This window comes from Allocoprococcus comes (assembly GCF_013300725.1).
Lineage (GTDB): Bacteria > Bacillota > Clostridia > Lachnospirales > Lachnospiraceae > Allocoprococcus > Allocoprococcus comes_A.
This window is the reverse complement of record NZ_JAAIMM010000026.1, coordinates 1-53,121: the sequence shown is the minus strand read 5'-3', so window position 1 is coordinate 53,121 and position 53,121 is coordinate 1. Positions and strand designations below refer to the sequence as shown.

Genomic DNA, 53,121 nt, shown 5'->3' with positions numbered 1-53,121 from the left:
TGATCAACAGGTGGCTCTTTTTGAAAAATCAAGGTACAGATGATTACCTACTTACATTTTATCAGACCAAGGAGCAGGACGGCCGGAAAAATAATGGCTGCGAAAATCCCGGTTTTCAGACTGCCGCCGGCGTAGGAAGATACCAGACCTGCAAGCGTCGGGCCACCGGAACATCCCAGATCTCCGGCAAGTGCAAGGAGGGCAAACATTGTTGTGCCGCCACGTGGAATAGAGACGGATGCGGTGCTGAAAAGTCCCGGCCACATAATTCCAACGGAGAATCCGCAAAGCGCACATCCAAAAAGGTTCAGCGCAGGAAATGGAAGGATGGAAATACATAAATAGGAAAGGATGCAAAGAATGCAGCTTCCTCTCATGAACAGATCCAGCCGGATCCTGTCTCCATATTTCCCATAAAGCAGCCGGGAAGCCCCCATGCAGGCTGCAAAGGTAAGAGGACCGGCAAGATCGCCGAGTGTTTTGGAAATGTGCAGGCTTGTCTCGGCAAAAGTGGATGCCCATTGGCTGACTGCCTGTTCGCTGGCACCGGCACAGGTCATCATAAGCATTAACATCCAGAAGATTTTAGAGGTGCACAATTCTCTGAGAGAAAGTCCCTGTTCACCTTCTTCGTGAAGGGAGTAGATTGGTGCACTTCTGAAGAGGAAAGTGTTAAATATTGGGATGACAGCCCACATAAGTGCGAGGATTTTCCAGTGCGATATTCCGAAAAACCAGAAAAATGCGGTTGATAACAGAACAACGCCCACATGCCCCCAACAGTAAAAGGAATGCAGGAGACTCATTGCTTTTTCTTTGTTATCAGTAGGGCAGGCTTCAATGATCGGGCTTACCAGTACTTCGAGAAGTCCACCGCCGATCGCATAAATGATAACTGCGATTACAAGTCCGGTATAAGGGGAGGGAAAAACTTCCGGAAGAACGGTGAGTAATATCAGTCCTGCCGCAGAAAGGATATGCGCAATTAAAATCGAAATGCGGTATCCGATCCTGTCGATGAAGAATGCAGATAGAAGATCGACAAACAGCTGAATGATAAAGTTGAGTGTGATCAAAAAGGTAATTCGTTCTAGTGAAATATGGTAATTATTTTGGAAAGTGACAAAAAGAAGAGGAACAAAATTATTTACGATAGCCTGAACGATGTAACCAATAAAACAAGCGTAGATGGTCTGCATACAATTTGTGTTTTTTTTCATTTCTTAAAAGCTCCTTTCAAAATAGCACTATATCATATTGGAGGGGTGGATGTCTTGACGAATATCGCAAAAATATAGTACAATATCTTCAAAACACAAAAGGTATAATGAAAATGCAAATAACAGAGATAATAACAGATGAAACACTGAGGGAAATACGTGAACACGGAACGCCGGAGTTTCCTTTTGAATATTATCTGGATGATATCGATGAAATTGGTCAGGGTTATGTTGAATGGCACTGGCATAATGAGATTGAATGGGCATGGGTTGAATCTGGAAAAGTAATCTGCAGGATTGGAAATGAAAAGATTATCCTTGAAGCGGGGGAGGGGATTTTTATAAACAGCAGAGTGATCCACCGCTTTGAAACACCGGGTGGTGCGCTTATGCCAAATATCCTGCACGCTCCAGAGCTGCTTGCTGCGCGGGAAAGTGCAATTTATCAAAAATATGTTAGTCCTGTAATTACATATGGTAAAGAATATGTGATTTTGGAAAAAGAAAAAAATAGTGGTATATTAAGTCTGCTGGATGAGATATACAAAGATGCCGGAAAGGAAATGCTTAGAAAAGAACTGATTATACAGAACAAGATCAGCAGATTATGGGATGAATTGTTTGAAGAAGTTCCGGATATTGTACAGAGAGAGTCCCGGAATAAGAATCTCCTTTTACAGTCGCGGCTCAGAGAGATGATGCAGTTTATAGAAAACCATTATAAAGAACGAATTTCTTTGGAAAGGCTGGCAGCGGAAGCGAACATTAGTAAAAGTGAAGCCCTTCGATGCTTTAAGCGTGGAATAGGGACGACTCCGGTGAAATATTTGATCGATTACAGGCTGGAGAGGGCAAAAGAATTATTGTGTAAGACGAATGATACGGTTATTCGGGTTGCCGCAGATGTGGGAATAGATAATACAAGTTATTTTGTAAGAATATTTAAGAAAATGTATGGGATGACACCAGGAGCATTCCGGGAAGAAGAAGGACTGAAAAAGGCTGGAGAAAAATAACATATTAGAAGAAATTCTCCGAATTTAGTTGACTTTTTGATACATCATGATATCATTACTTCGTATGGCTGAAGTGTTCGGGAGGGCGGAACAACTGGCTTTGTAAGAAGAACAAAAGAGAGAGGTTTTGGGAAAAGGAAAATGAATGTGAAATACGATTACGAGAGAATTGTACAGGGGATCCTGGACATTGGGGAGGCTATGATTAGATGTGGAGCGGAGAACTTTCGTCTGCAGGACAGTCTGTACCGTATTTGCAGAAGTTATGGATTTGTAAAGTATGATATTTTTGTTATACCAAGCAATATCCAGATTACGGCAGAGACACCGGAAGGGCAGATTATTACACAGATCCGGCTGGTAGAAATAGGGGAATGTGACTTTGACAAGCTGGATTATCTGAATAATCTGTGCCGTAAAGTCTGTAAAGAAAAGCCGGATGCAAAAGAAATGAGAAGACAGTTTGAAGAGGTGATGGGAAGACCGGAACAGAAGTGGTACACCCATTATGCGGCCGGTATTTTAGGTGGTACCGGATTCGCGGTATTCTTTGGATGTAATATAAGGGATGCGATCATTGCGGTGATCGTATCAATTGTGATCGTTGCAGCAGGGAACTGGCTGGCTGAACGTGAGAAGAACCTGCTGGCATATAACCTGATCTTATCGTTTATTGCAGAGATGATCATTCTGTTGTCTGTTAAATTTGGATTTGCGGATCATGAGGAGCGGATCATGATCGGAATTGTCATGCTCCTGATCAGTGGACTGAGTACGACGAACGGAATCCGTGATCTGCTTCAGAAAGACTTTATCTCCGGATCAATCAATATCATGAATTCCATGCTTGGTGCTTCCGGAATCGCATTTGGTACGGCGATACCGATGATTCTTTTTGGCGGTGTAGAGGCGGAAGGATTTATCCTTACTCCGAATCTGATCGTACAGCTGATTTCCTGTACCGCAGCCTGCGTGGGATTTGCACTGTGGTTTAAGATCCGGGGAATGCAGGTGGTTTACTGTGGAATCGGAGCATTTTTTACATGGCTGATTTATGCACTTGTTTATGAGGCGCGTCCAAGTAACTTCCTTGCAACTACAATTGCGGCGACATTCGTTGCATTCTATGCATTTATTATGTCGCGGATAAATAAAGCACCATCAACAATTTTCCTGACAGCATCTGTATTCCCGCTGATTCCTGGACCGAATCTGTACTATGTAATGTATGCATGCGTAAGCGGGAATATGCATATGCTCCTGGAACAGACGATCACACTTTTTGCAACCTGCGTTGCAATTGCATTTGGATTTAACTTTGTAGATATCGCATCAAGAACTATCATGCGTGGTATGAAGGTAGAATATCACATTGGAAAAAGTGACAGGTAAATAAGAAGTTTCAGCCGCGGATTTCATTCTGCGGCTGAAATTTTAGCCTGTGTGCCGGGAATATGCCTGGATGAGAGCGGATTCCGGAGTCCGAAGGCTTTCACAAAAAATTATTTAATTTCTTGACTTTATACTTTCGGTATGGTACACTAACCTAGCGAATGGAAGTATAGGTCTTTTTTTTTATGCCTATTTTTAACAAAGAAAGTTTCAGGCGTGAAGCTTTCACGACAGCCTCGCAAGCTGTCATGCAACTAAAAATTAGAACATAAAAAGCGAGGTGGAAGTTGTGCGTACAAGAATTACACTGGAATGTACAGAATGCAAGCATCGTAACTACAACATGACAAAGGATAAGAAGTCTCATCCGGAACGCATGGAAACAAAGAAATACTGTAGATTCTGCAAATCACACACATTACACAAAGAGACGAAATAGTCGTTGAAGGGAAGTGAATGTTATGGGCGAATCTAAAGACAAAGCGAAGGCAAAAGAGAAGAAAACTCCTTTCTTCAAAGGTCTGAAAGCTGAGTTTAATAAGATTATCTGGCCAGACAAAACCACACTTACCAAACAGACAGCTGCGGTCGTAGTTGTTTCCGTTATCTTAGGAGCGATTATCACGATCTGTGATATCCTGGTAAAATTCGGGGTAGATTTATTAGTTAGATAAGATACTGATAAATGGTAATGCAGGAAAGGTGAGTTTATGGCAGAAGCAAAATGGTATGTTGTGCATACCTATTCAGGGTATGAGAACAAGGTAAAGGCCAACATTGACAAGACGATCGAGAACCGTCATCTGGAAGATGAGATCCTTGAGGTCCGTGTTCCGATGCAGGAAGTTGTCGAATTGAAGAACGGCGTACAGAAAGCGTCTCAGAAAAAGATGTTTCCGGGATATGTTCTGATCCACATGATCATGAACGATGATACCTGGTATGTAGTACGAAACACAAGAGGTGTTACAGGATTTGTAGGTCCTGGATCCAAACCGGTTCCGCTTACAGATGAAGAGATGGCACCACTTGGTATCCAGAAAGAAGACATCGTGGTAGATTTTGAAGAAGGAGATACTGTGACAGTAACAGGCGGAGCCTGGGAAGGAACAGTCGGCATGATTCAGACTATCAATATGGCTAAGCAGAGCCTGACGATCAATGTTGATTTATTCGGCCGCGAAACGCCGGTAGAAATCAGTTTCGCAGAAGTCAAAAAAATGTAACTTTATGCGCAGTGCATAATGAACACGTGGGAGGGAAATCCCCGCAAATACCACAAGGAGGTACTTTAAAATGGCAAAAAAAGTTTCAGGTTATATCAAATTACAGATTCCAGCTGGAAAGGCTACTCCGGCTCCACCGGTTGGTCCTGCTCTTGGACAGCACGGTGTAAATATCGTTGAATTTACAAAACAGTTCAACGCAAAGACAGCTGATCAGGGAGATCTGATCATTCCTGTAGTAATTACAGTTTACAGTGACAGAAGTTTCAGCTTCGTTACAAAGACTCCTCCGGCAGCAGTTCTTATTAAGAAAGCCTGCAACCTTAAATCTGGTTCAGGTGTTCCGAACAAGACAAAAGTTGCTAAGATTACAAAAGCTCAGGTAAAGGAAATCGCAGAACTTAAGATGCCAGACCTGAACGCTGCATCCGTAGAATCAGCTATGAGCATGATCGAAGGAACATGCCGCAGCATGGGTGTAACTGTAGTAGAGGACTAATTCAGACTGCATAAGCAGAATGTAAGGAAACTGAAAAAATACGTGGGAGGGAATTCCCGTAATCACCACTAGGAGGTATTTAGAATGAAAAGAGGAAAGAAATACGTAGAAGCTGCAAAGTTAATCGACAGAGCAACTCTCTATGATAGAGATGAAGCGATCGCACTTGTTAAGAAGAGCGCGACAGCTAAATTTGATGAAACAATCGAAGCTCATATCAGAACAGGATGTGACGGACGTCATGCAGATCAGCAGATCCGTGGCGCTGTAGTTCTTCCGCACGGAACTGGTAAAAAGGTTCGTATCCTTGTATTTGCTAAGGACGCTAAAGCTGAAGAAGCTAAAGCAGCCGGAGCAGATTACGTAGGTGGAGATGAACTCATTCCGAAGATCCAGAATGAAAACTGGTTCGAATTCGATGTAGTTGTAGCTACACCGGATATGATGGGTGTTGTTGGACGTCTCGGACGTGTACTTGGACCAAAAGGTTTAATGCCAAACCCGAAGGCTGGTACAGTAACAATGGACGTTACAAAAGCTATCAACGAAATCAAAGCTGGTAAGATTGAGTACAGATTGGACAAGACAAATATCATCCATGTACCAGTAGGAAAAGCTTCTTTCACTGAAGAACAGCTTGCTGACAACTTCCAGACGCTTATCGATGCGATTAACAAAGCTAAACCGGCAGCAGTAAAGGGTCAGTATCTTAAGAGTGTGACACTTACTTCTACAATGGGACCTGGTGTAAAGATCAACCCAATGAAGCTTGCTTAATCAGTATTGAATAAATGTAAATAATAGAGACACCGTATGCGGAGTGATCCGGTACGGTGTCTTTTTGCGCAGCAAGAAACCTAACAAACAGTATTCTGTATACATTGTGCATTTTTTGACGAACAATGCATGAAAACATTGAAAACAGGGGAAAATAATGATAACCTATGCCTGTGAAAAAAATATCAAGTAATTAAAAGGAGGCACTTTGTCATGGTTAATATTCAAAAGGCAGCAATTATCGGATGTGGGTTTGTAGGAGCGTCCTCTGCGTTCAGTTTACTTCAGAAAGGGATTTTTTCCGAACTGGTACTGATCGATGCGAATAAAGAAAAAGCAGAAGGGGAGGCAATGGACATCAGCCATGGTAGACCATATGCACACCCGATGAAAATATATGCGGGATCTTATGATGATATCAGTGATTGTTCATTGATCATCATTACAGCTGGAGCAAATCAGAAACCGGGAGAGACAAGACTGGATCTGGTACACAAAAATGTAGCAATTTTCAAATCGATTATTCCGGAAATCACAAAACGCGGATTTGAAGGAATCCTGCTTGTTGTAGCAAATCCGGTGGATATTCTGACTTATGCGGCACTTAAGATTTCCGGATATCCGAAGGAAAGAGTATTCGGAAGCGGAACTGTTCTGGATACTGCGAGATTTCGTTATCTGTTAAGTGAACATCTTCAGGTTGCGAGCCGGAGCGTACATGCCAATATCATCGGAGAGCATGGAGACAGTGAGCTTGCTGTATGGAGCGGGGCAAATGTAGCGGGAATTCCAATCAATGATTTCTGTGAACTTCGCGGACATTATCAACATCAGGAATCTATGGAAAGAATTTATAAGACTGTGCGGGACAGCGCTTATGATATTATCCAGAAAAAAGGTGCAACCTATTATGGTGTGGCAATGGCAGTTGCGAGAATTGCAGAAAGCATTGTTATGAATGAAAATGCGGTTCTTCCTGTCACGAGTCTGATGGAGGGAGAATACGGACTGGAAGGACTCTGTATCAGTGTTCCGACCATAGTTTCGCAGAAAGGTGCAGAAAAAGTTCTTGAGATTCCACTGAGCGATGAAGAAAAAGAAAAATTGCTTTCATCTGCAAAAGAATTGAAGGAAGTGCTGGATGGTCTGGACTTATAATAGAAGAAACTGGATAAAATTGAAAAAATAAAAATTAAAAAAATAAAAATATAAAAATTAAAAAAATAAAAATTACACTTGACTTTCTGGTAAACGTATGCTATATTTACGAAGTAACTGCCGAAGACAGTAGGTGCCGTAAGGCATAAGGGTCAAAACGCCTACCGAGGAAGACAAGATTCATTAGATTTGAATTTGTAAACCTCTGTGCTTTGGCGCGGAGGTTTTTTAGCGCATGATTGCGTGATATGAAAGTCCCCGCTGGGACCGAGACTTTCTGGCAGTTGAAAATACTACAAGGAGGTGCACCATTCGTGGCAAAAGTTGAATTAAAACAACCTATCGTACAGGCAATCGTTGAAGATCTCACAGATGCTCAGTCAGCAGTCATCGTTAACTACTGTGGACTTACAGTAGCTCAGGACACTGAACTTCGTAAACAGCTGAGAGAAGCAGGTGTTATCTACAAAGTTTGCAAGAACACAATGATGAAGAGAGCTTTTGAAGGAACAGATTTCGCACAGCTTGACGAATATCTGGAAGGACCGAACGCTATTGCAATTTCTAAAGAAGATGCAACAGCACCGGCAAGAATCATCTGCAATTTCGCTAAGAAAGCAGAAGCTCTTGAGGTAAAAGCAGGTGTAGTTGAAGGCTCAGTATATGACGCAGCTGGTATTCAGGAACTTTCTAAGATTCCGTCAAGAGAAGTACTGCTGTCCAAATTACTTGGAAGCTTACAGTCACCTATTACAAACCTTGCCCGTGTTCTTAATCAGATCGCAGAACAGGGTGATGCTCCGGCAGAAGCTGAAGCAGAAGCACCGGCAGCAGAGTAATCTGTACCGGAATCCCATCCGAGTGTGGGAACAGTAAGAGGCGAAAGAGCCAAACATTAAAATCAAATGGAGGAAAATAAAATGGCAAAATTAACAACAGCAGAATTTATTGAAGCTATCAAAGAATTATCTGTACTTGAATTAAATGACTTAGTTAAAGCATGTGAAGAAGAATTTGGTGTATCCGCAGCAGCAGGTGTTGTAGTAGCAGCAGCTGGAGCAGAAGGCGGAGCAGCAGCAGAAGAAAAAGATGAGTTCGATGTAGAACTTGTATCTGCTGGAGCATCTAAAGTTAAAGTTATCAAGGTTGTTCGTGAAGTAACAGGTCTTGGACTTAAAGAAGCTAAAGAATTAGTTGACGGAGCACCGAAGGTAGTTAAAGAAGGCGCTTCTAAAGCTGAAGCTGAAGAAATCAAAGCTAAACTTGAAGCTGAAGGAGCAGAAGTTAACCTTAAGTAATTTTGGTTATCACACTGTGAATGACAAGAGCGTATCGCGCAGGATTTCCTGCAGTGATACGCTCTTTTGATTTTTTGTACGTTTCTGCGGTATGCATAAAATGATGATACCAGGATCAAAAGGTCAGAAAGCCGATGCGAGCTTGCTTGTGAGAGCACAAAGCACGTACCAATCCGGTATCAAAGGGGGCGAAAGTAAATTTTGCCACTTACATTATAAAATACAATAAAAATACAATTCTTTAGAAAGTTAGACTTGACAATCAAGAAAAACCTGTGGTAAAGTAAAAAATGCGCTATTGTGGAAACGTATGCCATAAGTGCGCCCTGAATAAGGCGGAAATAACCCGAAAATTTATCATATAAGGAGTGAAACGTCAAATGGAGAAAAACAGAATTCGTCCCATCACAAACGGAAAAAGTATGCGCATGAGCTATTCCCGGCAAAAAGAAGTACTCCAAATGCCTAATTTGATCGAAGTTCAGACCGACTCTTACAAATGGTTCCTGGATGAAGGATTAAAAGAAGTATTTGATGATATTTCTCCGATTACCGATTACAGCGGACATCTGAGCCTGGAATTTGTCGACTTTACATTGTGCACAGATGAAACCAAGTACACAATCGAGGAATGTAAAGAACGCGATGCTACTTATGCTGCACCGCTTAAAGTGAAGGTAAGACTTCACAACAAAGAGACAGATGAGATCAATGAACATGAGATCTTTATGGGTGATTTACCGATCATGACAAGAACCGGTACCTTTGTAATCAATGGTGCGGAACGTGTTATTGTCAGCCAGTTGGTGCGTTCACCTGGTATTTATTATGGAATTGCGCATGATAAACTTGGTAAAGAATTATACTCTTGCACCGTTATCCCGAACAGGGGTGCATGGCTTGAATATGAGACGGACTCCAATGACGTTTTCTATGTCCGTGTGGACAGAACCCGTAAGGTGCCGATCACAGTCCTGATCCGTGCACTTGGTATTGGAACGAATGCTGAGATTATCGATCTTTTTGGCGAAGAGCCAAAGATCCTTGCAAGTTTCACAAAAGATACTTCAGAGAACTATCAGGAAGGTCTTCTTGAATTATATAAGAAGATCCGTCCGGGTGAACCACTTGCTGTAGACAGTGCAGAAAGTCTGATCACCAGCATGTTCTTTGACCCGAGACGTTATGACCTTGCAAAGGTTGGACGTTATAAATTTAATAAGAAGCTTATGCTCAAGAACCGTATCACAGGTCACACGCTGGCTGAAGACGTAGTAAGCCCGATGACAGGTGAAGTAATTGCAGAAGCAGGAGCTGTCGTTGACAGAGAACTTGCAGATGCTATCCAGAATGCAGCTGTTCCGTATGTGTGGATCGCAAGAGAAGAAAGTGACCGTAATATCAAAGTACTTTCTAATATGATGGTAGATCTCAAGGCTGTATGTGGAATTGATCCGGAAGAAGTTGGCGTAACTGAACTGGTATACTATCCGGTACTTGCTGAACTCCTGGAAGAGACAGCCGGAGATATCGATGAGCTGAAAGAAGCAATTCATAAGAATATTCATGAACTGATTCCGAAGCATATTACAAAAGAAGACATTATGGCGTCTATCAACTACAATATGCATCTTGAATATGGAATTGGTAAAGATGATGATATTGACCACTTGGGTAACAGACGTATCCGTGCGGTTGGAGAACTTCTCCAGAATCAGTACAGAATCGGTCTTTCAAGACTGGAAAGAGTTGTTCGTGAAAGAATGACAACACAGGATCTGGAAGGCATTTCGCCACAGTCACTGATCAATATCAAGCCTGTAACTGCTGCTGTTAAAGAGTTCTTCGGATCATCACAGCTGTCACAGTTCATGGATCAGAATAACCCACTTGGTGAACTGACTCACAAGAGACGTCTTTCCGCACTTGGTCCTGGTGGACTTTCCCGTGACCGTGCCGGATTCGAGGTCCGTGACGTTCACTACTCACATTACGGAAGAATGTGTCCAATCGAGACACCTGAAGGACCGAACATCGGTCTGATCAACTCTCTTGCATGTTATGCAAGAATCAATGAGTACGGATTTGTAGAAGCTCCGTACCGTAAGATTGACAAGACAGATCCGCAGAATCCGGTTGTAACCGAAGAAGTTGTATATATGACTGCGGATGAAGAAGATAATTATCATGTAGCACAGGCGAATGAGCCTCTGGATGAAGAAGGACATTTCGTTCATAAGAATGTATCCGGACGTTATCGTGATGAGACTCAGGAATACGAGAGAAGAATGTTCGATTACATGGACGTATCTCCGAAGATGGTATTCTCTGTTGCTACAGCACTGATTCCGTTCCTGCAGAACGATGATGCGAACCGTGCGCTGATGGGATCCAACATGCAGCGTCAGGCAGTACCGCTTCTTACTACAGAAGCTCCGGTAGTCGGAACAGGTATGGAAGTAAAATCTGCTGTCGACTCAGGTGTATGTGTCGTTGCAGAAGAAGGTGGTATTGTTGAGAGATCAACATCTACCGAAATCACAATCAAACAGGATGACAAGACAAGAAAGACTTACAAGCTGACCAAATTCCTGCGAAGCAACCAGAGCAACTGCTACAACCAGAGACCGATCGTTGTCAAAGGTGAGAGAGTTGAAAAGGGACAGGTAATCGCAGACGGACCGTCTACATCTAATGGTGAGATGGCTCTTGGTAAGAACCCGTTGATCGGATTCATGACCTGGGAAGGTTACAACTACGAGGATGCTGTACTTCTTAGTGAACGTCTTGTACAGAATGATGTTTACACATCTGTTCATATCGAAGAATATGAAGCAGAAGCCCGTGATACAAAGCTCGGACCAGAAGAAATTACACGTGATATTCCAGGCGTAGGTGATGATGCACTGAAAGATCTGGATGAGAGAGGTATTATCCGTATCGGTGCTGAGGTTCGTGCAGGAGATATTCTTGTCGGCAAGGTTACTCCGAAGGGAGAGACAGAACTGACAGCAGAGGAAAGACTTCTTCGTGCAATCTTTGGAGAAAAAGCTCGTGAAGTAAGAGATACTTCTCTGAAAGTACCTCATGGTGAATACGGTATCGTTGTAGATGCGAAAGTATTTACAAGAGAAAATGGAGATGAACTTTCACCGGGAGTTAACCAGGCAGTCCGTATCTACATCGCACAGAAGAGAAAGATCTCTGTAGGTGATAAGATGGCCGGACGTCATGGTAACAAGGGTGTTGTTTCCCGTGTACTTCCTGTAGAAGATATGCCGTTCCTTCCGAACGGACGTCCGCTTGACATCGTGCTGAACCCACTGGGTGTACCATCACGTATGAACATCGGACAGGTACTGGAGATCCACCTTTCTCTGGCTGCCAAAGCACTTGGATTCAACATCGCAACACCAGTATTTGATGGTGCAAACGAGGTTGATATTATGGATACCCTGGATCTGGCGAACGATTATGTTAACCTGTCCTGGGAAGAATTTGAAGCAAGACATAAAGAAGAACTTCTTCCGGAAGTTATGGATTATCTGTATGAGAACAGAGACCACAGAGCACTGTGGAAAGGCGTTCCGCTTTCAAGAGACGGTAAAGTAAGACTGAGAGACGGTCGTACTGGAGAATATTTCGACAGCCCGGTAACAATCGGACACATGCATTATCTGAAACTGCATCACCTGGTTGATGATAAGATCCATGCACGTTCAACCGGTCCTTACTCACTGGTAACACAGCAGCCACTTGGTGGTAAAGCACAGTTCGGTGGACAGCGTTTCGGAGAGATGGAGGTTTGGGCACTGGAAGCTTACGGTGCATCTTATACTCTGCAGGAAATCCTGACAGTTAAATCCGATGATGTGGTTGGACGTGTGAAGACATACGAAGCAATCATCAAAGGTGAAAATATTCCTGAACCGGGAATTCCGGAATCCTTCAAGGTACTTCTTAAAGAACTTCAGTCACTCGGTCTGGATGTACGTGTCCTGGATGAGAACAATGAAGAGGTTCAGATCATGGAAAGTGTAGATTACGGTGATACAAACCTGAATCACATTATTGAAGGAGACAGACGCTACAATAACGACGAAGACTACGGCAAACACGGATACAGCAAGCAGGAATTCTCAGAAGGAGAGCTGGTTGATGTAGAAGATGAGCCGGAGGAAGATGACAGCTTCGACGATTTTGATGGCGATATGAACGATGATTTTGATGACGACATGGATTTAGAATAGGAGGATGCCGAGAATGACAGAAACAAAAAAAGAACCAACGTATCAACCGATTTCATTTGATGCGATTAAAATAGGTCTGGCATCTCCGGAAAAGATTCTGGAATGGTCAAGAGGTGAAGTTACAAAACCGGAGACAATCAACTACAGAACACTCAAGCCGGAAAGAGACGGTCTGTTCTGTGAGAAAATCTTCGGACCTAGCAAAGACTGGGAATGCCACTGTGGTAAATACAAAAAGATCCGTTATAAAGGTGTTGTATGCGACCGCTGTGGTGTAGAAGTAACAAAAGCAACTGTGCGACGTGAACGTATGGGTCACATCGCACTTGCGGCACCGGTTTCTCATATCTGGTATTTCAAAGGTATTCCGAGCCGTATGGGACTGATCCTGGATCTTTCACCGAGAACTCTGGAAAAAGTACTGTATTTCGCTTCTTATATCGTACTTGATAAGGGAGAGACAGATCTCTCTTACAAGCAGGTTCTTTCAGAAGCAGAATACCAGGAAGCAAGAGAAAACTGGGGCAATGGTTTCCGCGTAGGAATGGGAGCAGAAGCGATCAAAGAACTTCTCGAAGCAATCGATCTTGAAAAAGATTATGCTGAACTGCAGGCAGGACTTGAGGGTGCTACCGGACAGAAGAGAGCAAGAATCGTTAAGAGACTTGAAGTAGTAGAAGCTTTCCGTGAATCAGGAAACAAACCGGAATGGATGATCATGACTGCAATCCCGGTAATTCCGCCGGATCTGCGTCCGATGGTACAGTTGGATGGTGGACGTTTTGCAACATCTGACCTGAATGATCTGTACAGAAGAATTATCAACAGAAATAACCGTCTAAGAAGACTCCTTGAACTGGGAGCTCCGGACATTATCGTTAGAAACGAAAAGAGAATGCTGCAGGAAGCTGTAGATGCTCTGATCGACAATGGACGTCGTGGACGTCCGGTAACAGGTCCTGGAAACAGAGCACTGAAATCCCTTTCTGATATGCTGAAAGGTAAATCAGGACGTTTCCGTCAGAACCTGCTCGGAAAACGTGTTGACTACTCAGGACGTTCCGTTATCGTTGTAGGACCGGAACTGAAGATCTATCAGTGCGGTCTTCCGAAAGAAATGGCAATCGAGCTGTTCAAGCCGTTTGTTATGAAAGAACTTGTTGAGAGCGGAGCTGCTCACAACATTAAGAATGCTAAGAAAATGGTAGAACGTCTTCAGCCGGAAGTATGGGATGTGCTTGAAGATGTAATCAAAGAGCATCCGGTTATGCTGAACCGTGCCCCTACACTTCACCGTCTTGGTATCCAGGCATTTGAACCGATCCTGGTAGAGGGTAAAGCAATCAAGCTTCATCCACTGGTATGTACAGCGTTCAACGCCGATTTCGATGGTGACCAGATGGCGGTTCATCTTCCGCTTTCTGTAGAAGCACAGGCAGAATGCCGTTTCCTTCTGCTTTCACCAAACAACCTTCTGAAACCGTCTGATGGTGGTCCGGTAGCTGTACCTTCACAGGATATGGTCCTTGGTATCTACTATCTGACACAGGAAAGACCTGGTGCAAAGGGAGAAGGCAAAGTATTCAAGAGTGTCAATGAAGCAATTCTTGCTTATGAGAACGGAGTTGTTACTCTTCACTCAAGAATCAAAGTACGTGTGACAAAGACAATGCCGGATGGAACAAAGAAGACCGGTACAGTAGAGTCTACACTTGGACGTTTCATCTTCAACGAAATCATTCCGCAGGATCTTGGCTTTGTTGATCGTGAAAAAGAAGGAAATGAACTGGTTCTTGAAGTGGATTTCCATGTAGGAAAGAAACAGCTGAAACAGATTCTTGAAAAAGTTATTAACACACATGGTGCATCAGCTACAGCTGAAGTACTTGACCATGTAAAATCAATGGGATACAAGCTCTCTACAAGAGCAGCTATGACTGTATCTATTTCAGATATGACTGTACCGCCACAGAAACCGGAACTGATCGCAAGAGCACAGTCAACGGTTGATAAGATCACACGTAACTTCAAGCGTGGTCTTATTACAGAAGAAGAGCGTTACAAAGAGGTTGTAGAAACCTGGAAAGAAACAGATGATGAGCTTACAGAAGCCCTTCTTACCGGACTTGATAAATACAACAATATCTTCATGATGGCGGATTCCGGAGCCCGTGGATCTGATAAACAGATCAAACAGCTTGCAGGTATGCGTGGACTTATGGCGGATACAACCGGTCACACGATCGAGCTGCCTATCAAGTCAAACTTCCGTGAAGGTCTGGACGTACTGGAATACTTCATGTCTGCGCATGGAGCTCGAAAAGGTATGTCAGATACTGCCCTTCGTACAGCCGATTCAGGATACCTGACAAGACGTCTTGTTGACGTATCACAGGATCTGATCATCCGTGAGGTTGACTGTGTAAGCAAGGATGCTGAAATTCCGGGAATGTATCTGCATGCATTCATGGATGGAAATGAAGAAATCGAAAGTCTTCAGGAACGTATTACAGGAAGATATTCATGCTATACAATCTGTGACAAAGATGGCAATGTGCTTGTAAAAGCAAACCACATGATCACACCAAAACGTGCAGAAAAGATCATGAAATACGGTGTGGATGAAAATGGAAATTCACCGCTTAAGAAAGTGAAAGTCCGTACAATCCTGACCTGTAAATCACACATCGGTATTTGTGCGAAATGTTATGGTGCCAACATGGCAACAGGTGAACCTGTACAGGTTGGTGAAGCTGTCGGTATTATCGCAGCTCAGTCAATCGGTGAACCTGGTACACAGCTGACCATGCGTACTTTCCATAGTGGTGGTGTAGCCGGTGGAGATATCACACAGGGTCTTCCTCGTGTCGAAGAACTTTTTGAAGCAAGAAAGCCGAAAGGTCTTGCTATTATCACAGAAATCGCAGGTGTTGCAAACCTGAACGATACAAAGAAGAAGCGTGAAATCATCGTTACCAATCAGCAGACAGGTGAGACAAAGACTTATCTGATTCCTTATGGATCACGTATTAAAGTACAGGATGGAGCTGTTCTGGAAGCCGGTGACGAGCTTACAGAAGGTAGCGTGAACCCGCATGACCTTCTTAAGATCAAAGGTCTTCGTGCTGCACAGGACTATATGCTTCAGGAAGTACAGAGAGTATACCGTCTGCAGGGTGTAGAAATCAACGATAAGCATATCGAAGTTATCGTTCGTCAGATGCTGAAGAAAATCCGCATCGAAGAAAGAGGAGATACGGAATTCCTTCCGGGAACAATGGTAGATGTCCTTGAGTTCAACGATGTAAATGAACAGATGGTAGCAGAAGGTAAAGAGCCTGCAACAGGAGAACAGATCATGCTTGGTATTACCAAGGCATCCCTGGCAACAGATTCCTTCCTGTCAGCTGCATCCTTCCAGGAGACAACCAAGGTTCTGACTGAGGCTGCTATCAAAGGTAAGGTTGACCACCTGATCGGTCTGAAAGAGAACGTCATTATCGGTAAACTGATTCCGGCAGGAACAGGTATGAGAAAATACCGTGACGTTAAGCTTGATACAGGTCTTGGTATGGATATGGACGACGAAATCAGTTTTGATGATTTTGATATGGATGATGATGCTGAGCCTGAAGCACCGGCAGAGACAGCAGAAACTGTTGAAACCGAAGAAAATGCTGACGAAACAGTTACAGTTGAAGAATAGGCTTTATATGCTAAGAGAGGCAGATACGTTGAAAGGCGTGTCTGCTTTTCTTGCTTTAAAGACATGAAAAACAAAAATATTTCCAATTCTTTAACACTTTACAAAAATAAAGGGTTGCAAAATATGAAAAAATACAGTAGCATATAGATAATCAGTCGAAAATCAGGGGGGTGTGATATGCTGGATTTAGCTCATATTGGTGAACGGATCAGAGAATGCAGAAAAAAGAAAATGATGACAATCCGGGTTTTGGGAGAATATACAGGACTTTCAGCGGGCTATCTGAGTATGCTGGAACAGAATAAAACATCTCCGAATGTGGACAGTCTTGCGCGAATTTGTGAAGCACTGGATATTGATATCCAGTATGCACTGGAAGGCGAGATACCGGGAAAGACGGTTATACGCAGAGAAGAAATGAGTAAGCATCTTTATCCGGAAGAAAATATAACAGTTGAGGTTGCAGACTTTGGTCAGGGAGAATCAATTTTTGAATATATTACGATTGGACCGGGAGAATCTGCGAAAAAAGAAGAATATCGTCATGCCTTTTCGGAAATGTGTATGGTGATAAAAGGAACTCTGAATGTAGAGGTGGAAGGAGAAATTTGCAGTTTACATCCGGGAGACAGTGTATATATAAAGAGCAGAGAGCGTCATAGTATTTCCAATCCTGGAAAAGAACCTTGTGTGAGTATATGGGTATATCACCGGGATGTACCAAGACTGTTTGGAAGGAATGAAAATAAAATTGTGAAATAAATAGCATTCCTCTTGACAATCTTAGAGTATGGTTCTATAATAAGAAAAAGTTACACATATGAATAAATATTCATCTGAGTGAATTTGTAAAAATTGAACTGTTGAAACGGGGTTTCTTCGAAATTCACGCAACTCTGAAGACAGTGTTATTTACGAAAGTGTATAAAGATTACATTTTTATACATACAATACGGACAATCTAATAATTAAACATAGACGTCATAGCGTGAAACTATGACCTTTGAAAGAAGACAAGGACGTCATGATGCAAATCATGGCGTTCTTTTGTTTACACCACTAGACTGCGGTCTAGTAAAGTATTACATTGTCGCAGAGGGACGGACATATCTGGTAAATATACCGTCTCGGAAGAACAAAAGTGCATGAGAGGAGAACAAAAATGGACAGATTAACACAATTGCGAGAGTACATGGAAAAAGAAAGACTGGATGCGTTTTATATTGCAAAGCCGGCGAATGTACGTTGTATCAGCGGATTTACGGGGGAAGACTCGTTCCTTTTTATCACAAAGGCGAATCAGTATTTTATCACTGATGCAAGATACACAGAGCAGGCATCTTATGAATGCCCGGATTATGAGCTTGTAAACTGGCGAATCGATTTTGGCTACAGCATGGGGAAAGCTGTTGCATATTGCGCAGACAAAGATGGAGTTAAAACAATTGGATTTGAACAGGATCATCTGACATTTGAAAAATGGAACTCTATGCAGGCTGAACTCAGTGCTGAGATGGTTCCGACGCTGAACGTAATCGAAGGCTTCCGCGCGATCAAGACGCCGGAAGAGATCAAGAACCTTACCGTTGCCTGCGATATCGCATCCAGAGCATTTGAAAAAATTATAAAAGACATCCGTCCGGGTGTTACAGAAAAAGAAATCGCGTCCAGACTTGCACATTACATGGTTATGGAAGGTGCAGATACCAAACCTTACGGTGGAATCGTTATTTCAGGAGCAAAGAGCTCTCTGCTTCACGGAATTCCGGACAGTAAGCCAATCGAATACGGTGATTTCGTATTGATGGATTATGGATGCCAGTACAAAGGTTATCTTTCAGATATGACAAGAACGGTAGTTGTCGGCAAGGCAGACGCCAAACAGAGAGAAGTTTATGATCTCTGCCGTCGTATGACAGAAGATACAGAAGCATCTGTAAGAGCCGGTGTGACAGGAACTTCCTGCTATGAAGCTTCACTTGAAGCAATCAAAGATACAGAATACCTTCCGTATAATTATACAGGAATCGGTCATGGAGTTGGGCTGTTCGTCCATGAACTTCCGAATATCGGACTAAACTGTGAGAATATCTTACAGGAGAACAGCATAATGACAGTAGAACCAGGACTTTATATTCCGGGTTGGGGTGGTGTCAGACTTGAGGATCAGGGCATCATCACAAAAGACGGATATGAAAACCTGATCAGTGCTACACATGAGCTAATAGAATTATAAATGAAAAAGGAGGACAACATTTATGAAAAAGAAATTATTAGCGGCTTTACTTGCTACAGCAATGACAGTAACCATGTTTGCTGGCTGTGGTACACCGGGATCCAAAGATGCCAAGAAAGATGACAGCAGTGCTTCATCAGGAAAGAAGAGAATTACTTACACACTTCGTGAAGACCTTCCTTCTATGGATCCACAGAACAGTAACTCTATCTCATGTGCAACAGCAGAAATCTGCACCTATGCGATGCTGACACGTAACGTGGAAGGCGAAATCAAACCAGATGCAGCTGAAAGCTGGGATATCTCAGATGATGGACTTACTTACACATTCCACCTTCGTGACGGACTGAAATGGTCTGACGGAGAAGACGTAAAAGCAGGCGATTATGTTTATGGTATCCAGAGACTTATGGATCCAGAAATGGCAAGCGATTACGCATTCATCGGATACATCCTCAAAAACGGTGAAGAAGTAAACAATGGTTCTGTACCGGTTGATCAGCTCGGTGTATCTGCACCAGATGATAAGACAGTTGTAATCGAACTGGCACATCCGGCTACATACTTCCTGAGCATGGCAGCCATGGCTACATTTGGTCCTACAAGACAGGATTATGTAGAAAAATACGGAAAAGAATACGCAGCAGATCCGGAAAAATCTGTTTATAACGGACCGTTCAAGATGACAGAGTGGAAACACGGCGATGAAATGATCCTTTCTAAGAATGAAAATTACTGGGATGCAGACAGTATCAAGCTTGATGAAATCTGCGTAAAGACAGTTGCAGATGCTAAGACAGCAGTTGCTATGTGGGAACAGGGTGAAGTTGATATCACAGTTGTACCTACTGAAATGACAGATCAGTATACAGAAAATACTGAATTCTACTATACAGGTGCAGATGATTACATCATGCTCAATATGTCAGAAGACAGACCGCTTGCTAACAAGAACCTGAGATTTGCTCTGAACTATGCAATTAACAGAACAGAATACAACAAGCTGGTTAACAATGACGTATATGACGTTGCACAGAGACTTGTACTTCCAAACGTGCAGGCGGCAGATGACCAGACATACGGAGAAGCTTATCCATATACACCATTCCCGGCAGAGAATGACAATGATAAAGCAAAAGAATATCTGGATGCTGCTATGAAAGAAATGGGTGTATCAAATGCATCAGACATCAAGATCACTCTTCTTACAACAGATACAGATGGTGCTAAGAAGCAGGCTGAAGTTCTTCAGGAACAGTATCAGAAAAACCTTGGTATTACAGTAGAAATCAACCAGGTAACTTACAAACAGAGACTGGAGCTGGAAACTAAGAAAGATTACGATATGGTAGTAACAGGATGGGTTCCGGACTACTCTGACGCATACTCTTATCTGGAACTGTGGATCAGCGATGGTCAGTATAACCACTCTGGATATGCGAATGCTGAATACGACAAGCTTCTTAAAGATTCTCAGACAGAGACAGATGCTAAGACAAGACAGGATATGCTGTTCCAGGCAGAAAAGATCTTCCTTGAAGAAGATTCCGCTCTGGTACCGCTTCAGTTACGTAGAGACCAGTATCTGATCAATCCGAAGATTTCTAACTTCAACGTATACTTCGTTGGATATGACTTCGATCTGGTATATGCAGATATCAGCGAATAATACAGTTGGATGGTAACATACCTTGCGGTCGGCGCGGACTTACTGGTCCGCACCGGCTGCTTATTTGAGGGTTTTGATTATTTTGAGGGGTAGATTTGGTATGTATCAGCCAATAGAAAGTATGTGAAATAATCAAAGCCATCAAATAAAGAAAAATGAAGGGAGACAAAAGAATGGCAAAATATATAGCTAAACGAGTTGCATTAGCCATCGTAACACTTTTGGTACTTACAAGTGTTGTATTCGTCCTGGTTCGTCTGATGCCGGGAGATCCGTTCTCAAGTGATAAGATGACACCGGAGATCAAAGCGAATCTGGAAGCTTACTATGGTCTGGATAAACCGCTTGCAGAGCAGTATATAACTTATATGAAGAATGTGCTTCATGGTGATCTGGGGTATTCTATGAAGTATGAAAGTCAGACAGTTAACCGTATTATTGCTGACTCATTCCCATACTCAGCAGACCTGGGAATCCGTTCACTGTGCTTTGCACTGTTCTTCGGACTGATCCTTGGAATTGTAGCAGCACTGAATCGAGGAAAGAAACTGGATTTCGTCTGTATTTTGATTGCGATCATTGGTACATCGATTCCTGACTTCATCATGGGATCTGTACTTCAGTATTTCTTCGGAATCAAATGGCAGATTCTTCCGGTTGCGCAGTACACAAGCTTTAAGCACACAATTTTACCGTCAATCGCGGTTGGATTCTATACACTGGCATCCATTTCCCGTCTGATGCGTTCCAGTATGCTGGAAGTTGTATCTTCAGATTATACAAAGACAGCACGTGCGAAAGGTTTATCGGATTTCCGAATTACATTTAAACATCAGATCCGTAATGCGATCACACCGATCATTACCATTATGGGACCGACAGTTGCATCTGTATTAACAGGAACATTCGTAATCGAAGCCCTTTTCGCAATCCCTGGAATGGGAAAACATTATGTAGACAGTATTAACATGGCAGATTATACACTGGTTCTTGGTATGACGATCTTCTACGGAGCATTCCTGATCGTGTCAATCCTGATTGTAGATATCTTATACGGTATTGTAGATCCGAGAATCCGTCTGAGTGGTAAAAAAAGGTAGGTGACGAGAAATGGCAGAAATTACAAAAGAACAGTTTAAAGTTGTAGGAAAAAATACAAAGACAATGGAGTCTATTTCCCGTCCGAATATTGGTTACTGGCAGGATGCATGGAGACGAATCCGCAAGAATAAGATTGCATTCTTCTCATTGTGCCTGATTGGACTTTATGTACTTATGGCGATCTTTGTTCCAATGTTCAGCAAATATGACATTGCAACACAGAGTGTGGCAGAGATGAACCAGAGCTTTTCAAAAGCACATTGGTTTGGAACAGATTCTCTTGGACGTGATCTCTGGGTTCGTGCATGGTCTGGTGCGAGAGTATCTCTGACAATTGGTTTTGCAGCCAGCATCATCAATGCAATCGTTGGATCTATCATGGGTGGTATCTCAGGATTCTACGGTGGCAAGATCGATATGGTTATCCAGCGTGTCGTTGACGTATTATACGGAATCCCAAGTCTGATCGTTACCATTCTTCTTATGGTAGTTGTTGGTAACGGTGTACACTGTTTGATTCTTGCTATGTGTTGTGTCGGATGGATCGGTGGATGTCGTTTCGTTCGTGGTGAAGTATTAAAACTGAGAGAATCTGATTTCGTATCTGCAGCCAAGATCCTTGGCGTACCGGATATCGTAATCATTGTTAAACATATTTTACCGAATATCATGGGTCTTATTATTACAAACCTGACAATGGCTATTCCGGGCGCAATCTTCCAGGAGGCATTCCTGAGCTATATCGGTCTGGGTATCAAACCACCGAACTGTAGCTGGGGTGTACTTGCAAAAGACGGAATCGCACAGCTGAGAATTCATCCGTACCAGGTATTTGTACCGGCATTCCTTATCTGTACAACCATGCTTGCACTGAACCTTCTTGGTGATGGACTTCGTGATGCATTTGACCCGAAACTTAGAGGAACCGAGTAGGAAGGAGTATAGAAGATGGAAAATTTATTGGAAGTAAAAAATCTGCAATTCTCTTTCCGTACATACGGTGGAGTTGTTAAGGCTGTACGTGATGTCAGCTTTGAAGTACGTCCGGGAGAAATTCTTGGTATCGTTGGAGAATCCGGATGTGGAAAGAGCGTTACCTCTCAGTGTCTGATGAGACTGAATCCAGAACCGCCTGGATTCTTTGAAGGTGGAGAGATCCTTTATAAAGGAAAAGATGTTCTGAAAATGAACAAAAAAGAACTTCGTCAGTTCCGTGGAAAAGAGATCAGTTATATTTTCCAGGATCCTATGACCTCATTGAACCCGACAATGCGTATCGGAAAACAGATTGAAGAAGTATTCGTTGGAAGAAAAGGTATGAGTGCAGCTGAGAAAAAAGCAAAAGCACTTGAAATCCTTAAAATGGTAGGTATCTCTGATGGAGAACGCCGTTACAAACAGTATCCACATGAACTTTCAGGTGGTATGAAACAGCGTGTTATGATCGCGATTGCTCTGGTAGGAAGCCCGAGCATCGTTATTGCCGATGAGCCGACTACTTCTTTGGATGTTACAATTGAAGCACAGATCCTTGATGTACTGAAAAATCTTCAGAAAACACTTGGAACATCTATCATCCTTATCACACATGACCTTGGTGTTATCGCAAAGCTTTGCGACCGTGTACTGGTTATGTATGGGGGAAAGATCGTAGAACGTGGATCTGTAGATGAGATTTTCTATGATACAGCACATCCTTACACAAAAGGACTTATGCATTCAATTGCCAAACTGGATACAGCAAAAGGTCAGAAATTGCAGCCAATCGAAGGAACACCTCCGGATCTGTTTGCACCTCCGAAAGGATGTCCGTTCGCAGCAAGATGTGAATACTGCATGGAAATCTGTAAAGATATGCCACCACAGACTTATGAGCTTTCAAAAGAACATGAAACCTGTTGCTGGCTGCAGCATGAATATGCACCGGATACAGACATGAGAAAAAAAGTAACTGAGAAAGGAGAGGTGTAAAATGGAAAATACAGAAAAAAAACAGCCTCTCGTACAGGTGAAAAACTTATGTAAATATTTTGAAATCAGCCGTAAAGAAACCTTAAAAGCGGTTGATGATCTTACATTTGATATTTATAAAGGTGAGACAGTCAGTCTGGTAGGTGAGTCCGGATGTGGTAAATCTACAACAGGACGTACCATGATCAAGTTATACAATCCGACTTCAGGAAATGTATATTATGACGGAAAAGACATTTTCAAATATAATCATGCAGAGCAGAAAGAATTCTGCAAGAAAGTACAGATGATCTTCCAGAATCCGTACTCATCACTGAACCCACGTATGACTGTTAAGGATATCGTTGGAGAAGGTCTGAAACAGCATGGAATGTCAACAAAGGATGCAGATGCAAAAGTAGAGCAGCTGCTTGCTACAGTTGGTCTTAACAAAGATCATATGTCACGTTTTCCACATGAATTCTCAGGTGGACAGAGACAGCGTATCGGTATCGCACGTGCTCTTTCTGTTGATCCGGAGTTCATCATCTGTGATGAGCCGATTTCAGCTCTTGATGTGTCTATCCAGGCACAGGTTATCAATATGCTGAAAGAACTGCAGGAAGAAAGAGGACTGACTTACCTGTTTATCGCGCATGACCTTAGTGTCGTAAAATATATTTCTGACCGTGTAGTTGTTATGTACCTCGGAACTATGGTTGAGACTGCTGAAACAGATGAACTTTATGATCATCCGATGCATCCATATACACAGGCACTGCTTTCCGCAATTCCGGAAGCAGATCCGCATAAAGCAAAAGCAAATCAGCGTATTCCGATCAAGGGTGAAATTCCGAGCCCAATCAATCCGAAGAACTGCTGTCGTTTTGCTGAAAGATGTCAGTATGCGACAGAACGTTGCTTTAAGGAAATGCCTCAGATGAAAGAGATTGCTCCTGGACATAAGGTGGCATGCCATCTTGTAGAAGATAAATAAAAAGTAGTAATATAATAAAGAAGGCGAAGGGCTTATGAAGAGTTCTTCGTTTTCTTTTGCTTTATGAGAAATTCCGATGGGACTTTCTATGAAAAAAGGCAAGATGCGTTGCTGGCCACAGGTACTGTGAACAGTAACATTGTGCAAAATCACAAAATACGGATTGACACGAAAATATTGACAACATAAGGCAAAAACGATATTATATAGAGATGTAATTGTAATTAAAGCGTCATATCGTGTAATAGTTATGTAACAAATGAAAGTGAGTGTATATGGAACAGAGAAAATCAGCAAGGAGAAGATCGTCTGATGGAACTTCTAATAGAAATATGCGAAGTATCAATAACAGCAGAGAAGTAAGCAGACGGGCTAAGGGGAAGAACCGGTATGCTTATGATGAAGATCGAAGAGCTGCCCGATATTATGATGAAGAAGATTACTACAGAGAACGACCGAAAAAGAAATCATCTTCGATTGATAAGAAGAAAAGAAGACCGGAAGAAGACTATCAGAATATAAGAAAGACATCTGATCCGGAGAATAATAAGAACCGTAAAAATAAACGGCGCAGAGGAAGAAAGAAAAATCGGGTGAGCAGAACGATTGGAATTATACTTGCTATTATCCAGTTTATCCTGTCTGTAGTACTTGCAGTGAATGTGATACTGTTCAATGTACTTACTTCTACTTATTTCCTGGTACTGATCGGAGTGCTGCTGATCCTGCTTGGAATTACCTTGCTGACACAGATAGCGGCAAAAGGAAAAGGAATTGGCGGAAAGATATTCTGTATACTGATCTGTATCATTCTGGGAGTGGGTTCTTTTTATATAGGAAAAGTAAATAATGCATTCCAGAAGATTACCGGAAGCAATAAGAAAACCAGTTCTATGGTAGTTGCGGTAAAAGCGGATGATAATGCAGATACTTTATCAGCGGCAGCCGGATATACATTTGGTGTTCAGTATGCGACTGGTGGAGACCAGACGAAGTCGGCAGTCAAACAGATTGAAAAGGAACTGGGACAGAACATTACTCTTCAGGAATACAGTAATCTGGGAGAAGAAGCACAGGCATTATATGACGGAGAAGTAGATGCGATTATCTACAACTCAGCTTACAGTAATATTATCCAGGAACAGTATTCAACCTTTACAAAGGATACAAAGGTTATTTATAAACACAACATTGTTGTTGAAATTGAAAGTGATACATCCGATGAAAGCGTTACAAAGCCATTTGCGGTTTATTTGAGTGGTATTGATACGGATGGAGATATCACAGAGCAGGGCAGAAGTGATGTTAATATCGTAGCAGTTGTTAATCCGACAAGTCACCAGGTATTACTGATTACGACACCTAGAGATTATTATGTACCAATCCCGGGAGTATCAGGAGGGCAGGACGACAAACTGACACATGCAGGAATCTATGGTGTAGATGTGTCTATGCAGACGCTGGAAGCACTTTATGATACAGATATCGAATTTTTCGGAAGAGTTAATTTTACATCTATGATCAGTGTGGTTGATGCACTTGGCGGACTGGATGTTGAATCAGATCTCGAATTTGATACAGGATGGGAGTCGGGTGCAGAGATTCATGTAAATGAAGGAATGAATCATTTTGATGGTATTAGTGCACTTGCATTCTGCCGTGAACGTCAGGCACTGCCAGACGGGGACAACGGAAGAGGAGTCCATCAGCAGACGGTTATCACTGCAATCATTAAAAAGATGATGTCACCGGCAATGCTCCGTGGGGCAAGTGATATTATTGACAGTGTCAGCGATGGAGTGGATACGAACTTTACTTCCAGCCAGATCCAGTCGCTGATCAAGACTCAGCTCAGAACCAATGCAAAATGGAATATTTATTCCGTGGCAGCGGATGGAACCGGAGGGACAGATATCTGCTATTCTTCAGGAGCTGAAGAGCTTTATGTAACGTATCCGGATGAAAATTCAGTGGCTGAGATCAGTGAACTGATCAAAAAAGTAAAAGACGGAGAAACAATAGAAGGATCCGTAAGTACAGAATAAAAATGAAGAAAAAGTCAGGGCATGATTTGGAAAATATTTTTCAGAATGCCTTGACTTTTTTTTTGCGATATACTACAATAAACAAGCGTGCGAAAAACGATGCACTGTTTTTCTGCGCATTTTAAACAGAACTTGTTTAAAATCGTAACCAATTATTACTTCATAGGAGGTGAAAGAGATGCCAACATTTAACCAGTTAGTAAGAAAAGGTCGTCAGACAGCTGTAAAGAAATCTACTGCACCGGCTCTCCAGAAAGGATACAATTCTTTGAAGAAAAGAGCTACAGACACATCTGCACCGCAGAAGAGAGGTGTTTGTACAGCAGTTAAGACAGCTACACCGAAGAAACCGAACTCAGCTCTCAGAAAGATCGCCAGAGTACGTCTTTCAAACGGAATCGAAGTAACAAGCTACATCCCAGGAGAAGGTCACAACCTTCAGGAACATAGCGTTGTTCTTATCCGTGGAGGAAGAGTAAAGGACCTTCCGGGTACAAGATACCATATCGTTCGTGGAACACTTGATACAGCAGGTGTTGCAAAGAGACGTCAGGCTCGTTCTAAATACGGAGCAAAGAGACCAAAAGACGCAAAGAAATAAGCACTTGATTTTAGTGTAAAACGAAACTAAATCGTATCACAAACAGAACTATGAGAATAGTTGGTTGCGGGTTTAATTCAGATATCGCCTGCCACGCGGCAGGCATCGGAGATTGTCCCGCCAACGATACACATAGAAAGACACATGTGAGTACCGATGAATTATTCACGCAAAGCAAAGCTTTGCCAATATGTATAAGGAGGGAAGAACCGTGGCACGTAAAGGACATACTCAGAAAAGAGACGTATTAGCGGATCCGTTATACAACAACAAGGTAGTTACAAAGCTTATCAACAACATCATGCTTGACGGTAAGAAAGGTGTAGCTCAGAAAATTGTATACGGAGCATTTGACAAAGTCGCAGAGAAAGCTGAAAAACCAGCTATCGAAGTATTTGAAGAAGCAATGAACAACATCATGCCTGTACTTGAAGTAAAGGCAAGACGTATCGGTGGAGCTACTTATCAGGTACCGATCGAGGTAAGAGCAGACAGAAGACAGGCTCTTGCACTTCGCTGGCTTACACTGTACTCTCGTAACAGAGGCGAGAAGACAATGGAAGAAAGACTTGCAAATGAAATTCTTGATGCAGCTAACAACACTGGCGCATCAGTAAAGAAGAAAGAAGACATGCACAAGATGGCAGAAGCAAACAAAGCATTTGCTCACTATCGTTTCTAATTATAGGAGGAAAAAATCTTGGCTGGAAGAGAATATCCATTAGAGAGAACCAGAAATATCGGTATTATGGCGCATATTGATGCTGGTAAGACTACTCTTACAGAGCGTATCTTATACTATACCGGTGTTAACTATAAGATTGGTGATACTCATGAAGGAACTGCTACCATGGACTGGATGGAACAGGAGCAGGAAAGAGGTATCACAATCACTTCAGCAGCTACAACATGTCATTGGACACTTGAAGATCATACAAAACCGAAAAAAGGTGCTCTTGAGCATCGTATCAATATCATTGATACTCCGGGACACGTTGACTTCACTGTAGAGGTTGAACGTTCACTTCGTGTACTGGATGGTGCTGTAGGTGTATTCTGTGCTAAGGGTGGTGTTGAACCTCAGTCAGAAAACGTATGGCGTCAGGCAGACACATACAACGTACCAAGAATGGCCTTCATCAACAAGATGGACATCTTAGGTGCAAACTTCTACAACGCTGTAGAACAGATTAAGACAAGATTGGGCAAGAACGCTATCGTTCTTCAGTTACCAATCGGTAAAGAAGATGATTTCAAGGGAATCATCGACCTTATGGAAATGGAAGCTTACATCTACAATGATGACAAGGGTGATGATATCACAGTATGTGAAATCCCGGATGACATGAAAGAAGATGCTGAGCTTTACCATACAGAACTGATCGAAAAGATCTGCGAACTGGATGACGAACTTATGATGATGTATCTTGAGGACGAAATCCCGACAGTAGATCAGCTCAAAGCAGTTCTTAGAAAAGCTACTTGTGAATGTACAGCAGTACCGGTTTGCTGTGGATCTGCTTACAGAAACAAGGGTGTTCAGAAGCTTCTGGATGCAATCGTTGAATACATGCCAGCTCCGACAGATATCCCGCCAATTCAGGGTGTTGATGAAGATGGTAATGAAGTAGTAAGACATTCTTCAGATGAAGAACCTTTCTCTGCACTTGCATTCAAGATCATGACAGACCCGTTCGTAGGTAAGCTTGCATATTTCCGTGTATATTCAGGAAGCATGAATTCAGGTTCTTACGTACTGAACGCTACAAAGAATAAAAAAGAACGTGTTGGACGTATCCTTCAGATGCATGCCAACAAGAGACAGGAACTGGATAAAGTATATTCAGGAGACATCGCAGCAGCGATCGGATTCAAGTTCACAACTACAGGTGATACAATCTGTGATGAACAGCATCCGGTAATCCTTGAATCTATGGAATTCCCAGAACCAGTTATCGAGCTCGCTATCGAGCCTAAGACAAAAGCTTCTCAGGGTAAACTTGGTGAATCTCTTGCAAAACTTGCAGAAGAAGACCCGACATTCCGTGCTCATACTGATCAGGAAACAGGTCAGACAATCATCGCCGGAATGGGAGAACTTCATCTTGAAATCATCGTAGACAGACTTCTTCGTGAGTTCAAGGTAGAAGCTAACGTAGGTGCTCCGCAGGTTGCATACAAAGAGTCCTTCACAAAAGCAGTTGATGTTGACAGCAAATATGCTAAACAGTCAGGTGGACGTGGACAGTACGGACACTGTAAAGTTAAATTTGAACCAATGGATGTCAATGGTGAAGAAACATACAAATTCGAATCTACTGTTGTCGGTGGTGCAATTCCGAAGGAATACATTCCGGCTGTAGGCGAAGGTATTGAAGAAGCCATGAAAGCTGGTATCCTTGGTGGATTCCCTGTAGTAGGTATTCATGCAACAGTATATGATGGTTCTTACCATGAAGTCGATTCTTCAGAAATGGCATTCCACATTGCAGGTTCTCTTGCATTCAAAGATGCTATGAAGAAATCTGATCCGGTACTCCTTGAGCCTATCATGAAAGTTGAAGTTACTATGCCAGAAGAGTACATGGGAGATGTTATCGGTGATATCAACTCTCGTCGTGGACGTATCGAAGGTATGGATGACCTCGGCGGTGGAAAGATCGTTAGAGGATATGTTCCGCTTTCAGAAATGTTCGGATACTCTACAGACCTTCGTTCCAGAACTCAGGGACGTGGAAACTACTCAATGTTCTTCGAAAAATATGAGCCAGTTCCGAAGTCTGTACAGGAAAAGATTTTATCTAACAAAAACGCATAAAAAATACGAAAAAGGCTTGAAAAACTGTACTTTATGAAATATAATCAGTATTAGCCGAGTTAAAACATCGTAAACTAAAATGCCCTATTGGGTGGTATATTTAAGGAGGATATTCAAAATGGCAAAGGCTAAATTTGAAAGAACAAAACCGCATTGTAATATCGGTACCATCGGACACGTTGACCATGGTAAAACAACTCTTACAGCAGCTATCACAAAAACTCTTGCAGCAAGAGTTGCTGGTAACGCAGCTGTAGATTTCGAAAACATCGACAAAGCTCCAGAAGAAAGAGAACGTGGTATCACAATCTCTACAGCTCACGTTGAGTATGAAACAGAAAAACGTCACTACGCTCACGTAGACTGCCCAGGACATGCTGACTACGTTAAGAACATGATCACAGGTGCTGCTCAGATGGATGGTGCTATCCTTGTTGTAGCTGCTACTGATGGTGTTATGGCTCAGACAAGAGAGCACATCCTGCTTTCTCGTCAGGTAGGTGTACCGTACATCGTTGTATTCATGAACAAATGTGATATGGTAGACGACGAAGAACTTCTTGAACTCGTTGAAATGGAAATTCGTGAACTTCTTGATGAATACGAATTCCCAGGAGATGACACTCCGATCATCCAGGGATCAGCTCTTAAAGCTCTTGAAGATCCGAACGGAGAATGGGGAGACAAGATCATGGAACTTATGGATGCTGTTGATTCATACATTCCGGATCCAGAACGTGACACAGACAAACCATTCCTTATGCCTGTAGAAGACGTATTCTCTATCACAGGACGTGGTACAGTTGCTACTGGTAGAGTAGAACGTGGTGTACTTCACGTATCTGATGAAGTAGAAATCGTTGGTATCAAAGAAGAAACACGTAAAGTAGTTGTAACAGGTGTTGAAATGTTCCGTAAACTTCTTGATGAAGCTCAGGCTGGTGACAACATCGGTGCTCTTCTTCGTGGTGTTCAGAGAGACGAAATCGAAAGAGGACAGGTTCTTTGTAAACCAGGTTCAGTAACTTGCCACCACAAGTTTACTGCACAGGTATACGTTCTTACAAAAGATGAAGGTGGACGTCATACTCCATTCTTCAACAACTACAGACCACAGTTCTACTTCCGTACAACAGACGTAACAGGTGTTTGCGAACTTCCAGAAGGAACAGAAATGTGCATGCCTGGTGATAACGTAGAAATGACAATCGAACTGATCCATCCAGTAGCTATGGAACAGGGACTTCGTTTCGCTATCCGTGAAGGTGGACGTACTGTAGGATCAGGACGTGTTGCTACAATCATCGAGTAATCACTGACTAATATATATTGAGTACCGCAAGGTACATTGTGTCCAAACGTAAGATACCCCGGGACCGTAAGGTTTCCGGGGTTTTTCTGTTGAACAGAAGATTAAAAAAAGGCTGTAAAGAATAGCGAATAAATTAAAAACAGGCAGGTATGGGAAGAAAATGAAAACCTTCGCATATCTGCCTGTGATACTGTTATGATACTATTTCTGTTCGTTATTGGAAAATTTCTGTGTTAAAAGTTCATCTCGTTTACGGATTCGTGTCTCAAAATCCAGTTCTTCAATTTCTTTATGGGTGACAGGTTTGGAAGTGTAGTATTCCAACGTCTGCTTTTTCCACATATCAAACATATCTTTGCCTGTGAAATAAGATTCCAGGCTTTCTCTGTTCTCCTGCAGATCAGCAAGAAAATTACACATATCTGCGTTTAAAGAATGTTCCGGATCATTTCCATAAAAGCGAAGTCCGGCATACCATTTCTGTGTTTCTGTTTCTATATCACCGGGAAGTTTATTATTTATATCCAGTTCATACCGGAGTTCATTGGATTCATTCATCTGCAGTAAAACCCAAAGAATATCGCTGAGAGTAGAAATCTGTACTTTATTTTCAGATAATCCAAATAACCAGTCCAGTGAGACATGAAATTTCTGAGCAATAGTCAATAACACATCATTGGAGGGAGTAACCACACCATTTTCATAACTGGATAAAGTTGACTGACGTATACCAATAGCTGCGGAAAAGTTTTTTTGATTCATCTTCAGATCAGTTCGTAGCTCTTTTATTTTTTCTGAAATAGATGATTCCTGCATATTATCCACCTCCTTAAAAGCTATGATTAGTATATCACAAATGATAAAAATCAACAATATAGAAAAATATCATTCACACAGATAAAAACCATTGACAATGATTACTTTAAATGATATAGTATCAGTGAAAATGATAATTATAGACAAGGAGGAAATGATATGCAGAGACAAAACTATATGATTACAGCGGAAGAAGTTGCAGAGAGCATGGGGATTTCACTTGGATATGCTTACAAGCTACTTCGCAAACTGAACAAAGAGCTTGCAGATCAGGGATATGTGACCGTTGCGGGCAAGATACCGAGAGCATTCTGGGAAAAGAAATTTTATGGATATTCCCAGATTGCAATGTAAAGGGGGGGAGAAAGTATGGCAGCATACAAAGATGAAGAAAGAGGAACCTGGTATGTTTCATTTTATTATGAGGACTGGACAGGAGCCAAAAAGCGAAAAGTAAAAAGAGGATTCCGCACTAAGAAAGAAGCATTAAATTTTGAAGCGGAGTATAAAAGAACAGCGAAAGCAGACATGGATATGACAATGGGAGAGTTTGTAGAAGTCTACTTCCGAGACAAGTCTCAGTCATTGAAGGACAGGAGTATCAAGAATAAAAGAGATACGATGAAGGCTCAACTGTTACCGTATTTTAAGGACAGACCAATGAACAGTATTACACCAGCAGAGATTATCCAGTGGCAGAATACGATTATTGAAAAAGGATATTCAGATGATTATCTGAAAACAATACAGAATCAGATGACGGCATTATTCAATCATGCGAAGAATATCTACAATCTGGCAGATAATCCCTGTGACAAAGTAAAACGTATGGGAAAGACTTCAAAAAAGAAAATGAAGTTTTGGACAATTGAAGAATATCGGCAGTTTATGACCGGAATAGAACCGGGAAGCAAATATTATGTGCTGTTTGAATTATTATTCTGGACAGGAGCGAGAGAAGGCGAAGCACTCAGCATTACACCTGCTGACATTGATTTTGAAAGGAATCTACTTCATATCAATAAAACTTACTACCGTATGCATGGAGAGGACGTGATTACATCTCCCAAAACAGAAGAATCGAACCGTACGATTTCCATACCGGAATTTCTGAAAAAAGAGATTCAGGACTATATTAGCAGACTGTATGAGTTGCCCGAAGATGAACGGATTTTTCCAATGGTTCATGAAGCGGTACAGCATAAGTTAAAACAGGTGGTTCAAAAGACCGGAGTAAAAAAGATAAGAGTACACGACATTCGTCACAGTCATGCGGCATTTCTGATCAATAAGGGAGTGCAACCATTGATGATTAAAGAAAGGTTTGGACATACGGACATTCGCATTACATTGAATACTTATGGGCACTTATATCCAGATCAGCAGAAAGTAGTGGCAGATATGTTGGATGATGAAAATATAAAAAGCTCCGGAAGTACGAACAACCGGAGCAATGTGACAAATGAGGACGAATCCACAAATGTCAACCCTAGACAAGTTGATTATAGCAGAGATTCTTCCAGAGAACAACAGATAACTGGCGAGAACAGTTGGGAAAATGGAGGAATTTATGGAACAGAGAAATGAGAATAAAACAGAATTGAAAATGATAAAGATGTCAGATGTCCAGTCTCAGACAGTGGACTGGCTCTGGTATCCGTTTATCCCTTATGGAAAATTAACGATTATTCAGGGAGATCCCGGTGATGGAAAAACTACGCTGGTATTAAATATTGCTGCAAGATTGTCTAAAGGAGAAGGTCTGGATAACGATATGAAAGTAACAGAACCCGTGAATATTATCTATCAGACAGCGGAAGATGGACTGGCAGATACAGTAAAACCCAGACTGGAGCTGGCAGAAGCGGTCTGTGAAAGAATTATGGTTATAGATGAAACAGAAAAATCACTTTCCATGATTGATGAAAGACTGGAAACTGCTATCAAACAGACTGGTGCGAGAGTGCTTATTTTAGATCCGATTCAGGCATACCTTGGAGGAACAATGGATATGAACCGTGCAAATGAAGCAAGGGATATGACGAAAAGATTGAGTTTGTTGGCAGAAAAATACAAATGTGCAATTTTATTAATCGGACACATGAATAAAGCTGGTGGAAACAAAGCTGCATATAGAGGAATGGGTTCGATTGACTTTTTTGCAGTAGCCAGAAGCGTATTACTGGTAGGAAGAATAGAGGGAGAACCGGATTTAAGAGCAGTGGTTCAGATTAAAAATAATCTGGCTGCATTTGGGCATTCCAAAGCATTTCGCCTGACAGAAACAGGATTTGAGTGGATAGGTGACTATGAAATCACAGCAGATGAGGTGCTTGGTGGAATTGCGCCAAAGGTAAATAAACTGGAACAGGCAAAGAAGATGCTGAGGGAACTGGCAGAAACATCAACTTCTGTGCAAAGCAGTGAAATCTTTGATATGGCAGAAGATTTGAATATTTCTAAAAGAACACTGGAAAATGCAAAAAAGGAACTTGAAATTAAGGCAAGACGAATCGGCAATTCATGGTATTGGGATTTAGATAAAGTTAAGCCGGAATAAATTAAGGGTGCAACATTGCAGAGTATATAGAAAATGCGGAATTAAAATGCAAGGTTGCAATCTGTAAAGACATTGCAGTGTTGCGTCCTTACATAAATTGTAAGAAGGTGAGAGCTTGAAAAACGTTATGATTCCAGAGGAGTTATTTGGAAAGATTATAAAATATCATTTACTGGATCAGGAACAGGAAGCAGATGATATAAGAAAAGGTCTGGAGAAAAAGCTGGATGCAATGGTAAATCGTGAGGTATACAGTAAATTCAAAACTGCACCAACAGAAGAAGAACGGGAAAAGTTCCGGCAGGAGTATCTGGACAGAAAAGGAATGCAAGAGAGCTTTCGATGGTAACAGTTCTTATTGATTATCTTTTTACAGGAGCGTGTCACGCACCTGTGAGAAGTAAACAAGGAGAAAGTTGGTAAGGTGCAGACGGAAAACTGTGGCTGGAATGTGAGACGGCTGTAAATTTGATAGTTGTGAAGAAGGGAGAAAGATACAATGAAACAGGGAAGATTAGGATATAACAGTAGCAATAACAGATATGGGTTGTTGGCATCAGACTTATGGATTGATACGGGATTTCACTGTGGAGAAGGTCTTGAGGTGCTGGTCGATGATAAGTGGGTAAGGACAAGAATGGAGATGAATCCAGCAAGAGAATGGTATCTGGTTGGAACGCCATACTGTGGAGATCTGGAATATGTGCAGGCAAGAATAACGGAATAATTTAATCGAGAGAGTAACGAAAGAGATAAAATAGCCCCCGGCAGGGCGCAAGGGTACTTTTGATGGACGGAACGGCTGTCGAAAGTGCTTTTGCGTTACTTTTGACAAAAGTAACAAAACCGCCGTATCCGGCGAAGATTTCTTTTTATACTATAGCTGGTAAAGATACAAATTTATGTGCCATGTCTGGCACTGGTTTTAGAAAGTGGGGTGACGAACATGACGCTGAAACGAACAATTAGTGGTATGATCGGGACAGGTTCTCTGGCTCATAACAGAAGGGAATTTATAGCAGAAAATGTTGATTCAGACAGAGTGCAATTAAATATTTGCTATCAGAATGAGAATTTAAAAGAAGTTTATAAAGAACTGTTTGATGAAGCTGTAGAACGATATAATATCGGGAAAAGAAAAGATCGACAGATTACAAATTACTATGAAAAAATCCGGCAGGGCAAACAGGAAAAATTGTTCCATGAAGTGATTTTCCAGATTGGAAATCGAGAAGATATGGCTGTCGGAACAGCAGAAGGAGGTCAGGCTGTAAAAGTACTGGATGAGTATGTAAAGGACTTCCAGAAACGGAATCCAACGCTACGGGTATTTGGTTGTTATCTACATCAGGATGAAGCTACGCCACATCTACATATTGATTTTATTCCTTATGTAACTGATTGGAAAGGAAAAGGAATGGACACCAGAGTTTCGCTGAAACAGGCATTAAAAAGTCTTGGATTTCAAGGTGGGAATAAGCATGATACTGAGTTAAACCAGTGGATGAACCATGAAAAAGAAGTTCTGGCAGGGATTGCAAAAGAGCATGGTATTGAATGGGAACAGAAAGGCAGTCATGAGGAACATCTGGATGTCTATAACTTCAAGAAAAAAGAACGGAAAAAGGAAGTACAGAAATTAGAGCAGGAGAAAGAGTATCTAACTGCAGAAAACGAAGAACTGACAGCACAAATTGCGGAATCCAGAGCAGATATCCAGATTTTAAAAGACGATAAGGAACAGGCAATTAGGGAGAAGCAAGAAGCAGAACAAAGGGCAGAGGACGCAGAAAAAGAACTAAAAAGTCTGGAAGATCGTCGGAATGTGCTACAACCAATCATGGATAATGCCAGTAAGGAAATAAAAGAATATGGAATGATTAAGACGTTTTTACCGGAGGCAGGAACATTTGAACGTGCAGTACCTTACAGGGAGAATAAAATCAAGCCATTGTTTATCAAGATGAAGAATCAGATTGCTGCATTAGCTGGAAAGGTTGTAGAGCTTAACAAAATGGTAGAAAGCTGGAAAAATAAATATCAAAAATCTGTTGAGGAATGTGATAATATCCAGAAACAGTTAGACGATGTACGTAAGGAAAATGGAAAATTATCAAATGATAATCAACGTTTACAGGAGACTTCGGACAGATATGACAGAGTGGTGCGTATTCTGGGAATGGAAACTGTAGAGGATGTGGTGCAGCAGGACATTAAAGAACAAAGGGCACTGGAAGAAAAACGGCGAATGGAGCAAATGCCAAAGGGAAGCGTTCTGAAACAGTTGGAATGGGCAACTCAAAAGAGCCAGATTGAAAACCAACAACGTAAGAAAAATAAAACAAAATACAAAGGATTGGAGATTTAGACTATGAAAAAACAGATTTATGATGAGAAAAATGGAATGAGCTATACGTTGCATGGAGATTACTATTTGCCGGATCTGGTTTTAAGAGAAGAAGAACCGACATATGGAAAATATGGAATGTTACGAAAGCAGTTCTTAAAAGAACACAGATCAGCAAGGTATCAGTATTTGTTATTGACTGGAAAGCTGAATGAACATCTGAATCAGACTGATCAGGAAGCTAGAGAACAGGTGGAAACGCTTATGGAACAGATGACAGAAAAACAGGGTGTAACTGAAGAATTAAAGGCACAGGATCAGATGGAGAGGGTCAGGCTGATGAATAATATAAAAGCTAGTGCAGAAGAAATTGTATTGAAAAACATGATATATGTGTGATTGCGAGGGGGATAAGATCGCTTTTTTACATTTTTGTATATTAGAATAGAACTTTAGAAAGCACTATGGTAAAATAAAGTGAAGGTAAATTGAAAGTTATCAAAACAAAGATAAAAACGCAACGTGCATCTTTGATGTGCCAGAGCCGGTAGGTAGCCCGGCCGTCCTATATAAATAGGGTAAGTAACCTGCCCCTCCGGGTTGTCCATTCTTTGTTCAATAAATTTTAGGAGGGATTTTTATGGACAAAGTAAATGGAAGATTGACGGTATATTTTGAAGAACCATTTTGGGTAGGCATATTTGAGCATATTGAAGATGGTAAATTATCTGTGGCAAAGGTAACATTTGGCGTAGAACCAAAAGAATATGAAGTGCAGGAATATATTCAAAAATACTATTTCGGTTTGAAATTCAGTCCGGCTGTTGAAGCTATTGTAAAGGATATAAAAAGAAATCCGAAACGGATGCAGCGTTCAGCAAAAAAGCAGATGCTGGAAACTGGCATTGGCACAAAATCGCAACAGGCGTTGAAATTACAACAGGAACAGAACAAACAGGAGCGTAAAGAAAAAAAACGAAAGAAAAAAGAGGCGGAAGAACAGCGAATGTTTGAACTAAAACAGCGAAAGAAAAGAGAAAAGCATAAGGGACATTAAAAGTCCTTTGAGCTTTTTCTCAAATTCGGGATTTGGAGGTATAAACAATGAGGAAATGTGAAAAGTGTGGAGCAAGTATGAAATTAGATTTAAGACTTAAAGTTAATGGCGGTGGCTATGGGATGGTTGTTCGTGTAGATGAAAAACAAAAGGCGACAACTATAGATGATGTTAGAGTTGCAGTCTGCCCAGAATGTGGTTATACAGAAATGTATTTAGAGGATTTAACGAAATTGAAATCTTAAAAGACAACTTTCAGATTTTTAGAATTAAGAAAAACGAAATTTAGGGAGGGTCTATAATTGAAATTAGCAGATTTAGCAACAGGTTCTGATTGGATAGTGTGGATTGTCTTTGTAATATTTGCTGTACTTTCTATAGTTTTACTTTCTGGACACGGAAGCTGGTTTATTTCTGGATATAATACAGCTTCAAAAGAAGAAAAGAAAAAATATGATGAAAAGAAGTTATGCAGGACAATGGGAGTTGGAATGTCTATTATAGCAATTCTTGCATTAATTATGGGCTTGCTTGAAAATATTTTGCCTGCATTTTTTGTATATATTGCATTGGGAATCATTGTAGTTGATGTCGTGGTTATTATCATTTTAGAAAACACACTATGCAAAAAGTAATAACTTCTGGTTTGAGGAATTGACTGAAAGGAAGGCATTATATGTTCTATATTTATATTATTTTTGACTTTGCAATGGCAGTGATTATGCTTTTATTTGGAATATGGTTTTATAGGTCAAAAGGACAAGCATCCAAATTCTTGTCTGGTTATAATATGAAAGCAGCAGAAGAACGAAAAAAATATGATGAAAATGCTATGTGTAAGGCATATGGGAAGAGAATGATGTTTATGTCAATTCCTTTTATTGCTGGAATGATTATAGATATTTGGCATATAGGAATCGGTTGTTTAATTGCATGGGTGATATGGTTTGTTATGTTTATTCTGCTACTTATGGATAGACATAAAAGAGAAGGTTAATTTATAGAGGAATAGAATGCTTTTGGGGTGAAAATACCGTTTATTTGTTTTAGACATACGATGTCCGGTTGAAAATTAGCGGATTCTCGTTTTATGTCGTGGTAATTTTGATACATATTGGTAAGCTGTAAGTGGAAGAGAGGTAGAGACATGGACACAAAAAAGATTGGAGCTTTTTTAAAGCAATGTCGTAAAGAAAAGAATCTTACGCAAGAGCAGCTTGCCGAGAAGTTTGAGGTATCTGCAAGAACAGTTTCCAGATGGGAAACAGGAATAAATATGCCAGATCTCAGTATACTTGTTCAACTTGCTGAATATTACGATGTTGAGATGAGAGAGCTCCTGGATGGAGAAAGGAGCCAGACTATGAATAAAGAGATGAAAGAAACACTGGACAAAGTTGTGGTGTATGAAGGATGGGTGAAACAAAAAGCATTAAAGGCTGGAAATCTTGCATTTGCATCAATGTTTGTGATTAGCGTGTTAGCGATTATTATTCAGATGTTATTAACTGTGGATATTCGCTTGGTTTTAGGAGAGACAGCAACTGCTTTGGTAGGAGGAATCCTGTACGCCTCTATTATGGTGTACAATGGAATATGGGATAAATGTTTGCCAAAAAGTGCTACTATATGGCGAGATTTTTTCACCAGTGTGATATTTGCAGGAATTTTTACCGTCATCTATGGTGTATGCTTATTTAGAATGGGAGCTACAGAAACACAGATAACACGATTAGCATTGGGATTTCTGATTGGTATTATTATTGTGGCATTTATTATTCTTAGGCTCTTGGCATTTATTAATCGAAAAAGAAACCAGAATTCGTTAAATGTTCAGGAGAAAAAGGAAACTTCCCTATCTAAGGTAGAATGGATAAAAATTTATAATGCACAGAATATAGTAGAGACAGAACAACTTGTAGAAATGTTAAAGCAAAATGGAATAGCAGCTTTTTCACAGGAAGCAGGTGCGAATGTTGCAATGCATGGGGCACCTGGATTTGGAATATATGGTGTGGATATATTCGTGAAAACCGATGATGCAGAGAAGGCAGTACAGCTGATTAAGGAGATTAATAACCAAGAGAATGAAGAAAATTTTTGACATTTTCACACATGCGTGCTAATATGATTATAGAAAAAGAGTGCTACCGATAGACGGTTAGTCCGATATATGTTTTGACAAAAATTGCCGCTTAGTTTACCAGACCAGGGCGGCTATTTTTGTGGTTTATTATTATCCTTGCCAAAGGTATATCCAAGACCAAAGCAGGTTAAGCCGAAGCTCACTACTGCTATAAAATCAACAATACTCATGGCTTAGCCCTCCTTTCCAGTGGATTCTCTTTCGAGTTTCTATGTAATCAGAGGGTCACAGTCCCTCTGCTGAAGGACTAACCGCCTACCGTTATGATAGCACCCATGTTTCGATTATAACAGTCAAGGTGGGAATCTGCAACCGGAAAGTTGACAGCTCATGAAAATCTGGCTGTGATACCGTTTTGATACTAAAAAATGAAGAGAACAGAAATATAGCGTAGAAATCCTATAACACAGGACAATAAAGACACGAAAATCACAGAAAATAATGAGATTTTAAGAACCTCACAAACGTGAAGGTGGACGTACTGTAGGATCAGGACGTGTTGCTACAATCATCGAGTAATACAATCTGAATATAGATTTGTTATCGCAAGATAACGTTGTGTCCAAACGTAAGATGCCCGTAGAACTTTGGTTCTACGGGTTTTTCTGTTGCCTGGAAATATATAAAAAGAGCAGAAAAGAATAACGAACAGGATAGAAAAACGGTTGCCGGAATTGTAGCCTTCTATGATTTTACTGATTGCATGATCGGCAAAAAAGTCTTTGTAAATTCAGTTGTTGCTGAAGGCCATTCTAATTCCAAAAAGCTAATTACAGATTAAGAACCATTACAGCTGACGAAAAAGGAACACCAACGCAGGATATGTCATTTTCGGCGTTTGATTTTGACGGATTACTGAAAGAAAAGAACTGGACAGAATCCCTTGTTTATGATGAGATGGTAGATTCGAAGTTTTTACTTGTAATATTTTCAAAGAATGCAGAGGCACAAGAAATCTTGAATAATGCGCTTATATGGTATATTCCGAAAAAAGATGTAAATAAAGTAAAGGACGTGTGGAAAGAAGCAAGAAAAGTTATTAAAAATGGAATAAAGTTACAACAGAAATTATCACACGATAAAGCGGGAAGGTTAATATTTGTGTATGAAAATAACTTCCCGAAGAGTATCTTTAATAAAGTGGTCCATGTAAGAAATAAGGCAGGAGAGCAGAGAACAGGTGGAAATGCTTATGGAACAGATGGCAGAAAAACAGGGTGTAACGGAAGAATTAAAGGTACAGAATCAGATGAAGTGGGTTAGGCTGATGAATAATATAAAAGCCAGTGCAGAAGAAATGGTGTTGAGAGAAACACTTTATATATAAGTATTGTTTGTAAAGGACTGAACAGGAAAAGCACAATACTATCCTGCTTATTAAGATTAATTTCACATCTCTTGATTTTTATTACGGTTACTGATATAATTATTACAGTAACCGTAATAAGGAGGGGATGCTATGAGGGATAATGTGAAAAGTGGTGCACTCACAGAAGTGACATTCTATATTTTGCTTTCACTCTATTCACCTAAACACGGATATGCTGTCATGCAATTCATTGAAGAAAAAACAGGTGGGCGGCTTTCATTGGGAGCAGGCACTTTATATGGTGCATTAAATTCAATGCAGGAAAAGGGATGGATTGAGCTTTTCGGAGATAGTGAAGGTAGAAAAAAAGAGTATCTTATCACTGTAAAAGGAAAGGAGATAGCTGAAAAAGAACTTATCAGACTTCGTGAACTTGTAGGCATTGCAAGCGGAATTGTAGGAGGTACACTATGAGTAAAAAGTGTTATCGTTTTTTTGGTGGGCTATTGACGGTACAGAAAAACTGGCTGAATAAGATGGCTGAAAAAGGTTATCGCCTTATTCGAACGGGAAAATTACTCTATGAATTTGAAAAATGTAAGCCAGGTCAAGTTCAATATTGCGTGGAGTTTATAGGACAAAAATCAAAAGCTAATGCTGAAGATTACCATGATTTCTTGGAAGAAATGGGATATTCCGTATTCTATAAAAATATCAATCTTAATTATTCTGTTGGCAAAGTTCGCTGGCGTCCGTGGGCTGAAATTGGCGGTTGTATTGCAACAAACACTACAACATTTAACAGGGAATTGCTGATTGTAGAAAAAGAAAATGATGGAAAACCTTTTGAACTTCATACGTCCTATGAAGATAGGGCAAATTATTACAGTAATTTGCGAAATCCCTGGCTTTTATTAATGCTTATGCTCGCAGCATTTGCTACCGTAAATCGGTCTGTTATTTTAGGCATAATTGCTGTGATTTTTCTAATTCCTGTCATTATATACCAGTTGCAAATTATGAAAAATAGGCATGATGCGAAGATGAAGGAGTGGTGATTCAGGATAACAAGGTTGGTTTAACGGATTCAATGTAATACACTGTCGTTTGAGGGTTAGTAGCCCGTTCTTAAATTTGTGGGCAGTTTGTTGCTGATGATATAAATATTAGAGAAAATTAATTGAAAGTTAAAAAAAGAAAGTAATAAGTAAACAAAGGCTCAATTGTAAACATGTATTGGGAACGCTATAATGGAAATAAGGACAGGAGGTGTGAACAATGTGTATTGGTGAGCAGATAAAAAACTATCGAAAAACTGAGGGATTAACACAAGAACAGGTGGCAAATTATCTGGGTGTTTCTACTCCTGCGGTAAATAAATGGGAAAAGGGAAATACATATCCGGATATCTCATTACTTCCAGCTTTGGCACGATTATTGAAAATTGATATGAATGAATTGTTTTCGTTTCGTGAAGAATTGACCGAAAAAGAGATTGGACAATTTGTGAATGAACTTTCGGAAGTTTCATTGGACAGCTTTACAAAGGCTTTCGAGATGGCATCTCGTAAAATACAGGAGTATCCTCATTGCGACTTATTAATTTATACGATCGCAACCGTTCTGAACGGATCTTTGACTTTGTCAGATCTTAATGACGAAGAACGAATGGAATATAATACAGCTATTATTGAGTGGCTGGAACAAACAGCAGATAGTCAGGTTGAAAGAGTGAGAAATTCAAGCGTTTTTATACTTGCAACAAAATATGTCCAAATGGAGAAATATGAAGAAGCAAATGTCCTTTTGAAAAAAATTCCTGATACTGTAATTGATGCAACGATTATGAAAACAAGTGTATTAGCACATCAGGAAGGAACAGATACTGCTGCATTATTCTTAGAAGGGAAATTGCTACAGGCAGTTATCAATATCCAAAGCTACTTGTATAAGTTAATAGAAATGGAAGAAGAGACAGGAAATCATGATAAAGCAGAGAAAATTGCTGAGATTACAGATCACATGATATCATTGTTTGGACTATGGAATTACGGCAACACAGTGCCATATCTGCTGATTGCTGGATATCGAAAAGATGTAGAAAAATGTATCCAGTTAATTAAGCGATTATTAAGTGAATCACAGAAGCCTTGGAATATGACACAATCCCCTTTGTATTACAGGTATGAAGATACTGCACAGGGAAAAGCTTTTTCGGGACTTGGAAAAAATTTTGTTCGTGAATTGTATTCGGAAATTGAAAATAAGAAAGAGTATGAATTCTTGAGAGGGAATAAGGAACTCGAATCAATTTTTGAGGAACACTTGAAATAGGTTATAAAAATGTATGGAAATAGATGTAGTTGAGAAAGAAGAAAATTTTTGACATTTCCACAGATGCGTGCTAATATGATTATAGAAAAAGAGTGCTACCGATAGACGGTTAGTCCACATACTTATTGATTACAAAGATAACCGCTTAGTTTGCAGACAGGGCGGTTATTTTTGTGGTTTATGATTATCTTTGCCTAATGTATATCCGATACTAAAGCAGGTTAAGCCGAAGCTCACTACTGCTATGAAGTCAACAATACTCATTGGCTTAGCCCTCCTTTCCATTGGATTCCTTTACTGGTTTCTATGTAATCAGAGGGTCACAGTCCCTCTGGAGAAGGACTAACCGCCTACCGTTATGGTAGCACCCATGTTTCGATTATAACAGTTAAAAACTACCGGTGCAATATAAAGTTGGCAGAGAAGCATCTGGTAGCTACAGAAGAGAATTAGTTTGAGTATTCTCCGGTGCCAAAACGGTGCCAAGAAATCAGGCAAATAAAAATAAATGGTGCAAATCAGCCGTTTTTCACTGTATTTTGGAGAGAAAACCATAAAAAATATAAGGTAAAACGGGATTAAAGTATCGTGAAGGTGGACGTACTGTAGGATCAGGACGTGTTGCTACAATCATCGAATAATATTCGTGATTGAATTGAGCCGTGCAAATAAGTAAATAATATCAGGGAAGAGTGCTTGCATTCTTCCCTGTATTTTTTTACTTATTTATAAGGCGAAAGCCCTCGATTGAATGATTCAGTCGAAAAATCCCACTTTATATTTGATTTTTCTGAATCAAATAAATCTTAAGAGCCAGTTCTATTTCCGTATGTCTGGAATTATCTCTCAAATCAATTTCAAGTAAATCACAAATTTTCTGAAACCGATATTTCACAGAATTATAATGTAAGAAAAGCTTTTCAGATGCCAGCTTTAAATTCCATCCACAGTTGATGATAGACTGTAGTGTTTCAATCAGGTTCGCATGATGCTGGTCATCGTATTGCTGTAGAGGCTTTATATATTTATCGCAGAATTCAATCGCCTCGTTATTGGATGAAATAGAAAATAATAAGCGATAGATTCCAATCTGATCATAAAAGAACAGACGGTTAAATTGCTGAATCTGATAGACCGTCTGGATGACCTGCTTTGCCTGCTGGTAGCTGTTGTGAATATTGATGATGTCGTCTACATACATTCCAACTCCCATTGAAATAGTAAAAGGAACGGCGTTCAGCAGACTGTGCTGGATTTGACTGAATGTATCTGTAAGGGTTTTGCGGGCGCTGACAGGCAGTTTTCCAGTGATCAGAAAGGCAATAAAGTCACTCTGTGAATAATAAATAGTAGATGGGAATGCCTGCTTGATATACTTAATAGAAGTATCAAAAATCCGGTCTGTGTATTTTTGAAGCTTTTCATTTGTCTCGGTATCCAGATCACGCAGATAATATTTTTTAATATTGTTTATATCGATGATCGCAACAAATCCGCCGCCGTCCAGATCCCAGCCGTATAAATGGGCACGTGTATTGATCTCTTCACGTGTTTTGACGTTGTTAAGCATCAGGTCCCCTACAAAGGAGGAGTAATATTTTTCTTCGATCATCCGGTTACTGATTCGGATCTGCATACGCAGGATAATTACGATACTGGCATATTCGATCGCTGTTTTGTAAATATTGGAGTCAGTATCCGGATATGTCCGGTCAGAAAGAAGCATAATATATCCAAATTTCTGCTCTTTATTGACAACGTCGATACACTGATATTTCTCTCGGTATTCATTTAAAATAATATCATATGATAATCCCTTCAGATAAAGACTATCCTCGCTTACATTTTCAGAAAAATATACTTTGTGGAAAACAGTATCAACATAGGCAGTCGGTTCCTGGATCAGAGTACTCAGTGTCTGCAAGATTTGATGGATAGAGCGGTCATTTATTGCCAGTTCCAGAAAACTCTCGTGAATCTTGGAAGATTCTTTCAGCTGCTCCGCCTGTTTGGATATAATTTCGGACAGGGTTGGATTTATAATGTCGGCAAATGCGTAGATCGCCGGACAGTAAATCAGGGGCAAAGCTTTTTCATCACAAAGTTTTTTGGCATTTTCCGGAATAACTTTCATGTACCGGTCCGACTTGACAATCAGTGCACTGATATTTCTTGACAACAGCTTACTGATGAAATCAAGAAAAGCATTAGGCGTCTTTTCCAGGGCATAGGTCGTTGTAATCACAACTTCATTCCCTTTTAACCACTGGAAGCCATCCGGAGTATCAACGACGGTTACTGTGGAGATTTCTCTGTGTACACCGAGATTTCCGGAAATAAGTTTTAATCCCTTAATGGTTGGCAGCTGTAATAGTTCTTCGACAGTCATTTTTAGTCTCCTTGTAATAAAATTGTATCTCAAATACAAAAACTGATAAAATAATTATATCACAAATACAAAAAAATGATGTTGAATATAAAAAAATCACGATAAGTTTGTACATGATATACATAGAAAGCAAAGTTATTAAGTTGTAAACTTATCATCAACAAGAAGAAACTGGATAACAAAAAAGGAACATGAGAGAAGAAAGGAAGAGAGTTTATGGATTATGTAGAGATTTCTAATTCAATGATCGTGTATTTACTTTGTGGTATTACGGTAGCACTTGCATTTGTCCAAGCTGTTCTTTATATCCGAATGGCAAAGAAAATGACAGTGAAGGCAAACATTCCGGCAACAGTGCCGAAGACAGCATTCAGAGTCGGTCTCATTTCCGCAATCGGACCTGCGCTTGGTGTATTTATCGTAATGGTTGGTCTTATGACTTCGATCGGAGGCCCAATGGCATGGCAGAGACTTTCTATCATTGGTGCTGCACCGACAGAGCTTACTGCAGCAACGCTTGGTGCTGAAGCGGCAGGCGCAGAGCTTGGAGGAGCTGGATTTACACTGAAAGTTATGGCTGTCAGCTGGTTCGTAATGGCGCTCAACGGAGCTGGATGGCTGGTTGTAACAGGTCTTTTTACACCTGCACTTGAAAACTTAAGAACAAAGATGAGCGGTGGCGATTCAAAATGGCTGGTTGTAATGAGTGGTGCCTGTTCACTTGGTATCTTCGGTTATCTGGATGTTAACGAAATTGGTAAAGGATGGGGAAATGCAGCAGCCGTTGCCGGTGGTATTATCGGAATGGCAATCCTTGAAAAATTTGTAGCAAAGAAAGTTCCAAAGATCAGAGAGTACAATCTTGGTATTGCAATGATCATCGGAATGTTATTTGCAATCATCTATGATATGGCAGTTGGAGCATAGGAGGGTATGATTATGGAAAATAAAGAATTAATGTCAGAATGGAAAAAGAATAGTATTAGAATCGGTACCCCTACAAACCTGCTTGCAGCATTTACATCATTTATACCGGTTATCTGGCTGTGTATCACCTATAACTGCTGGCCGGATCCGAAAGTAGTACTTGCAGGATGGGGAATGGTTGCACTATCATTTGGTGCATTCTATGTTGTAGAACCAATTTCTTATTATGCGGCTCTTGGACTTACTGGTACATATTTGAGTTTCCTTTCAGGAAATATCGGTAACATGCGAGTTCCATGTGCAACAATGGCTCTTGAAACGACGGAGAGTGAACCAGGAACGCTTCAGGCAGAGGTGGCTTCTACAATGGCAATCTGTGGTTCTATTATTACAAACCTGATTGCTACAACAGCAGCTGTTTTAGTAGGATCAGCAGTTGTATCCGTACTTCCAGATGTTATTGTATCCGCTCTTACAAAATATGCAGCAGGTGCAATTTTCGGAGGAACTTTTGGAACCTATGCATTGAAATATCCTAAAGTTGCCATCTTTGGCATGGGACTTCCGCTTATCCTTAAATTTACGATTGCTCCTCCGGCATGGGTACTTATCGTTGTATCTGTATTCGGAAGCCTTGGATTTGCAAGACTGTTATATGTAAAGGAAAAGAAAGCTGCATAGTAGCTGCTTAATGGGAAAATGAATAAAAAGTAAAAGACTCATAGAGAAAAGAGGAAATAAACATGAGTATGTGGAAAGAATGTGAAGGTTTACAGGGAGAACTTGTAAAAATGCGAAGAGAGCTGCATCAGATTCCGGAATTTGGTCTTGATCTTCCGGAAACGCAGAAATATGTAACAGATAAACTGGATGAACTTGGAATTCCTTACAAATGTTCGGGTACAGACAGCAGTATCATTGCAGAAATCAAAGGCGGAAAGCCAGGCAGGACGGTTGCACTTCGTGCAGATATGGATGCACTTAAGATTACTGAGGCAAATGATGTTGATTATAAGTCTAAACATGAAGGTCTGATGCATGCCTGTGGACATGATAACCATATTGCAATGCTTCTTGGAGCCGCAAAAGTTTTGAATGCACACAAAGCAGAGATTAAAGGAAATGTAAGGCTTTTGTTCCAGACGGCAGAAGAATTATCCAAAGGCGCAGAGATTATGATCAAAGATGGCGCAATGGATGGTGTAGACGCTGTATTTGGACAGCATATCGGAAGTATCATCAACAAAGATATCCCGGCAGGAAAGGTAATTGTTACTCCTGGATGCTGTATGGCGTCATTTGACAGATTTGTGATCCATGTAAAAGGAACGGGTTGTCATGGCTCTACTCCGGAAAAAGGAACAGACCCGATTACAATGGCGTCTCATATTGTAATTAACCTGCAGGAAATCATTGCACGTGAAGTTTCCGCAGTAAAAGCGGCAGTTGTAACAATTGGTTACTTCCATGGTGGTGTTGCTTATAATGCAATTCCAAGTGAAGTAGAAATCGAAGGTACGATCCGTGCACTGGAAGAGCCAATAAGACAGTACCTTGCAAAACGAATTGAAGAGATTGCAAAGAGTACAGCAGCAACATTCAGAGGAACAGCAGAAGTTGAGATGGACTGGGGAGCACCTCCGGTAATCAATAACGACGAGATGGCAACACTTGTAACTGAAGCTGCAAAAGAAGTTGTAGGTGAAGAGGATGTTGTAAGTAAAGTTCCGGCACCAAATATGGCAGGAGAGGATTTTGCATACTACTTACAGAAAGCACCTGGAGCATTTTTCTTCCTTAGTTCTTCTAATCCGGTAAAGCATACTGATGTTCCTCATCATAATCCACGCTTTAATGTAGATGAAGACGTGCTCTACAAAGGATCAGCAATGTTTGTAAAGATTGTAGAAGCTTATCTGAAGTAGTATAATAAAACAAAAAAGGCAGGATAAGAGTATGAATGCACAGATGATGATTTTATTGTATGCGGTACTATTGTTTGTAGTGATCTATTTTATGATGGTAGTTCCGGGAAAGAAAAAGAATAAAAAAATGCAGGAACTCCATGATTCGATCAAGGTTGGAGATGAGATTCTTACAATGGGAGGGATTATCGCAACAGTAAAAGAGCGGGATGGTGAAATCCTTACAGTAGAGATTGATCCGGAAAAAGAAATCTGTATGAAAATTCTGGTCTATTCTGTATCTACGATTCGTAAATAAGAGCTAAGAGCAAAGGGTGTTTTTCTGGTATATTACAGAGAAACACCCTTTTTAGTATGTTGGCATACAAGAAAAAATGCCAGTAGCAGCTTTTGGGTAGTTTATGTTCTTTGAAAAATGACCAAAATTCATTTTTTAATCATGAAATTATTGTGAGTATTTAATGTTGACCATCAGTCATTTTTTTGTATAATATTCTATAGAATAAAAATGTAAAGACAGGGAGATGATTATTGTGGTCAAAGTAGGAAAATGGATAGCAAAACACAGATTTATAATTTTGTTACTGGGGGTACTGCTTTTGATTCCGTCATTTATTGGAATGGCGAAGACAAGAATTAACTACGACTTGCTCAGTTACCTTCCGGAATCACTGGAAACGGTAGAAGGACAGGACGTTATGGTGGATGAATATGGTATGGGTGCATTCGCCATGGTAGTTGTAGAGGATACGGACATGAAAGATATCCAGAAGCTGGCAGACCAGTTTAATAAGGTTGATCATGTCGAAAAAGTATTATGGTATGGTGATGTGGCAGATCTTTCACTGCCGGTAGAGATGATTCCATCCGATCTGAGAAAAGCCTTCTACAACGGAGATGCGACACTGATGCTCGCATTATTTGACAATACGACTTCATCTGACGAAGCAATGAATGCAGTCGGTGAGATGCGTAAGATTGCCAGCAAACAGTGTTTTATTGCAGGTATGACAGGCGTTGTAGCCGATATCAAGAATGTAGCAATGAAAGAAGTTCCGATTTATGTTGTAATTGCGGCAATTCTTTCTTTCCTGGTGCTTGAAATTACCGGAGAATCCTTCCTGGTACCGATTTTTTTCCTGATCAGTATAGGTGCAGCGATTGTATATAATCTGGGAAGTAACATTTTCCTTGGCGAGATCTGTTATATTACAAAAGCGCTGACGGCAGTATTGCAGCTGGGTGTCACGATGGATTACTCCATTTTCCTGCTGAATAGCTACGAAGAGAACAAGCGCCGTTTCCCGGGAGATAAGAACCGTGCGATGGGACACGCGATTTCTAATACATTCAAATCCATTGTAGGAAGTTCTGTCACAACAGTAGCAGGATTTGTAGCTCTTTGTGTTATGACATTTGCACTTGGTCGTGATCTTGGTATTGTTATGGCAAAAGGTGTTATCATTGGAGTGCTTTGCTGTGTAACAATCCTTCCGGCAATGATTCTTATCTTTGATAAACCGATTGAAAAGACCAAGCATAAACCGCTGATCAAGAGCATGGATAAGGCTTCGGCATTTATTACCAAGCATTACAAAGTATGGATCCTAGCTTTCCTGATCTTGCTTATTCCTGCTATTTATGGCAATAATCATACAAAAATTTATTACAATATCGCACAGTCGCTTCCACAGTCACTTCCATCAAATGTGGCAAACAGTGAACTGAAAGATGATTTTGATATGAGTACAATGCATATCGTTATGATAGACAAAGACATGGATGCCAAAGAGAAAAAGGCAATGATGAGTGAAATTGATGATGTCAAAGGTGTAAAATGGACACTTGGACTTAACTCCATCGTTGGATCTTCTATTCCGGAATCGATGATCCCGGATGATGTAAAGAGTATGCTTCAGGGTAAGGATACTGAGCTGATGTTTGTATGTACCAAGTATGAGTCTGCAACTCCGCAGGTCAACAGACAGATCAAACAGATTGATAAGATTGTAAAATCCTATGACAAGTCAGGAATGGTAATCGGTGAAGCGCCACTGATGAAAGACCTGCAGGATGTAACAGATATCGATCTGACAAGGGTTAACGTTATTTCAATCGCAGCAATCTTTATCATCATTTTACTTATATTTAAATCTATCTCGCTCCCGATCATTCTGGTTTCAGTTATCGAGTTTGCGATTACGATCAATATGGCGATTCCGTTCTATCAGGGCAAGAGTCTTCCGTTCGTTGCAAGTATCGTTATCGGAGCAATCCAGCTGGGAGCAACTGTTGATTATGCGATCCTTATGACGACCAGATATCAGAAAGAACGTATGAAAGGCAAGAGTAAGAAAGAATCTGTTGCGATTGCACACAGAATCAGTATGCCATCCATCATCACAAGCGGTCTGAGCTTCTTTGCAGCAACATTTGGTGTAACTTGTTATACACAGGTTGATATGATCGGTTCTATCTGTGAACTCCTTTCAAGAGGAGCGATCATCAGTGTGATCGTAGTACTGACTGTCCTTCCGGCAATGTTCTTGATCTTTGATCCGGTCATCTGCAGAACAACCGCCGGATACAGAGTGAAAAAAGATAAAAGTAAAACAGTTGCAGAGCCGACAGCATAGGTTCTGCTGAAAAGGGAGCAGGCTTAACTGATTGAAATCAGTAAAAAGCCTGCTCCTTTTTGCTGTCATACACTTAGAGAAAAATGGCATCTGAAGAAGCTTTTTGTATGTTGAAAATGGGAAGAAATGGCTGTGTACAGGCCTTTCCAGAAAATAGAAGGTTGTTCTTTTGATTAAAATAGTATATACTATCTTAGTGTTACCCCAAAACATTCAAGAAAGGATTACATTTATGAAAATGCAGAAAAAACGAATCGTACAGTGCGGACTTTCATTAATCTGTGCATTCGGTATCGCGCTGTCGGGGATGTCGGTACATGCAGAAGAGGTGGACAGCCTCGAAGATAAGACCAGTAATCTACAGAGTCAGTTGGAAGGGATCAACCAGGATTTGGTTACGATCAGCAATGAAATTGCTGAGACAGAAGTGAAAATTGAAGAGTCTAATAATGAAGTATTCCGATTGGAAGCATCACTTCAGATTTCCCGCAACAACGAGGAAATGCAGTATGCAAACATGAAGACTCGCATTAAGTACATGTATGAAAATGGTTCGGATACGCTGCTTTCTATGGTGTGTGAAGCAAAAAGCATGGGAGAGTTTCTGAACCGGGTAGACTTTATCCAGAATATTACAAAGTATGATAAGGATATGCTGGAGAATATGGTGAAAGTGCGGGAAGGTATTGAAGAGCAGGAGGCCGAACTGAAAAGCAGGCAGCAGGAGCTGCTTGACCTGCAAAGTCAGCTTGACAGTGAACAGGCCGAATTGCAGGCGAAGGCAGAAGAGACTTCAACCGATCTTGCTACGGTAAATGCACAGCTTGAGGCTGCACGTGCAGCACAGAAAAAGCAGGAGGAGGAAGTCCAGAGGAAAGCGGATGAGCAGCTGGCAAAAAAGGCACAGGAAGAGACAAAGCAGGCGTCAGCTTCCAACGGAAGTAATACATCTGCGGGCAATAATTCCGGTAATAACAGTTCTTCTGGCAATAATAATTCTTCCAACAACAATTCATCGAATAATACTAGTTCCGATTCTTCCAATTCCGGAAGCGGTGGCTATGTGATCCCATCAGGCGGTCTTACCCCGTCAAAGGGAAGGATCTGGTATAATGGACACACTGAGACTTACTATTCCCAGAAGGTACTTCCGGGAGGAGGGCTTGCAATCCCGGGACGCCATATAGCAAGTGACGGAACAATCCGGGATGCCGATGGATACATTGTTTTGGCAAGTGATGATTACCCAAAAGGGACAGTTGTAGAGACGTCACTTGGCGCCGGAAAAGTATATGATACCGGAAGTGGATCCGGAAATATAGATCTGTATACAGATTGGTAAAAGAAAAGGGGCTGTGAAATAAGTCCCTAAAAGAAATAGGACCATTCGTTCATGCGAAAGGT

49 protein-coding genes and 1 other annotated feature are annotated in these 53,121 nt (G+C 40.9%); of the genes, 46 read left to right on the top strand and 3 right to left on the bottom strand.

Annotated features, from left to right (window positions below):
• Window positions 1-47 precede the first annotated feature (47 nt).
• Window positions 48-1,220 carry an MFS transporter gene (locus G4407_RS13085; RefSeq protein ID WP_173689216.1) on the bottom strand — a complete coding sequence of 391 codons (1,173 nt, stop codon included), beginning with the start codon at window positions 1,218-1,220 and terminating at the stop codon, window positions 48-50.
• Between the two features lie 113 nt (window positions 1,221-1,333).
• Here G4407_RS13085 and G4407_RS13080 point away from each other — a divergent pair, with 113 nt between their 5' ends.
• The 24 genes from G4407_RS13080 to tuf all read left to right on the top strand — a co-directional run bounded on the left by G4407_RS13080 (window position 1,334) and on the right by tuf (window position 31,271).
• Window positions 1,334-2,236 carry an AraC family transcriptional regulator gene (locus G4407_RS13080; RefSeq protein WP_022220340.1) on the top strand — a complete coding sequence of 301 codons (903 nt, stop codon included), beginning with the start codon at window positions 1,334-1,336 and terminating at the stop codon, window positions 2,234-2,236.
• Window positions 2,237-2,377: 141 nt separating this feature from the next.
• Window positions 2,378-3,628 (top strand): threonine/serine exporter family protein, encoded by a 1,251-nt coding sequence (locus tag G4407_RS13075; protein ID WP_173689215.1) that lies wholly within the window; start codon window positions 2,378-2,380, stop codon window positions 3,626-3,628.
• A gap of 289 nt (window positions 3,629-3,917) precedes the next feature.
• The gene (gene rpmG, locus G4407_RS13070; RefSeq protein ID WP_081445272.1) at window positions 3,918-4,067 is read left to right on the top strand and encodes a 50S ribosomal protein L33; all 150 of its coding nucleotides are present in this window, start codon (window positions 3,918-3,920) and stop codon (window positions 4,065-4,067) included.
• 22 nt (window positions 4,068-4,089) lie between these two features.
• Window positions 4,090-4,302, top strand: a complete 213-nt coding sequence (secE, locus tag G4407_RS13065) for a preprotein translocase subunit SecE (RefSeq protein WP_173689214.1) — start codon at window positions 4,090-4,092, stop codon at window positions 4,300-4,302.
• A gap of 36 nt (window positions 4,303-4,338) precedes the next feature.
• Window positions 4,339-4,854, top strand: a complete 516-nt coding sequence (gene nusG, locus G4407_RS13060; protein ID WP_008373482.1) for a transcription termination/antitermination protein NusG — start codon at window positions 4,339-4,341, stop codon at window positions 4,852-4,854.
• Between the two features lie 70 nt (window positions 4,855-4,924).
• Window positions 4,925-5,353 carry a 50S ribosomal protein L11 gene (rplK, locus tag G4407_RS13055; protein WP_055247516.1) on the top strand — a complete coding sequence of 143 codons (429 nt, stop codon included), beginning with the start codon at window positions 4,925-4,927 and terminating at the stop codon, window positions 5,351-5,353.
• Window positions 5,354-5,437: 84 nt separating this feature from the next.
• On the top strand, window positions 5,438-6,130 hold the full coding sequence (gene rplA, locus G4407_RS13050; protein ID WP_008373486.1) for a 50S ribosomal protein L1: 693 nt from the start codon (window positions 5,438-5,440) through the stop codon (window positions 6,128-6,130).
• A gap of 213 nt (window positions 6,131-6,343) precedes the next feature.
• On the top strand, window positions 6,344-7,288 hold the full coding sequence (locus tag G4407_RS13045; RefSeq protein ID WP_008373488.1) for an L-lactate dehydrogenase: 945 nt from the start codon (window positions 6,344-6,346) through the stop codon (window positions 7,286-7,288).
• A 102-nt stretch (window positions 7,289-7,390) separates the two neighbouring features.
• Window positions 7,391-7,527 (top strand) — a sequence feature (ribosomal protein L10 leader region).
• Between the two features lie 75 nt (window positions 7,528-7,602).
• Window positions 7,603-8,127 (top strand): 50S ribosomal protein L10, encoded by a 525-nt coding sequence (gene rplJ / locus G4407_RS13040; protein ID WP_022220338.1) that lies wholly within the window; start codon window positions 7,603-7,605, stop codon window positions 8,125-8,127.
• Window positions 8,128-8,208: 81 nt separating this feature from the next.
• Complete coding sequence (gene rplL / locus G4407_RS13035; RefSeq protein WP_173689213.1) at window positions 8,209-8,586, top strand: 50S ribosomal protein L7/L12; 378 nt, start codon at window positions 8,209-8,211, stop codon at window positions 8,584-8,586.
• 380 nt (window positions 8,587-8,966) lie between these two features.
• Window positions 8,967-12,836 carry a DNA-directed RNA polymerase subunit beta gene (gene rpoB, locus G4407_RS13030; protein ID WP_173689212.1) on the top strand — a complete coding sequence of 1,290 codons (3,870 nt, stop codon included), beginning with the start codon at window positions 8,967-8,969 and terminating at the stop codon, window positions 12,834-12,836.
• 13 nt (window positions 12,837-12,849) lie between these two features.
• Window positions 12,850-16,542, top strand: coding sequence for a DNA-directed RNA polymerase subunit beta' (gene rpoC, locus G4407_RS13025; RefSeq protein ID WP_173689211.1), 3,693 nt, complete (start codon window positions 12,850-12,852; stop codon window positions 16,540-16,542).
• Window positions 16,543-16,719: 177 nt separating this feature from the next.
• Entirely contained in the window at window positions 16,720-17,304 is a 585-nt protein-coding gene (locus G4407_RS13020; RefSeq protein ID WP_173689210.1) for a helix-turn-helix domain-containing protein, read from the top strand.
• A gap of 400 nt (window positions 17,305-17,704) precedes the next feature.
• Window positions 17,705-18,778, top strand: coding sequence for a M24 family metallopeptidase (locus tag G4407_RS13015; protein WP_173689209.1), 1,074 nt, complete (start codon window positions 17,705-17,707; stop codon window positions 18,776-18,778).
• Between the two features lie 22 nt (window positions 18,779-18,800).
• A complete protein-coding gene (locus tag G4407_RS13010) occupies window positions 18,801-20,447 on the top strand; it encodes a peptide ABC transporter substrate-binding protein (RefSeq protein ID WP_173689208.1) in 1,647 nt (548 codons plus the stop codon).
• Window positions 20,448-20,620: 173 nt separating this feature from the next.
• Window positions 20,621-21,547: an ABC transporter permease gene (locus G4407_RS13005; RefSeq protein WP_173689207.1), complete on the top strand. Its 927-nt coding sequence runs from the start codon at window positions 20,621-20,623 to the stop codon at window positions 21,545-21,547.
• Window positions 21,548-21,557: 10 nt separating this feature from the next.
• Window positions 21,558-22,481: an ABC transporter permease gene (locus tag G4407_RS13000; protein ID WP_008373509.1), complete on the top strand. Its 924-nt coding sequence runs from the start codon at window positions 21,558-21,560 to the stop codon at window positions 22,479-22,481.
• 15 nt (window positions 22,482-22,496) lie between these two features.
• A complete protein-coding gene (locus tag G4407_RS12995; RefSeq protein WP_173689206.1) occupies window positions 22,497-23,519 on the top strand; it encodes an ABC transporter ATP-binding protein in 1,023 nt (340 codons plus the stop codon).
• A 1-nt stretch (window position 23,520) separates the two neighbouring features.
• Window positions 23,521-24,495, top strand: a complete 975-nt coding sequence (locus tag G4407_RS12990; RefSeq protein WP_173689205.1) for an ABC transporter ATP-binding protein — start codon at window positions 23,521-23,523, stop codon at window positions 24,493-24,495.
• A 275-nt stretch (window positions 24,496-24,770) separates the two neighbouring features.
• Window positions 24,771-26,540 carry an LCP family protein gene (locus G4407_RS12985; protein ID WP_243868846.1) on the top strand — a complete coding sequence of 590 codons (1,770 nt, stop codon included), beginning with the start codon at window positions 24,771-24,773 and terminating at the stop codon, window positions 26,538-26,540.
• 178 nt (window positions 26,541-26,718) lie between these two features.
• Window positions 26,719-27,141, top strand: coding sequence for a 30S ribosomal protein S12 (gene rpsL, locus G4407_RS12980; RefSeq protein WP_008373516.1), 423 nt, complete (start codon window positions 26,719-26,721; stop codon window positions 27,139-27,141).
• 211 nt (window positions 27,142-27,352) lie between these two features.
• On the top strand, window positions 27,353-27,823 hold the full coding sequence (gene rpsG, locus G4407_RS12975; protein WP_207642082.1) for a 30S ribosomal protein S7: 471 nt from the start codon (window positions 27,353-27,355) through the stop codon (window positions 27,821-27,823).
• An 18-nt stretch (window positions 27,824-27,841) separates the two neighbouring features.
• Complete coding sequence (fusA, locus tag G4407_RS12970; protein ID WP_173689204.1) at window positions 27,842-29,959, top strand: elongation factor G; 2,118 nt, start codon at window positions 27,842-27,844, stop codon at window positions 29,957-29,959.
• Between the two features lie 118 nt (window positions 29,960-30,077).
• The gene (gene tuf, locus G4407_RS12965) at window positions 30,078-31,271 is read left to right on the top strand and encodes an elongation factor Tu (RefSeq protein ID WP_117557426.1); all 1,194 of its coding nucleotides are present in this window, start codon (window positions 30,078-30,080) and stop codon (window positions 31,269-31,271) included.
• 201 nt (window positions 31,272-31,472) lie between these two features.
• On the opposite strand, the gene G4407_RS12960 is transcribed toward tuf, so the two are convergent.
• Entirely contained in the window at window positions 31,473-32,087 is a 615-nt protein-coding gene (locus tag G4407_RS12960; protein WP_070100139.1) for a helix-turn-helix domain-containing protein, read from the bottom strand.
• A gap of 159 nt (window positions 32,088-32,246) precedes the next feature.
• On the opposite strand from G4407_RS12960, the gene G4407_RS12955 reads away from it, so the two are divergent.
• The 16 genes from G4407_RS12955 to G4407_RS12875 all read left to right on the top strand — a co-directional run bounded on the left by G4407_RS12955 (window position 32,247) and on the right by G4407_RS12875 (window position 43,840).
• Window positions 32,247-32,441, top strand: a complete 195-nt coding sequence (locus G4407_RS12955; RefSeq protein ID WP_055053915.1) for a helix-turn-helix domain-containing protein — start codon at window positions 32,247-32,249, stop codon at window positions 32,439-32,441.
• Between the two features lie 15 nt (window positions 32,442-32,456).
• The gene (locus tag G4407_RS12950; protein WP_072522257.1) at window positions 32,457-33,674 is read left to right on the top strand and encodes a site-specific integrase; all 1,218 of its coding nucleotides are present in this window, start codon (window positions 32,457-32,459) and stop codon (window positions 33,672-33,674) included.
• Window positions 33,646-34,647 (top strand): AAA family ATPase, encoded by a 1,002-nt coding sequence (locus G4407_RS12945; RefSeq protein ID WP_072522256.1) that lies wholly within the window; start codon window positions 33,646-33,648, stop codon window positions 34,645-34,647. Before G4407_RS12950 ends, G4407_RS12945 begins: the two co-directional genes overlap by 29 nt.
• A gap of 127 nt (window positions 34,648-34,774) precedes the next feature.
• Window positions 34,775-34,996: a hypothetical protein gene (locus tag G4407_RS12940; RefSeq protein WP_055059751.1), complete on the top strand. Its 222-nt coding sequence runs from the start codon at window positions 34,775-34,777 to the stop codon at window positions 34,994-34,996.
• A 150-nt stretch (window positions 34,997-35,146) separates the two neighbouring features.
• Complete coding sequence (locus G4407_RS12935) at window positions 35,147-35,374, top strand: DUF5348 domain-containing protein (protein WP_114002719.1); 228 nt, start codon at window positions 35,147-35,149, stop codon at window positions 35,372-35,374.
• A gap of 219 nt (window positions 35,375-35,593) precedes the next feature.
• Complete coding sequence (locus G4407_RS12930; RefSeq protein ID WP_147567297.1) at window positions 35,594-37,015, top strand: plasmid recombination protein; 1,422 nt, start codon at window positions 35,594-35,596, stop codon at window positions 37,013-37,015.
• Between the two features lie 3 nt (window positions 37,016-37,018).
• Complete coding sequence (locus G4407_RS12925) at window positions 37,019-37,393, top strand: TnpV protein (RefSeq protein ID WP_055059744.1); 375 nt, start codon at window positions 37,019-37,021, stop codon at window positions 37,391-37,393.
• A gap of 241 nt (window positions 37,394-37,634) precedes the next feature.
• Window positions 37,635-38,051 (top strand): YjdF family protein, encoded by a 417-nt coding sequence (locus G4407_RS12920; RefSeq protein ID WP_055059745.1) that lies wholly within the window; start codon window positions 37,635-37,637, stop codon window positions 38,049-38,051.
• Window positions 38,052-38,098: 47 nt separating this feature from the next.
• A complete protein-coding gene (locus tag G4407_RS12915) occupies window positions 38,099-38,296 on the top strand; it encodes a zinc ribbon domain-containing protein (RefSeq protein ID WP_008373560.1) in 198 nt (65 codons plus the stop codon).
• 57 nt (window positions 38,297-38,353) lie between these two features.
• On the top strand, window positions 38,354-38,686 hold the full coding sequence (locus tag G4407_RS12910) for a DUF3784 domain-containing protein (RefSeq protein ID WP_008373562.1): 333 nt from the start codon (window positions 38,354-38,356) through the stop codon (window positions 38,684-38,686).
• A gap of 41 nt (window positions 38,687-38,727) precedes the next feature.
• Window positions 38,728-39,048 carry a DUF3784 domain-containing protein gene (locus G4407_RS12905; RefSeq protein ID WP_114002721.1) on the top strand — a complete coding sequence of 107 codons (321 nt, stop codon included), beginning with the start codon at window positions 38,728-38,730 and terminating at the stop codon, window positions 39,046-39,048.
• 150 nt (window positions 39,049-39,198) lie between these two features.
• Window positions 39,199-40,155 carry a helix-turn-helix domain-containing protein gene (locus tag G4407_RS12900; protein ID WP_114002722.1) on the top strand — a complete coding sequence of 319 codons (957 nt, stop codon included), beginning with the start codon at window positions 39,199-39,201 and terminating at the stop codon, window positions 40,153-40,155.
• 1,228 nt (window positions 40,156-41,383) lie between these two features.
• The gene (locus tag G4407_RS17035; RefSeq protein ID WP_334297100.1) at window positions 41,384-41,524 is read left to right on the top strand and encodes a TnpV protein; all 141 of its coding nucleotides are present in this window, start codon (window positions 41,384-41,386) and stop codon (window positions 41,522-41,524) included.
• Between the two features lie 132 nt (window positions 41,525-41,656).
• Window positions 41,657-41,980: a PadR family transcriptional regulator gene (locus tag G4407_RS12885; protein ID WP_055056227.1), complete on the top strand. Its 324-nt coding sequence runs from the start codon at window positions 41,657-41,659 to the stop codon at window positions 41,978-41,980.
• On the top strand, window positions 41,977-42,564 hold the full coding sequence (locus G4407_RS12880; protein ID WP_173689203.1) for a DUF2812 domain-containing protein: 588 nt from the start codon (window positions 41,977-41,979) through the stop codon (window positions 42,562-42,564). Before G4407_RS12885 ends, G4407_RS12880 begins: the two co-directional genes overlap by 4 nt.
• 220 nt (window positions 42,565-42,784) lie before the next feature.
• A complete protein-coding gene (locus G4407_RS12875) occupies window positions 42,785-43,840 on the top strand; it encodes a helix-turn-helix domain-containing protein (protein ID WP_173689202.1) in 1,056 nt (351 codons plus the stop codon).
• Window positions 43,841-44,615: 775 nt separating this feature from the next.
• On the opposite strand, the gene G4407_RS12870 is transcribed toward G4407_RS12875, so the two are convergent.
• Window positions 44,616-46,229: a PucR family transcriptional regulator gene (locus G4407_RS12870; RefSeq protein ID WP_173689201.1), complete on the bottom strand. Its 1,614-nt coding sequence runs from the start codon at window positions 46,227-46,229 to the stop codon at window positions 44,616-44,618.
• Window positions 46,230-46,445: 216 nt separating this feature from the next.
• Between G4407_RS12870 and G4407_RS12865 the strand changes: the two genes are divergently transcribed.
• From G4407_RS12865 to G4407_RS12840, 6 genes are all read left to right on the top strand, one after another.
• Window positions 46,446-47,156, top strand: coding sequence for a DUF5058 family protein (locus tag G4407_RS12865; RefSeq protein ID WP_173689200.1), 711 nt, complete (start codon window positions 46,446-46,448; stop codon window positions 47,154-47,156).
• A gap of 12 nt (window positions 47,157-47,168) precedes the next feature.
• The gene (locus G4407_RS12860) at window positions 47,169-47,837 is read left to right on the top strand and encodes a hypothetical protein (protein WP_173689199.1); all 669 of its coding nucleotides are present in this window, start codon (window positions 47,169-47,171) and stop codon (window positions 47,835-47,837) included.
• 68 nt (window positions 47,838-47,905) lie between these two features.
• Window positions 47,906-49,081, top strand: a complete 1,176-nt coding sequence (locus G4407_RS12855) for a M20 metallopeptidase family protein (RefSeq protein WP_173689217.1) — start codon at window positions 47,906-47,908, stop codon at window positions 49,079-49,081.
• A 31-nt stretch (window positions 49,082-49,112) separates the two neighbouring features.
• The gene (yajC, locus tag G4407_RS12850) at window positions 49,113-49,379 is read left to right on the top strand and encodes a preprotein translocase subunit YajC (RefSeq protein WP_118218326.1); all 267 of its coding nucleotides are present in this window, start codon (window positions 49,113-49,115) and stop codon (window positions 49,377-49,379) included.
• Window positions 49,380-49,605: 226 nt separating this feature from the next.
• The gene (locus G4407_RS12845; RefSeq protein ID WP_173689198.1) at window positions 49,606-51,717 is read left to right on the top strand and encodes an efflux RND transporter permease subunit; all 2,112 of its coding nucleotides are present in this window, start codon (window positions 49,606-49,608) and stop codon (window positions 51,715-51,717) included.
• 232 nt (window positions 51,718-51,949) lie between these two features.
• Complete coding sequence (locus G4407_RS12840; protein WP_173689197.1) at window positions 51,950-53,059, top strand: coiled-coil domain-containing protein; 1,110 nt, start codon at window positions 51,950-51,952, stop codon at window positions 53,057-53,059.
• Window positions 53,060-53,121: the final 62 nt, after the last annotated feature.

Excerpts from the sequence above, each read along its gene's own strand:
- G4407_RS13085 (WP_173689216.1), bottom strand. The coding sequence starts at position 1,220 with ATGAAAAAAAACACAAATTGTATGCAGACCATCTACGCTTGTTTTATT.
- G4407_RS13080 (WP_022220340.1), top strand. The coding sequence starts at position 1,334 with ATGCAAATAACAGAGATAATAACAGATGAAACACTGAGGGAAATACGT.
- G4407_RS13075 (WP_173689215.1), top strand. The coding sequence starts at position 2,378 with ATGAATGTGAAATACGATTACGAGAGAATTGTACAGGGGATCCTGGAC.
- secE (WP_173689214.1), top strand. The coding sequence starts at position 4,090 with ATGGGCGAATCTAAAGACAAAGCGAAGGCAAAAGAGAAGAAAACTCCT.
- nusG (WP_008373482.1), top strand. The coding sequence starts at position 4,339 with ATGGCAGAAGCAAAATGGTATGTTGTGCATACCTATTCAGGGTATGAG.
- rplK (WP_055247516.1), top strand. The coding sequence starts at position 4,925 with ATGGCAAAAAAAGTTTCAGGTTATATCAAATTACAGATTCCAGCTGGA.
- rplA (WP_008373486.1), top strand. The coding sequence starts at position 5,438 with ATGAAAAGAGGAAAGAAATACGTAGAAGCTGCAAAGTTAATCGACAGA.
- G4407_RS13045 (WP_008373488.1), top strand. The coding sequence starts at position 6,344 with ATGGTTAATATTCAAAAGGCAGCAATTATCGGATGTGGGTTTGTAGGA.
- rplL (WP_173689213.1), top strand. The coding sequence starts at position 8,209 with ATGGCAAAATTAACAACAGCAGAATTTATTGAAGCTATCAAAGAATTA.
- rpoB (WP_173689212.1), top strand. The coding sequence starts at position 8,967 with ATGGAGAAAAACAGAATTCGTCCCATCACAAACGGAAAAAGTATGCGC.
- rpoC (WP_173689211.1), top strand. The coding sequence starts at position 12,850 with ATGACAGAAACAAAAAAAGAACCAACGTATCAACCGATTTCATTTGAT.
- G4407_RS13020 (WP_173689210.1), top strand. The coding sequence starts at position 16,720 with ATGCTGGATTTAGCTCATATTGGTGAACGGATCAGAGAATGCAGAAAA.
- G4407_RS13015 (WP_173689209.1), top strand. The coding sequence starts at position 17,705 with ATGGACAGATTAACACAATTGCGAGAGTACATGGAAAAAGAAAGACTG.
- G4407_RS13010 (WP_173689208.1), top strand. The coding sequence starts at position 18,801 with ATGAAAAAGAAATTATTAGCGGCTTTACTTGCTACAGCAATGACAGTA.
- G4407_RS13005 (WP_173689207.1), top strand. The coding sequence starts at position 20,621 with ATGGCAAAATATATAGCTAAACGAGTTGCATTAGCCATCGTAACACTT.
- G4407_RS13000 (WP_008373509.1), top strand. The coding sequence starts at position 21,558 with ATGGCAGAAATTACAAAAGAACAGTTTAAAGTTGTAGGAAAAAATACA.
- G4407_RS12995 (WP_173689206.1), top strand. The coding sequence starts at position 22,497 with ATGGAAAATTTATTGGAAGTAAAAAATCTGCAATTCTCTTTCCGTACA.
- G4407_RS12990 (WP_173689205.1), top strand. The coding sequence starts at position 23,521 with ATGGAAAATACAGAAAAAAAACAGCCTCTCGTACAGGTGAAAAACTTA.
- G4407_RS12985 (WP_243868846.1), top strand. The coding sequence starts at position 24,771 with ATGGAACAGAGAAAATCAGCAAGGAGAAGATCGTCTGATGGAACTTCT.
- rpsL (WP_008373516.1), top strand. The coding sequence starts at position 26,719 with ATGCCAACATTTAACCAGTTAGTAAGAAAAGGTCGTCAGACAGCTGTA.
- tuf (WP_117557426.1), top strand. The coding sequence starts at position 30,078 with ATGGCAAAGGCTAAATTTGAAAGAACAAAACCGCATTGTAATATCGGT.
- G4407_RS12960 (WP_070100139.1), bottom strand. The coding sequence starts at position 32,087 with ATGCAGGAATCATCTATTTCAGAAAAAATAAAAGAGCTACGAACTGAT.
- G4407_RS12955 (WP_055053915.1), top strand. The coding sequence starts at position 32,247 with ATGCAGAGACAAAACTATATGATTACAGCGGAAGAAGTTGCAGAGAGC.
- G4407_RS12950 (WP_072522257.1), top strand. The coding sequence starts at position 32,457 with ATGGCAGCATACAAAGATGAAGAAAGAGGAACCTGGTATGTTTCATTT.
- G4407_RS12945 (WP_072522256.1), top strand. The coding sequence starts at position 33,646 with ATGGAGGAATTTATGGAACAGAGAAATGAGAATAAAACAGAATTGAAA.
- G4407_RS12940 (WP_055059751.1), top strand. The coding sequence starts at position 34,775 with ATGATTCCAGAGGAGTTATTTGGAAAGATTATAAAATATCATTTACTG.
- G4407_RS12935 (WP_114002719.1), top strand. The coding sequence starts at position 35,147 with ATGAAACAGGGAAGATTAGGATATAACAGTAGCAATAACAGATATGGG.
- G4407_RS12930 (WP_147567297.1), top strand. The coding sequence starts at position 35,594 with ATGACGCTGAAACGAACAATTAGTGGTATGATCGGGACAGGTTCTCTG.
- G4407_RS12925 (WP_055059744.1), top strand. The coding sequence starts at position 37,019 with ATGAAAAAACAGATTTATGATGAGAAAAATGGAATGAGCTATACGTTG.
- G4407_RS12920 (WP_055059745.1), top strand. The coding sequence starts at position 37,635 with ATGGACAAAGTAAATGGAAGATTGACGGTATATTTTGAAGAACCATTT.
- G4407_RS12915 (WP_008373560.1), top strand. The coding sequence starts at position 38,099 with ATGAGGAAATGTGAAAAGTGTGGAGCAAGTATGAAATTAGATTTAAGA.
- G4407_RS12905 (WP_114002721.1), top strand. The coding sequence starts at position 38,728 with ATGTTCTATATTTATATTATTTTTGACTTTGCAATGGCAGTGATTATG.
- G4407_RS12900 (WP_114002722.1), top strand. The coding sequence starts at position 39,199 with ATGGACACAAAAAAGATTGGAGCTTTTTTAAAGCAATGTCGTAAAGAA.
- G4407_RS17035 (WP_334297100.1), top strand. The coding sequence starts at position 41,384 with ATGCTTATGGAACAGATGGCAGAAAAACAGGGTGTAACGGAAGAATTA.
- G4407_RS12885 (WP_055056227.1), top strand. The coding sequence starts at position 41,657 with ATGAGGGATAATGTGAAAAGTGGTGCACTCACAGAAGTGACATTCTAT.
- G4407_RS12880 (WP_173689203.1), top strand. The coding sequence starts at position 41,977 with ATGAGTAAAAAGTGTTATCGTTTTTTTGGTGGGCTATTGACGGTACAG.
- G4407_RS12875 (WP_173689202.1), top strand. The coding sequence starts at position 42,785 with ATGTGTATTGGTGAGCAGATAAAAAACTATCGAAAAACTGAGGGATTA.
- G4407_RS12870 (WP_173689201.1), bottom strand. The coding sequence starts at position 46,229 with ATGACTGTCGAAGAACTATTACAGCTGCCAACCATTAAGGGATTAAAA.
- G4407_RS12865 (WP_173689200.1), top strand. The coding sequence starts at position 46,446 with ATGGATTATGTAGAGATTTCTAATTCAATGATCGTGTATTTACTTTGT.
- G4407_RS12860 (WP_173689199.1), top strand. The coding sequence starts at position 47,169 with ATGGAAAATAAAGAATTAATGTCAGAATGGAAAAAGAATAGTATTAGA.
- G4407_RS12855 (WP_173689217.1), top strand. The coding sequence starts at position 47,906 with ATGTGGAAAGAATGTGAAGGTTTACAGGGAGAACTTGTAAAAATGCGA.
- yajC (WP_118218326.1), top strand. The coding sequence starts at position 49,113 with ATGAATGCACAGATGATGATTTTATTGTATGCGGTACTATTGTTTGTA.
- G4407_RS12845 (WP_173689198.1), top strand. The coding sequence starts at position 49,606 with ATGATTATTGTGGTCAAAGTAGGAAAATGGATAGCAAAACACAGATTT.
- G4407_RS12840 (WP_173689197.1), top strand. The coding sequence starts at position 51,950 with ATGAAAATGCAGAAAAAACGAATCGTACAGTGCGGACTTTCATTAATC.